Source organism: Bradyrhizobium sp. T-12 (genome assembly GCF_058314695.1).
In genome coordinates this window covers 286,847-344,517 of the sequence record NZ_JBZFQJ010000002.1, presented here as the reverse complement: position 1 = coordinate 344,517, position 57,671 = coordinate 286,847, and the positions used below count along the sequence as shown (strand labels likewise).

Below are 57,671 nucleotides of genomic sequence, written 5' to 3'. Positions count from 1 at the left end.
GCCGCGGCCGAGCTGCAGGCGAAGGAAGCGGAAGCCGCGGAGCTGCGAGCCAACCTGCTTACCAACAACGCAAAGCTTGCCGAGGCCCAAAAGCAGCAAGCCGAACTGATGCGACAGCAGCGCGCACTCGAGGGGGAAAAGCGCGAGCTCGACCTGACAATAGAGAAGCGCGTGCAGGCCTCAATCAGCGAAATCCAGATCAAGGCCAGGCAGGAAGCCGACGAGGCTGCGCGCTTACGCGTTGCAGAGAAGGACCAGACTATCGAGTCGATGTCTCGAACGATCGAGGAGCTCAAGCGCAAGGCCGAGCAGGGATCACAGCAATCCCAAGGGGAAGTACTCGAGCTCGAGCTCGAAGAGCTTCTGCGCGGACGTTTTCCGACCGATTCGATTGAGCCGGTTGGAAAAGGTGAGCTTGGGGCGGACGTTATTCAACAGATAAATGGCGCCATTGGCAAACCTGCCGGCATCATCCTTTGGGAAACCAAGCGAACCAAGGCATGGAGTGACGGATGGCTTGCCAAACTGCGTGACGACCAGCGTCGTTCCGCCGCCGACGTCGCTCTGATCATCTCTCATGCGCTGCCGAAGCACGTCGAGCAATTTGACCTAGTCGACGGCGTATGGGTGGCCCATCCGCGTTGCGCATTGCCGGTCGCCGTGGCGCTGCGCCAGGGGCTGATCGACGTAAGCGGATCGCGCCTCGTTCAGCAGGGTCAGCAGACCAAGATGGAGCAGGTTTATCACTACCTGACCGGCACGAAGTTTCGGCAGCGGGTAGAAGCTGTGGTTGAGAAATTCAACGATATGCGCGACGACCTGGACAAGGAACGCAAGTTCATGGGCCGGCAATGGGCCAAGCGCGAAACTCAGATCCTCGCCGTGGTGGAGTCGACCGTTGGCATGGTGGGCGATTTGCAGGCGATCGCCGGCAAAGCCATGCCAGAGATTCCGAGCCTGGATATGCCACTGCTTGAGAGCCACGCCGCTCCTGAACGAAAGGTGGGATGATGGCGGAAGCTGATGGCGAGCTCGAGTCGGAGAGCATACCTCGCTCCCGCCGCCTCCACCCGAGCCGGCGGACGGGATCGACTGAAGCTGGAGGCGTGAGGGAGCCAGGATAGCGGCACTCCTCGTCAGATCTCGTCTCCTCACCGGTTCAAGCGATTAGTCGAGGAAGCTAATCTCGATGCCCTTCATCCCCTCGCCGCTTCGCTGCTTACCTTTTTCACTTTGACTACCTGCCCGCCTTGCAACCTCTGATTATGTTGCTTTAAGACTTACTAGCGGGGACTCAGGTCGGTCCTGCAACTCGTCGCGAGGGTCCATGGAGTGGAAGGCGCACGGTTACCGGGTTGGTGCATCGAGCGAGACCTTCGATAGCATCCCAGAAAGCGCAGACGAACTTGATCGGTTCATCGCGCTACACCGCCGAAAGATCGAGCCGTGGCTCTCGGCGGTATTCCAAGCTGAGCATCTGAACCTCCTGCTTGGCAGCGGCTTTACCATTGCTGTGGGCTTCGCTGCCGGCGTCAAGGCGACGGGTATGGCGATTGCGACGGGGAAGTCGAAACATGCCAAGGCAATCCTCGTCACGCGACCGCAAGCGCCAAAAAGATGGGTCGCGGTCAAGCTAACATCGAAGATCAGTTGCGTAGCGCCATTGCTGTGCTCGATGGTCTTGACATCATCGATAAGGGGTCGGCGCAAGGTGTTCGCGACGACATTAACTCCGCAATCGCGACATTCCTAACCTCACTGCTTGCTACCGAGCGAGGTATTTTCGAAGCAAACAGTGCATCAGCACTGGCGACGGTGCAGTCATTTCTGCTCAGCTTCGTCAGCCGCGCCGCTTCACGCGAGCGTTTACATATCTTCACGACCAACTACGACCGGTTGATCGAACATGGCTGCGATCAAGCGGGGCTACGGATCATTGATCGCTTTGTGGGGAGCTTGCGTCCACTGTTCCGCAACACTCGGATCGAGCTCGATTATCATTACAACCCACCCGGGATCCGCGGTGAGCCGCGCTTTATGGAAGGCGTCGTCCGTCTGACCAAGCTCCACGGCAGCCTTGATTGGCGCTTCGACCCCATCGCGCATCGGATCTATCGGTCAGAGACACCATTTGGTGCCGACGACGATCATCCGAGCTTACCAGATTCTCCAGTTGATACCGTGATGATCTATCCTAATCCGGCTAAGGACGTGGAGACCACCCAATATCCTTATGCGGAGCTATTCCGTGATTTCGCCTCGGCAACTTGCAGACCCAACTCGGTGGTGGTGACCTACGGCTACGGGTTCGGTGATGACCACATCAACCGTGTTCTGCTCGATATGCTGTCGGTTCCGTCCGCACACCTCGTGATCATCGCCTTTGAACTAGACGATCGCATCAAGGGATTTCTCAATCAAACTCGTCCTGCACAAGTCAGCCTCCTCGCCGGCAACCATTTCGGAAGCCTCCAGCACCTCGTCGACGATTATCTGCCAAAGCCCGCGCTCGATTACATCACCGGGCGTATGTCTGACTTGCTGAAGAACCGCGCTTTCGCAGATGCCGCTGCGGGCCTGGCGCCAGCCGAACCGAGTCAGCCGCCAGCGGGCTCTGGAGGAGGAACGTGAGCTCCCCGATCGAACGGCTCGCTGAACTGGTCATCGGCACGGTCGAGTCGATCTCCTCGGATGAGATCCGTGTGCTGCTCGATCTCGATGCGCCACAGGCTACTGCGCTCAACACCGGCACACCGATGAGCTTCCCAAGGCTCAATAGTTACGTGCTGATACCGAATGAGGCTGGTGCTACCGTCGCCTACGTCACGTGGATCGGGATTGAACGATCGCCGTACCCCAAACGGTCGGGGCTTAAGGATTTCGGCCTGATCGATCTGCCATTCCCTCTGCGGAAGATGTCGCTCACTCCGATCGGCACCCTGTCTGTCGCTCGAAACCGACGCGAGGGAAGCAGTATGTTCGAATTGAGTCGAGGAATCGTTGCGTTCCCTTCGGTAGGCGATCAGATACCAATCCCAACGCCGGAACAAATCACAGCTATCGTCGGAGCAAAGGACAAGGACCGCCGCGTTCGCATCGGCTCGTCACCGCTGGCTGCAGATACCTCAATTATGGTCGATCCCGATAAGATCTTCGGGCGGCACGTCGCCGTACTCGGCAACACCGGTAGTGGAAAATCCTGCTCCGTCGCTGGGCTGATCCGCTGGTCACTCGATGCGGCGCAGGCCGCTCTTGAGAATGGCACAGAACAGCCGAATGCGCGGTTTATTATTCTTGATCCTAATGGGGAGTACGCCAAAGCATTTGCAGATAGGGGCGGAAATATCCGCCTGTTTCGTGTCCCGCCCATCGACCTCAACAGGGGTGAACGCGCGCTCCGTCTGCCGGCCTGGCTCTGGAACGGTCACGAGTGGACCGCGGTATCGTTCGCACGACCCGGAGCGCAGCGGCCCCTGCTGCTCCAAGCGCTTCGTGAACTAAAGAACGGGCAGCTGGCGGGGACGCCTCGCCAAACTATCGTCAGGCGGCATTTGTATTCCTATCGCATCATGATCGCCGCTATGTTGGCCGAAGGTGCCGCGACCTACGCTGGCAGCGCAAGCAATCGGCGGCGCTGCGGCGAACTGCTAGACAACATTGCATCAGACTGCAGCAATATGACGGAATCCGTTGATGGTGAGCACAAGACAGCTCTGGAAGAGATAAGCAGCATTATCGAAACTATCGCTAATTCCCGTCGGTCAGGAGACTGGTTCAACTCCTTCTCAGTACAGGACATGGAAGCGGTGCGGAGGTCACTGCAGAGCTTCGTAGATCTGGTAGAGGATGCTTTCGCCATCGCGCATCTTACGGAAGATGCACCGATACCATTCGACGTACACATGCTGCCAGAGCACCTTGAGAGGATAGCAGCGACGGAGGGAGGTGCGTTGGCCGGATTCATCAGCACGCTCGGCATGCGCATCCGCGGCATGATGTCGGACCCGAGACTCGGTCAAGTGATTGGAAGTGACCCGGCGATCACCTTCGATGCCTGGCTTGACGCGTTCGTGGGCAGCAACGCCTCGGCCAACGGACAGGTCGCAATCGTTGACCTTTCGTTGGTGCCTTCAGAAATAATCCACGTAGTCGTTGCGGTTCTGGGACGGCTGACGTTTGAGGCATTGCAGCGCTACCGACGGCTTCATCCTGATGGCAAACCTCTGCCCACGACCTTGGTTCTAGAGGAAGCACACAACTTTGTTCGGCGAGGCGCCAACGAAGATGGGCCGGCAGAAAACCCGACCCAGCTCTGTCGCGAGACGTTCGAAAAGATCGCGCGCGAAGGTCGCAAGTTTGGTCTTGGATTGATGCTATCGTCACAACGCCCATCGGAGCTCTCGCCCACGATCCTTGCACAGTGCAATACTTTCCTACTGCACCGGATCGTAAACGACCTCGATCAGGCGCTAGTTGGACGTCTCGTTCCCGACAATGTGGCGGGCTTGCTAAAGGAGCTACCTAGCCTACCATCCCGTCAGGCAATTTTGCTGGGATGGGCCACGCCGATTCCTTTGCTCGTGGAGATGGATGAACTTGCCGAGGCACATCGGCCGCAATCGTCAGACCCAGATTTCTGGGACGTTTGGATCGGCAAGAACCCACGTCCGATCGATTGGCCCACCCTCGTCGGCGATTGGACCGGCAGTGCGCAGAATTGAACAGACTGCGCTCCTCGATCAGACGTTTCCATGACTGCCGCACGCCTTATGAGTCCGACGGGAGAAAACAAGGTGAGCTGGTGATCTCATTGCTCAATGGCTTGCAGGACGAGACGGAGAGCGAGGTCGAGTTCGTCGAATCCGCTATTGTCATTCGGCGTCACAATTGATCCCTTCAGCATCCAATTTTGCATGCCGAATGACAGCTTGCCCGCTAAGTTGAGTGGCGTAAGTCGGCCGGCGTCAGCAGGCGATGAGATCGCTTCGACGGAAACACTGATCCGGCAGCAAGTGCCCGAGCATTGCTAACTGCGTTTCGTGTTGCGGGGACTTCGTGCTGAGCACAGACGAGGCTAGGGCCGAGATCGATCGGATCGACACCATTGCAATCAACTGGCGCCAAGTTTTTGAGGATGAGGGTGTCGACGAAATCGAAAGAATAGCACCTGCCTTCCCAATAGCAGACTGCTTTCCCCGCAAGCTCGTCTCCAGCCTTAGAGAGCTCAGCCGACTTTGCCGGCTGCGCTGGCCTTGCTTTTTACGGTCGTACTTCCACCGTTGTGACTGATAAGCACTTCTCTACGAGATGGAGAGCATGACCTTATCCCAGTTAGAGAATCCCTCCGCGAAAAAGGCCGGTCTTTTCGACCCCCGATCCTTATTCGATCGTTCAACTGCGCTCTCGACAAAGTCAGACGTATCGGCATTCAATGCCCGCACCACCTCTGATACAATATGGGGCCGACCACCGATGAGCGTGACCTCCGGCTCCGAGCGGCTCGATGATACAATCGGAAGTTCGATAAGCGCCGTATAGCGCGACCCAAAACATTCGAGCGAAAAAGGCGTCAACAAAGCATCGTCAGAAGTCAGTTGAATTTCGTCAGGCCAATGGTTGAAGATGATATTGACGCCTGGCGTTGATGCTACGGCAAGAAATTCGATGTGAGTATCAACCCAATCGACGAAGTCGGCAAATTTAAAGCGGCGCGCTGTCTGCCGACCTGCCCGAACCATCGCCGATACAATCCTACGAAGAACTGGCGCGGCCGGAATCCAATGCGCAAATGGCCCTTCGCCTGGTGCCATTTCCAACTTGAGCTCTTTTCCCTTGAAACGGAGCGTTATCGATTTCTGCGGCCTGGCCAGTATGACGCCAATCTCGATGATGGCGACCGCCTCCTCCAGGTCGACAATTCGTTCACCGTCATAGTTGAGCGTTAGGTTCGCCTCCGCCTTCGGAAAGTCGATCAAAAATTCAAGGAAGTTGTTTGCAAGTCGCACCGGCCCGAGCTTTCCATCGAATATCGGAGTGACGAACATCTCGAGCTCTACCGAGGTCCACTCGCCTGCTTCCGAAGAAAGTTCAACCGTGGTTGACATCGATGACGATACGTTTAGCTCCAGCACCGCTTCCCGAAACTCATCGCGATCATTGTCGAGCGGAATTCCGAACCGGCGTCGCTCAATCGTCAGGTCCGTCACCTTAAGCGTGCGAGGGCCACCCAAAAAGAGCTGACCGATCTTTTCGCCCGCATTTTCTCCTGGAACGAAAAATCGACCGACAATGGATCTGTTATCAAAACCGCAAGTCTTGCGGTAGTCGACCTTCCCTGCAATTATAATCGGCAGGTGCCCCTCCGAGCATTCCGTTTAAAGCCTTTGCCAGCCCTTCTCCTGCTGGAGACAATTCTACCGCACGATCGAGTGGCACAAGAATCGTGATTCTGTGAATGTTCCGCTTTCCTTTGGCTTCCTCGCTGCGAACCCGCTTGAGGGTGTCGTAGATCATTTTTTGATCGACCGGGACGAGGAGAGTGCGAATCGGCGTCCGCCCGTCTTTGACGAAAAACATGACGACGATCGCCGCCGGCAGGTCAGCATCAACGAGATGCTTGAGCGCCGACAGCTTGATCCTCGGCGGCTGAGATCCTTCTGTCGCTTTCACTTGGATCAAGAATTTCGGAAGATCGTTCTGGGAATCAAGCGGACGCTCTTTCATCCGCAAAGGCTCGCCTTCAAGGAGGTAGTCCCAGCCGAGACGGTCTGCCTGTGATTTCTGGGCACGAAACCCTTCCGGTTCACACCAACCGATGAACACATTCTCACCTCGCGCGCCAAGATCTGGAACGCTCACTGAATTCTTCATATTTTAGACCATAGCCTTAGCTACTGCTGAAACCAGATCGATAGTCGGGAAGAACCCGAGTTCGTGGAGTTGATGCAGTAATTCCTCAAATTGAAGGTGATTGGCGCTGCCCTTGGCGGCAAGCTTCGCCAGTTCATCGATTTTGCCGGCGAGTAATTCGATGTCCCGCTGGCGGCGTTTGGAGTCCGCAGGCGACAGCCGCTGCGGGCCATCGACAACAAACGCGGCCGAATGTTTTCGGACGTACTCCGCGACGTTGTCCAGCGCAATTTCGCTTTCGCCGGCCTTTGAAAAAGCCATGCTGATGCTGTACGCGGCATCTTCAAGGTACGGCCTGTCCCGCACGAGGTCCGGCGAGCTGTCTTTGCGGCGGTACCCGCTGAGAGAGAAGCTTCCGTTTTGCAGGTTGTAAAACCCGATCTCAAAAGGACCGAACGTCGCAACGCCTTTAGCGATATTGACCGACCATGGATTTTGCGGCCCGCCGCGAGCTTCGACCGCTTTGATCAGCCCGCTCACCTCTCGCGCATGAAGTCGCGCACGCTCGAGCTGAGCTTGGTCGTTCTCGAATATGGAAATGGCGTCCGGCTTCCAAGCCAAGTGCCGCGCGTGGAGTTGGTGCCAGGCACGCAGAGCGGCTTGGGCCGGACCGGGAATTTCCTCGCCTTCCATCCATCTTCGAAGCGTTCGCGTCGAAACTCCCAACAGTTGCGCAGCCTCGGCCAGGTCGAGGCCCAGAAATGTCAAAATTTCAGTCAGCTCAATACTTGTCATTATGTAAAATCCGTTTTGATAATTTGTCCTTCGTATTTTGACAATATGTCAGAAAAAAGAACCTGCTTTGTCCCCCTCCCCTTCCGCGGGAGTGTCGTCCCGACGCGCGAGTTGGCGAATGCCGTCACCAAAACAGATTGAAAAATGGACCGCCGCTACTCGGTCGTCGTCATCGCATTCCGTCGGTTCAGACGCAGATTTACCGCAAGAGTATTGGGATTCAATCCTGGCTGACGCGAGCGTCGGAACGAGTCCAGGCGTGCCAATTCAGCAGCGACGGCTATCGGAGATCCCTCGTCACGTTTTGCGGGTGACCTGCCAGCGCTGCAGTCGAATCGTTGAGATCCGAAAAGGCAGATGCGGTCGGGTCTTTCGATCAGCATGCAGTCTGGAAGGACGTCGGGCAGAAGTCGGCCGATCGGACATGTCAGAATCGTAGCGCGCGCTACGAGGAGGATGGCTGCTGGCTATCTTTCAAGAGCTCCTAAAGGATCCGCTCGCGATCGGTTTGTTACTCAATGGCGCTTAACCACCATCCAACACCCCTGTCCGGTGGCGATCGCAACGCTCTAAAGAAGGAGCTGGGCAAACGACTCCTTGAAATCGACGGGCAGGGCCAACCCGAAGGGGTAGGTCGTCGGAAAAGATCGGGGATGAAGGAGCCTTAACAAGCGGGACACGGATCGGGCTAACGACTTCACGCCGCCCGAAAAGCGGCCGGCTTCGAGTCCAGTTGAGAGGCCGCTGCCCGCTTTGGTGGCATCTGGCCCCTATCGAGCCCACGAGACGCGGCTTCCCGAAGTCTATCTTGTTGAGACGCTAGGCTGTCAGCCGGCGACCGCCGTCGTGCTGATCGTGTCGCCACGGTGGCGAGACTTGCCTGCCGATCGCCTGCAGATCATCCATCCAGGCAGCCGTTTGGTCCTCGACACCGGTAGCACACATCTCCTGCCCGGCGCCTACTATGTCGCTCTCCGTACTGGCACATCATCGCCACCGAGGAAACTCACTTTTCGCCGGCATCATCAGTCTGATCCCGACAGCCGCCTTCACAGGCATCCCGCAGTCGGGGCGCGCAGCACGCAAAGGCGTAGAGAGAGCGAAGCGTCTCCTTCTTGGCACTGTCGTGCAGCCCGCACCTCGTTCGTAATCAAAGCCTAAAGCTGCCGCGATCCGCATAACCTTTGGGCCGAATATCCAGCGCGGCGATCAGGTCCAGGCGCTGCTTCCGACAACCAAACTCGGGGTGATCTCCCACCTGGAGCCACGCTCCGTCACGGCGCTCAAGCCATCCGGATGCAAACACCTCGCCCGCCAGGAAACCGCCATTTGCCGTTCGGACCCAGCGTTCGCCGTCGATCGCAGGCCACAGAGCAACGTGGATTGATAGCTCGTCCCAATCCGCGTCGTGAACGCTGGCAATCGCCGCAATATCCTCGATCATGAATCGGTACGTTCGACCATCGTCCCCGTACCTCGGATCCAGCAGCGGCCAGCTGTTTTCTCCTGCACGCGGCGTAAACAATCCCTGGTCGATGCCAGCATTGATCCCGGCGACCATCACATTGCGCCAGGCCCGCCGCCTGCGGGACCCGTCGTATTTCACCTTGGTTACCCCCTTGGACGCGGTCGGAATCACGTCCGCACCCTCGTAGTTGAGGCGATCGAAGGAGAATCCGCGGAGGTCTTCGTCCGATGTCGGAACACCCGTCATCGCCGCGAGCCGGCTCAGGAACGGCAATTCCTCGAGCAATGCAAAGTCCGGATGCACCGGTGCACGCTCCAACATGCGGGCTCGCAGCGCTGCATGACTTGCAAAGCCGCATGCGGCTGCGATCGCCTCGGTCAGATGGGATGATTTGTAGTTCGGATAGCCCTGCCTAACCGCACGCTTCACGGACGTGAGCGCAGATTCAGTCAAAGGGATAGCGGTCAAAGGATCCACCTGTTCATATCGGCGGCCGATGTCCACAGATTACGCACCGACCTGGATATGACGGTCGATCCAAGGATTTGAAATAGTGCCCACTTTGACCCTGTGGCAGGTCCGGCGAGACGGCCGATTCGAAGAATGCACGATCTATCAGCCAGCTTTCAAGGACCTAGGCGCCTCAGGGCAGCCGCTCCATAGGGGTGTAACTTCCCGTTGACGGCTCCAATGCTGTTCGCGCGCTCGAGGAACATGACAAGCCGCCAGTGCACATCTACGTGCCAACCGATGAAACGGTTGGCGGAGCGCGCGGGCGCCTTACCTCGTCCGCTCATCGTCTCGCTTGTGACCGCGCAACTCGGCATCGATTCCCTGCTCTGCCTTGCGGCGACGGCTATTGGTGAGCTCCGAAAGCTCATTCTTTAGTGCATGCCGCCGGGTTTCAACGGCGGGCATGTCGTTCACGAATTGCCTAACCTGGCGCGCGAGCGCGTGATCTGCCGCCGCTCCAGAATGCTGCAGCTCGGCTGCGTAATCGAGATATCGCCGCCGGATCGCATCCTGACGTGACTTGATCTGCTCGTCCCAAGGACGTTTTGCAGTCGTGCCGCCCCTCACCTCCGAAAGCACCTCTTTCCGGGCGAGCCGGTCGACATCAGGTACGATTTTTCGCTTGCGCATAGCGAGCACCGCCCCGCGATCGGCCTTTTGAACTCGCCCGCGGGTTCGCCGCGGCGTTGCCTCGGCCGCTATCCCGCGAAGCCGGAGTTCGCCAGCAAATCGCTCCCGCCAAGCCTGCAGATCTGCCTTCCGAGGGTTGAGACGCTTGCCGTCGTGGCCCAGGGACCGGACGGTCAAGTGCACGTGGGGATGTTTGTCGTCGAGGTGCTGGACGAAGACATAGTCATGATTGTCCCCGAACGTTTCGATGGCAAATGCCCGGGCTGAATCCTTGACGGCGACGGCATCGGTGCCAGCCGGCATCGACAGAATGATGTTGATCGAAAGCGACCCATCACGGCGGCGCTTGTCGTCAAGGCCGGCATCATCCTCCCAGCGTTGCTGTAGGTCTTTCAATCCGGAACGACCGGCCAGACTCGCGCCCTGCTCTGTTTCCGCATCGAGCTCGCCGTTTCGCGTGATATACGCAAGGTGCGACTTGAGATGCGCCACGTCCTTGGTGCGGCCGGTGATCTTGACCATCACCTCTGGCGCTCGGCGCACGATCCGTTCGAGCTTCGCGCGCATAGCCGGCGTCAGGCGACTAGGAACCGCCGGATCGGGGATATCCCACTCGGCCCGCCGCGGGCGCCGATTGGGCGTTTCCCAAACATATGAGATCGGCGGAAGCTCGGAGGCCAGGTCTGCCGGCCGCGGCTTATGGCGCCGACTCATCGCCGCCCATCCCAATAATCCGCGTTGCCGTGCAGCGCATTGCGTAGTTGCGCGAGCTCTTTTTCGATGACCAACTGGGCCTCTTGAATTGCGGACAGATCGGGCTCGACCGCCCTGCCCTGCAGCACACTGGCGTTCGCTGCGCGCGCGATCTGATTGATGTTGCCGCCGATCTGGTTGAGCTCGCGAACAATCGCGCGGAGCGCCTCGTGCTCGCCTGGAGAATGCTGCACCGGTGATCCCAACCGCGAGCGCACCAATGCAACGATCCAGCCGGTTCGGGTCATGCCGCGCTGATGTGACACTTCCGCGAGCTGCCGCATCTCGCTCTCGCGAAATCGCACCGTCACCTTCTCCGGTCGCCCGACAGGCAGCACGGAGATGCGCGGCACTGGTTCAGCAAGTGCCTCAGCAATGAGACGCCGCAAGAGCGCGGATTTGCCGCCCTGGGTCGCTGCCAAAGCTGAGAACTCCGCAGCGACTTCGTCAGAGACGCGAAGCGAGATCAGAGCCATGCACTCCAATCCCAATCGCGATCTAATACATCGCTGGCGCGAAGCCTATCCTGCACTAGAAAAAGCGAATCCTTCCACTCCCTCCGTGTTGGTTCGAACCAACAGGCTCGGCATTCAAAGCTCGGGATTTGCTGCAGGTGAGATCCAACCCAGCCGACGATCGATGCGCAGAATTCCTCCGGGAATGGCGCCGCCGTCAGCCCCGGTGCTCTTATTCCACGAACGCCGCGCGTGGAGACCGGCAACATTGGCACCGGGTATGTGGACCGCGGCTTACCAGCAGCCTCCGGCCTCTCTACGGCGCTGTGGGGGGCGCGTTCGGCCTCCGGCTGCTGCGCTAACGCGCCATCCTTCGGATGGGAAATCCGCTCCGCCGGCATGCCAAGCGCAGCGGTCTTTCTGAGGAGACAGTCGAAGGCCAGCTTCATGCGAAAATGATCTCTTCGATGGTGATGGTCGATGCCGGCACCTCTTCCACTTCTTCTGCGCCATCGACCAACAGCACGGCATGGCGTGAGCCTTGAGACGCGAGCCGATCGACGAGAAGACAGCCCGCGCGATCTTGGTGGCGCACTCTGATCGTCACTGACGAACTCATTCGCTCATTTCGATGGACGGAAGACCTGGAGCTCTTCTCCGCGGCCGCCGTTACACGGTCTCTCTCTATGGGTCGCAATGCTACTTGCGGTGCGATCGGGCCTCGCGCCGATTGAGCTCCAGCGGCACCTTCGCTATCAGCATGGGAGCCCCCAACTCCGCTACGAATTTTGCGAGCCAGCTGGCGGGCGTGGGCGTCGGTGAAGCTCTCCTGTGCTGCACATATGGTCTCGACGGCGTTGGGCTGCTCACGCCAAGCCTGGTAGAGTTCATACACTGCACGGATTGACGAGCCCGCAAGCTTCGACCGGAGAAATTCCGGCATACCAGGCGGCGGGATCGCTCCTGATGGAAGCTGGGTTCATTGTCGCCCCGGCTTCTTCCTTCCCGTTCGCGTGCTATCACGATTGCATCGTCGGCTATTCCTGGAGCGCCTGCAGGCGGCGTTCGATGGCACCAAGCTCCAGTTGTTCGGCCATCTCGCGCACCTCGTCGAGCCAGCGGCATTCGCCCGCCATCTAAACGCCCTCCGCAAGGTCGAGTGGGTCGTCTACGCCAAGCGTCCCTTCGGCGGACCAGAACAGGTTCTGACTTATCTCGGGCGCTACACTCATCGCGTTGCGATCGCCAACGGCCGGCTTCTTACCTGTGAGCAGGGCCACGTCCGCTTCCGGTGGAAAGATTATCGCGCCGGGAACAAATCCAAAGTAATGACGCTCGACACTGAGGAGTTCCTTCGTCACTTTCTGCTTCACATATTGCCGAAGGGGTTCCGCCGCATCCGTCATTTTGGTTTCCTGGCGAACGCCTGCCGCGCCGCCAAACTCGCGCGCATCCGAGCGGCACTTGAAGCCCCGCAGCCACCTCCGCCTGCCGAAGCTGTCGACTATCGTGAGCGCTGCGCCATCCTCCTTGGTCACCGCCTCGACGTGTGCCCCATCTGCGGAGGCCGCATGGTCGAGATTGGGCCTGCGCCGCGTGCGCCGCCGCGACGCGCACCTCGCTGCGATACATCATGACCGACTACCTCGACTTATTCGCTCCCACTGCACGTCAAGCGACGCAGCAGCGCGCGCGGGAGGGACCTGTGGGCCGGTGGGGCGATCGGGCGCGCGGTGGTCACGCGTTTGTCCTATCGTCGGCCCGCCGGCGCAAGCTGTCGCCTCACCTCCGAGGACACGACCGCCGTGAGCTCCTCGTTCAACTGCGCCGCGATTGAATTTGCCACCCGCAGATTCTCTTCCTTCTTAGTGGCGGCCAGACGTTGCGCTTGCTGAAACACTGAGGCTGCGAAAGCAACCGCGGCGTGTTCCTCCGCTTGCCCACCACTATTATTGAGTTCGGCGGGGAGCTCGAACGATCCTCCCGTCTTGCCGTCCAGAAAATCCCAGCAGGTCCGAAATAAGTGGCGATAGCCTTGGGTTGCTTCCGGCCCCCTATCGACGACGCCGGCTTGCTTTGCGTACTGAAAATCCCGCTCATAACCGAGCTCTGTCAAGAGCTTCGCCCCAACCAGGTCGGTCACGACTTGCATCTCTTCGATGCTCAAGTCAGTTTGCCAAGCCTCCACTGAGCGGTCATCGACGGCCTTTCGCTCCAGGATCTTGCGATCTCCGAAAGTGCTGGAGCGGAGATAGTCCGTCTGCCCCCCCGGCGCCGATCCCGTCTCGGTCGGAGTGTAACCGAGGCCGGCAAGCACGCGCCGAATTTCGTCATCGGGGTGCGCCACAAGGGTCTCATAGTGGACCACCTGCGTCTGAGGTCGACTGCGGTATGCTGCTAGCGCAGGCAGGCCCAGGACAAGATCTGCGAGAGAAGATGCGATCGCGGGCGTGGGCTGGCCCAACGCGATATCGGCGAGACACGATGCGATGGCGGGCGGGGAACTTGCGGCCAGCAGAGGGACGCCCCATGTCGTCTTCAGTGATGCGGCGATGGCGTAGGGGTTACGCATGAGAACGAGACGCGGTGCTTCCGGATAAAGGGAATCCAAAAAGTCGAGCACCGTCCAATAGCGCGGCGTCTTGTCTATGAGAGTGCGTTTGCCTGCAGCAGCTAAATACTGGCAATAAGCTGCATCGGAAAAAGCGCGGGTAACGATCATCCGATCTATTCGCCCCAAGAACTGCGAGGTTGCGCTTTGAACCAATGATGCGCCGGCTGGGTGGCGGTGGTCGACTTTACCGAAGGCCTCAAGTGCCAACATGAGCCACGGTTCAGGCGGAGCCAAAATATCCGGGTGCCGCTGCAGCAAATGCGCTAGCAGCGTCGTCCCCGAGCGGGGAAGACCGAGCAAAAAGCACACCGCAGGCGCATGGCTTACATCGCGGTTCATCATTCAACAGCCTATCTTGGACAGACCGAGCGTCCGTCTTAAAACCTTCGTCCGGTAGAAAGAGACAACACCAGCAATGGCAATCCAGATAGGGTCAACCATCCCTATCCTCAGATGACGTGACATCCGCGAGGATGACATCATGCCGCGACAACATTCGATGGCCCTTGTGGCAGCTTTGGCTTGTTCGCTGCATGAGCGCCTACTGCGCGCTTCGGATGGACGCGCGCCATCTCCGATTGGCAATGCGTACGTAGATTGCCCGTTGTTCAGGTTTGTTGCAGATAGACCGTAACTCTCATCGATCCCATTCGTAGCGGAAATGGAAGACGACCCTATCCCTGTTTCGCATGATCTGGGTGCCATGAATTCAATCCATTTAGCCAGCCACAGCACCGCACCTGAGATCGGCTGCGCCCAGCTCCTTTCGGGGCCGGAGCCTCCAAGCATCGCCCCGCCGCGCGGAGCTAAGCCATATTGAGACCATCAGAAAAGCTATACCGTGGTTTATCGGAAATAAGCGGCAAAGCGACCGCGGAAGCCCGTCGCTTCGAGCCGCCACGATGCCATTCCCTCGCCAGCCAAAGAAGACGGTAGCTCATCTCGATGTCTAAGTGCGCCATCTGAACCCAATATCCGCCATTCGTAGGATCGGCAAAACTCAATAGTTTTGATGGAGCACATCCATACCGTGGATTGATGGCTTAACCGGCCAACGGCCTCTGCATCCAAAGAGACACGGCCGTGCTCTGCCTGTCATCTCGCAAGGAACAGAGCAGGGGTGCCGAAATCATTCCCGCATCTTCGGCATCCCCTTAAGCGCTCTTCTACTCCACACCATCATGCTCGTCGGCACGCGATCAGCCGCGCGAGCCCTCCAGAAGAGCAGGGAGCATCTCAAATGCCAGACCACCGCCGGCTGCCGCCGCGATACTTGCGGAGCCCCGAAGCGGCACGCTTTCTCGGCCTGTCCGCCGAACTTTGGAAAAGCATCGCACATACGGTACGGGGCCGACTTATCGCAAGCTCGGTGGGCTCGAAAACCTCGAAGCCTTGGTGGACCGCGGAGCCAAGAAATCGACCAGCGATCCCGGCACAGGAACGGTCTTGCTCGCAAAGCGGCAAATACCGCATTCCTTATGTGTCGCGCGCCATGGAAAACTGCCCCCCATATTGCCTCAGATGACAATGTTACCGAAGTCACCCTGGTGTCTTCTGGATCGACTGCCGCGAGTCGGAGCAAGCCGCTCGCGAAGCTCGCCCCCCAGAGCGCCGTAGCGAGCGAGCGGCTTGCGGTGCTTCAGCGAAAGAACCTGTCAGGATTAAATACGAAGGCGCGAAGCTTGGACCGATAGTGTGATCTCTGTGTTGCTGATGAGCTGTCGAGCGGCCTTTGATCGCCAATTCTTCACCAATCGCTGCACCGTGCGCCGCTGATGGCCGCTGAACCGACCGGGCGCATGCGCTTCCAGCAGGGAGAGAAGATCGACCGCAGACAAGTGCGGAGCTGCGGCGAGCCATTCCTCGATGATGGGAATGTATGGGTCGAGCATCGATGGCCGACGTGGCACAGGCTTGCGCCGCACATAGCGACGCCGATGAATGCCTCGCTGCTCACCCTGTTTCCAACCATCGCCGAGCTCTCGGGCAAAGGCCGCCAAATCACTGTGCCCCTGCGCGACAGTCATCGCTGACTTTCCAGCCCGTTGATCGACACGCTTACCCAACTCATTCTGAGCGTCCCGCATCTGTGCCAGCAATGCCACAGGATCAAGCGTCCGGTAAATCTCCCGCAGCCGACCTTTGAATGCCTCATTGAGCCTCGGGTGGACCAATGCTTTTTCGTACGGCGTAGCGGGAGGAAGATAGCACTTGATCATCTTGGCACCTTCGCGGTGCTTCTCCTTCAGCTTAAACGAGGGCTGGAAGAAATTGATGTATAGCCGGGCCGCCGCAAACAGGCGAACCAATGAACGGGCGGCATCAATGCCTTCAAACCGCCCGTAGCCCACCAGGCGGCGAACGATAGCTCCGTTCTTTTGTTCAACGAATGCCTGATCGTTCTTCTTGTAGGCCCTGGAACGAGTGACTTCGACATCGTGAGAACGGCACCACGACACGACCGTGTCGTTCATGAAGGCGCTGTCGTTGTCAAAATCGAGCCCCCGAACGGGCCAGGGAAATAGGTTCTGCGCGCTCGAGAGCTTCGACCACAAGAGCTGCTTCACGCACAACAAGCGGAAAGCATTCGGTCCACCCGCTGATCTGATCTCGCGCTTTGCGCGCATGCTGATCTTCCCTGCCATACCTGCCACCGAACTGATTCGGCAGCTCCGCCCCAGACACGGCAGAGAAGTTGTCCGGTAACATTTTTAGTGAGGCAATGCGGGGGGTCAGTTCCGGATGGCGGGAGCCGGTGACCATGTCGAATGACACATGCTCTGCTTGTGGGCAACAGCGCGGTCGACTCGATCTGTTTCACTCATTCCCGGCGATCTGGCGCCGCACGGATCCACGCCTCGCTTGAATAGCAACTGATGGAGCATTTCTATTATGGAGTTCGGTTGATCTCTCCTACTGAAACCATGACACTATTTAAATTCGCATAATTAATTATGGAATACTTTCGCAATTCTTGGAATATGGTCGAGTATGATCTCGGATTACTTTGATATACTTCCACTGACATTTTGTCCAGATCAGCCGACTTGTGGCGTGTCGCACGCCGGCTCCGAGCCCGGAAAGTGCCGCTGGACGTAACCGCGACGGGCGTTGCGCCTGAGCCAGGACTCAAGAGCCTCGACGGCTTGAACAGATCGAGTCGCCGTCGACCGCGCCCACCGAGACGGCCCCATTCGCGCACCAATGCCGTATCGCCAAAGAGCGTCGGCTCAATCGTGAGCACATAGAACCGCGCCATGTTACGGGCCGGATCGCGACGCTCGAGCACGAGATATTGCACGGTGAGTTCGGACATGCGCCAGAATCGCAGCCGCCGAATCGACCGTCCAATTAAATAAATGAATCGATCAGCGCCAACGATTCAAAAATTTCATGCTGACAACGAGACAGGTCGCGGCGAGGCTCGCGATGGGCGACTGAGCTGAGGCGCGCTCCGGCCTCGCTGGGTGGCAGCGTCTCCCCTGGAGAAGCCGTCTGAACAAGTTGCCATCGCATGGCCGCCAGGTAAATGGAGGGTTTCCTCCTCCGACCCCATGCGTTGCGCAAGACTTTCTCGACTTGCGCGACGAGCTTCGCCCTGTGCTCGGCAGGCAGTTTGTCCAGATTGATCTGCTTCCAGCGTATAGCCGGCAGGTCCGCCGCGCCAGGGACGCCCAGCAGGCTCCAATCCGGCTCGCCGCGCTTGAGGTCCGCCATCACGGCGAATGCGCAGGAGACATCGATATATTCTTCTCAACGGCTGCCTTCTCTGGATCCCAAACTAGAATCCAACACTGACCTTATCGGAATGCTTTGCGAGCTACCTTTTCAAGGTCTGCGGCCGCACTTGACGACCAGCCGTTCCGCTGAGCCCATCGGCGGACCTCAACTGGATCAAACGAATGCCCTTCCTGACGCAGCTGCGCGATTGTGCGCTCTGCGTGTTTCTTGTCTGAGGGATGATTGAGACCCGTACCCAAATTGACGGCTTGGGTCAGGCTCTGCAGCGCCTCCTCCACGGGCTCGGGCAAACTAACGGTCGGTGCCGGTGCAGTAGTGGCTCCTACGATCTGAGCTCCCCATGTCGCTCGCCAGTTTTTGCCGTCGGTATCGTTCCAAGGAAGGTAGACGATCGCTTGCGCGCCGATCGCATCGTCCAGCTTGTTCATGTCTTTGTCCGAGATGTGGCCGCCGATCAGCAGCCCATCTGACCAACTCCCCCGGGAGGTCTGCGCACTTTCCAACTTCATCTGAACGCCCTGCGCCACCAGAACGGGTTGCCCCTTGACGAGCGCCTTTACGACGTTCGGTCCGAGGAATTCGGCCACGATGGTCCGATCGAAGCCGCCCTTCTGCGGCACCACCAACGTCACGCTGGAGATATTCCTTTCCTTGCAAATTTCGAGGACGCTCTTGAAAGCGAGCCGGACCTGGTCCGGCGACCGCTCAACGACATATCGCGCGACTGATGCCACCTATTGTTCCCCTTTAATAGAAAAGCGACCGATCAAACGTAGTTGCTTTGCAAAAAGTTGCATCGCGAATGCGAGTGGTCCTTCGACAATGAGCGAGCGTCGCTTCATGTCTCCCGCCATGCTCTACCGATTTCCCAAGAGCTTGGTTCGAATGAGACTGAATAACTCGGCCTGATACTGCGCATCATGCAGGGCCTGATGATCGCCCTTCAACCGAGGCGACAGGCGCTCCGTCATTTTGCTCGATCGCGTATCGGCCCAATCGCACCCCGTCGCACCCATGAAAAGCGCCTTGATGTCCAAAGCCGTGAACCCGAATGGATTATCGCCCGTGAACCGATGGAAATAATAATTTACGAATGACCAATCGAACGGCGCGTTGAGCCCGACGAAGACGACCGAGCCGTCTTTTTCAACAAGCGCGTCGAGCCACTGCGCGAAGGCCCGCATCGCCTCCGCCGGTTCGAGCCCGTTCTTGGCAAGCTCATCCAGCGACAGGCCGGAAACCTGCAGGGCTTTCGGATCGGCATTGCGATTGATCGGCTTCAATTCGCAGGAGAAGGTCTTTGCCGGATCGTTGACAACGCAGGCGCCGATCGACAGAAGGCTGTACTCACCGGGGATCGGCCCGGCGGTTTCAACGTCGACTGAGACGAACACTTCGGTTTTACGCCTCATGAGATCAATGGCTCCGCCGGCACGAGCGAGGGTCGCGTGCGGATCGCCTGCCAATGTTCGCGGAAGGCGCGCCGGCGATCCTCGGCCGCGCCGCTGTTCTTCCAATGCAGGCCAGAGAGCGTGGTGATGTCAAACGGCAGGTCCGAGCCCTCACGCGCCGTCACCATAGTAGGCAGCCCGCGACCCAGAGCATATCCCAGCTCGAGGAAACAATTCGATCGTCCGCCGGTAATGTCGGCGATCACGACGGCGCTGCGGTGCAACTTGGCGAAGATTTCCTGATCGATACGGGCATGGTCGTGGGCTTGCCGGCCGTCGATGACGACGAGCCGGTAGCCAAGCTCGTTCTCGATCACCGGCTGCACGACGGTGTCGAAAAAGTCCTGCACGTCGGCATAGTCCGGCAGCGCCGGATTCAGCAGCCGCACCGCGAAGGCCTTTGGTCTTTCCAGGGACTCGAGCAGGTCGACGAGGACCGCGACGCGATCGGGGATGGACTGGCGCGGCGGAAACCGGATCTTGTTGAGCCAGTCATGGGCGTCGCCGTCATCCGCAACCTGGAACAGGCGGCGGGTTTGGCTGCTAGTCAATCCGAAGCTGTAGAGCCGGCGAGCGCCCGCCGTTTCCGGCGACACGGGAAGATTGAGGGGAATGATCGGCTTTCCGGCATCGTGGTAGAGATTTGCGAGGTAGAGGACCCCTTCCGTCCCCCCGAGCGCGACAAGAATATCGCCGAAGCGGGCCTGGGCTTCCATGCGCTTGCTGGCCATGTTCCAGTGCGCGGCGTTCTCGATCTTGACCATTGGCGAGCTGCGCAGCTCGTCCCATAGGTCGGCATACTCAGCCGGGACCTGATCTTCGCTCTTGTGGTGCTGCACGGCGACCGCGAGCGGGCCCGGAACATTCGCCGGGCGTGACGCGAGGCTCTCCCTGAGCGTCTTCCAGATCAGCCAGTCGAAGCAGATCGGAAGCCCGTCGGATTTGCGCAGAGGTTCAGCGTCGACAGGCACGACGAAATTCGCACCGCGACGGGCCAATTCCTTGACCAGCGCAGCAACGAGCTCGCGGGCCTGATTGACGTCGGCGGTCGAGGCGATGGCAAGGTCTTCGACGATGCTGCCGGCAATGTGGATGCGCCGGCCGAACAGAGGGGAGCGCGCCATCAGCGATCCTCCATCACCGGCGACGCGGTGATCGCCGCGGCGGCGAGCTTGAGTTGATCGAAGCGCAGTGGCCCGCTCGGGAAGGCCTTTGCCAGCGCGGCCGGATAGAGCCTCGTCCTGATATCCGAATAGGTCCAGGACGGCTTGCCTGCCCGCGCTCCGGTGGCTTCGACGAGCTGCGATAGCTGAATGGGCGTCAGAGACAACCCGGCCAGATCCATCGTGAGCAATTGGCGGCGCTCGTCGTCCGTTGGACGGCGGAACTCCTCGATGATGGCGGCGCGGCGGCACAAGGCAGGATCCAGGACCGACAGCCGGTTGGTGCACAGGATCACCACGATCCGGCCGCCGTACTGGCGCAGGTCATCGACGCCCTGAATGAGCGTGTTCACCGCTACCTTGTCTTCGTGGTGGCTGTGCTCCTGGGCGCGCGAGGCGGCGAGGCTGTCGCCTTCGTCGATGATCAGGACCGCGCGGCGGTGCTTGCCGGCCGATTGAATGACCTTCTTGAAGGCTTCCGCGATCAATGTTCCCATCTCGCCGACCATGCCGCTGCCGCGGACGCGGTTACTCAGCTTGAACAGGATCGAATCTTCGCTTCTGGCCTCGATTACCAACTTGTTGGCGATGCACTCCGCTGTTGCGGTCTTGCCGGTGCCGACATCGCCGTGAAAGATCACCAGCGGATACTGCTCGGCGACGAGATCGCAGATCGGAAGGCTCTTGCCGTGATTCTTGTGGCTCCAGCCCGCCAGCTCGCGGACATTCAGCAGCAGACGAAGCTGATCGTGGACCCGCGCATATCGGGTATCGAACCCCAGAAGGGTCTTCTCGCGTTTGGCCAGCGTATCGCTGGGCAGCGGCGTCTCGCTGTCGAAGATGCTGGGTTGACTCACGAGGCCCAATCCTTGCGCTGCATGCCATAGGCATTGCTGACATAGTTGCGGCCGCCAGCCGACGAGAGAGCGGCATGGCTGGTATCGTCGTAGCAGGTCACCCAACCGATCTTAAGCTTACCTTTCGTGGCTTCGCGTGCGGCACTGGTGTAGTCGTCGGTGTAGCTCAGCACGACACGAAGCTTGGCCCCTGCGACCTTCGGCCAAAGAACGCCGCCGGGCCGGCTCGTAGACAGCGAGCCGGCGTCGGTATCGACTTCGAACCTGACGGCCTTGATCTCGACCCCACTGCTGATCAGCGTGACGTCGACCCATTTGAGGTAGCCGTCCTTGGCCAGGACCTCGATGTCATGGGCGTAGTTGCGAGCCTCCTCCGGAGTCCAGCAGCCGGTGCTGTCCGCGATCATCACGAGATCGGCGTTGACGCGCCGAACGACGTTCTCGATGTCGACGTAGGTGTAGGTCGCGCTCGCGCTTCTGACCTGGGTCATGCTCATCTTCAGTCCTCCGTCTTGAATCGAGGGCCGAAGATCTCCTTCCAGACCTCATTGTCGTTCTCGGCCGATGCAAAATTGGACGTCTCCCAGGCCTCCTGGGCGGCGGCGACGATCTGTTTCCGCTCGTCCTCGGAAATCCGGCTGGTCACGTTGTTGAGGCTGTAGACCGGATCGAGAATGACCACCGGATCGCAGAACGTCGTGAATGGCGCGACATTCTCGGGAAACTTGATCTCTTCCTTCAACTGCGACTGCGCGACGTAGAGGAGGAAATTGCGAAAGCGCTGTTCGATGCTTGCACCGTTGCCCTGCTTGGCGAGGACATGCGCCATGATCAGCTCGATGGCGAAGGACTTCAGCGGCTTCAGTTCCGCCTGGTTGCGCCACTTCTTGGCCATGCGCACCAAGGTGCGGAAATCCGCGTCCTGGTCCTTGCGATCGCGGACGAACTTGATCTGGCAAGGCGCGCAGGTCTGCGTCTTCGTGCCGTCGTGAATGTCGAACTGCCAACCGTAGCCGGCGCGGTTCTCGTCTTCGATGACCGGCACGATATCAACGCTGAGGCCCGTGCCCACGAAGGTGACGGTCGCCGCCTTGCGCTGGATCTCAAAATCCTCGACCGACTTGTTCGGATACTGCTTGATCAGCAGCGCGTAGATCGTGTCGTTCAGGCTATCCAGCGTCTCCTTGCTGACGTCTCGGCCAGAAATGTAAAAAACGACATCGACATCGACCGGATCGACAGCGGTCTTCCGCAGAATCGTGTATTTGGCGAAGGCCGGCCTTCACGACCTTAGTGATCTTGATCTCGGTCTTGTCGCGAACGGTCTTGCGGAGTTCATCGATCAAGCGATCGACCTGCTCGTGGTATTCCTTGCGCTTGTCGGCAGGCAGGCGCAGCACGTTGCTGTCGTAGTACCGCAGTTGAGTATTGTTCAACATCGCTGCTCGATTCCTGCTGGTCGGTTTCGCCGGCGGCTGGCGCAAAAGTACGCCACAGTGGAACTTGTCCGACCCAGACCGGTTTACAAATCCGGGACAATGGAGCGGTATGCGGGCCATATAGGCTCAATTTTCCGCGCATCAAGGGTTTTTGGTTTACAAATTTGTGCCCATATCGTACTTCTGTAAACTGAGACGCAAAGGAGGCCCAGATGATCGGACACAAGCTTAAGGTCGCACGGTCGGCCTCGGGCCTGTCGTTGCGTGGCCTCGCTGACGCCATGGATGGCATCGTATCGGCCCAAGCCATTGGCAAATATGAGAGAAACGAGGATATGCCGAGCTCGCGGGTGCTGATCGCCTTGGCGGCGACGCTCCACGTGACGGAGGATTACCTGCTCAGCGAGGACGAACTTGCCCTTGAGGGCGTCGAGTTCCGCAAGAAGGCGGGCACGTCGTTCCGGGAAGAAGCCGCCCTCGAAGCCCGCGCGATTCACATGCTGGAGCGCTATCTCGCGATCGAGGACCTGCTCCAGATGCGCAGCATCGATTGGGAGCAGCCACGCAGCGCACCACATCCGGTGGCCGATGTCCGGGACGCCGAAGATGCGGCTCGCTCTGTCCGCGAAGACTGGGGTTTGGGAAACGATCCCATCCCGCAGCTCGCCGAGCTTCTGGAGGAGCGCGGGATCAAGATCCTGTCGCTCGATCTCGACGATATCGACGGGCTTGCCGCCAAGGTGCGACGCAAGGACCGCAACGCTGCGCGAGTAATCGTCATCAAGCAAAGCACGTGGTCGGAGCGGAAGCGCTTCAATCTCGCCCATGAGCTCGGTCATATGGTGCTGGCCCCATCCCCCGGCGTCGATGAGGAAAAGGCGGCGCATCGGTTTGCCGGCGCCTTCCTGATGCCGGCCGACGTCCTTCGGGCCGAAGTTGGGGTCAGCCGATCGTCGATCAGTCTTGGCGAGCTGGTCGCGCTCAAGAAGCGTTTTGGCGTCAGCATCCAGGCCATCGCCTATCGCTGCAAGGATCTCGGCATCATCAGCCAGTCCGCTTTTGGCCGGCTGTTCAAGATCTTCGCGGAACGGGGATGGCGGACGGCGCCCTATGAAGAGCCAGGCCGGATGAAGCCTGAACTCGAGGAGCCGAAGCGCTTCGAGAGGCTTTGCTATCGTGCGCTGGCCGAACGAGTCATCGGCGAAGCCCGGGCCGCTGAACTGCTGGGAATAACGGTTCGCGAACTGGACGCTCGTCTGGATCAAGTTGCGGCGTAAGCACCTTGGCGGTCCTCGTTTCCGATACCTCGGTTTTGATCGATCTGGAGCGAGGCGCCTTGCTCGAGGACCTGTTTCGTCTCCCTTTTGAGTTTGCGGTCCCCGACCTGCTCTTTGTTCGAGAGCTGGCCGGGGACCTGGGCGATCGCCTTACTGCGCTCGGCCTACGGGTCGAAGAGCTGTCCCCGGCAGAATTGACCCGCGCGACGACAGTCCGCGGCAACGCGCTCATCTCTCCACGCCGGACACGTTCGCGTTTGCCATCGCGGAGGCCCGCCAATGGACGCTTCTGACCGGCGACGGAGGGCTGCGCGAGTTGGCGACCTCGGTCGGGCTGCAAATGCACGGCGTGCTATGGATTTTCGACCAGCTCGCCGACGGCAACCACTGCGAACTGAGCCGACTGCACGCGGGTTTAACTGCCATTTCCAGGCATCCTCGCTGCCGGCTTCCAACGACGGAAGTTCGGCGACGACTGACCCGGTTCGGCGCGTGAACGATCCACCACGCCCCCCCCCCGAAGACGACCGCGAAAGCGCCGAGCTCACGCCAGAGGTCGTATCCATACCCCCTGCCCGCCGGGACGGTCTCTGGACCATCGAAACCGGCGGCGCAAAGTCAATAGGCGCAAAATCCCTCGACGCTCGGCCTAGGTCCCGAGGAGGTTGGACCATTCTCCTTCATCAAGAGGAAGAAGTTTCATTTTGCCATCAAGCCCGACATGCAACTCAGACCAAGGGCTGCTGTCGCCCTGGCGCGCCAGCTGTCGACGAGGGAGTTTTAGGTCGATGGCGCGATAGACTCTCGCACTTCAATGCTAACGAAGGGCAACATCGTTCCTGGCGAACGCGAACCTCATAGGCGGCTCGCCGCTTTCTATCGGTCGTAGTGTTTGCCGCCGGTGCTGATTTGATAAAGGGTCGCCGAATAAGGAAGACGCAGGAGAATGGGACCTTCCTTCGTGACCTTGCCGAGGACGGCAGCCTGGCACAGGAGGCTGACACCACCCATTGTTCGGTCGCAAAAGGCGTCCGCGCTGTCGATAAAGTTCAGCTTTGTAAGGCGAGCTATGACGACGGTCCGCCCCTCGGGTAACGCGCCAATAGGCTGGACAACAAAGATGGTGATGAACTGCGCGCCAATGATGAGCGCTAGAAGGAGCGCACCAATACCGAGTCAGGCTTTCACCCTCCCCTCCGTCTACCTTGAATAATCTATTTCGGCATACTCGGCGCCGACCCGGGTCGCCATGATCAGGCTTCTCACCCGAGGTGGCGAATCCGGCTTGCAACATCGACGCGCGTTCAGCGGATAGGCGCATCGCGCGCCTTTTCTCGAGCAAGCTACGATCGGCAAAGACGATGTGGGCAAATCTCGCCAAGCCTGCCTCGCGCATCTTCTTGCCGCCAGAGGCGGTGATAAAGACGAGAACGATATTGCGGTTCATGCCCTCAATGCGCAAATCCGACAAACACAACAGCGAGCATTTCTGAGCGTCTGCTGTTGGAATAGGTGGTAGCCATTTTGGCGGCCGCGTGTCGTATGGTGGAGACCATCATACCTCTAGCCACGGCGGGACTTACATCGGCGGCTCGGGCTCTTCTCATAAAGGCGGCTCCTACCGAAATCCAAGCACCGGAAACGTGTACGGCACGCATAGGTAGGCGCGTCCACTGTTCGATAGGCGGCTGAGCTGAAGCCCGCAAGCTCTGGGCTCGCTGGGTGGCGGGCGTACCCCAAAAATTCTCTCAACAAGTTGCTACGAGCGTGCTCGACTGAGATCCCCTCCTCCGACCTCAGGCATTGCGCAAGACCTTCTCGAGCTGCGCGACGAGCGTCGCCCTGTGCTCGGCAGGAAGCTTGTCCAGATTGATCTGCTTCCAGCGCACCGCCGGCAGGTCCGCTGCGTCAGGGACGCCTAGCAGGTTCCAATCCGGCTCGCCGCGCTTGAATCCCATGAGGAAGTCCTTGCGAGCTTGCCGCATTTTTCCCGCGATTTCGGCGATCAGCGTTTCCCGGGTTTTGAGCAACTCGTCCAGGGTCACTTCATCGGCGGTCATGCCCTCAAAGCCGTGCGTGAATTCGTGCTGGATGTCCTTGCGACGAGGAACCACGACCTCGGAGATCGGCCGGTCATGGCTGATGAGGTAGACAATGAACGCTTTGCGGAGATCGTCCGTGATGCCTTCGTTGGCGAGCAGATCGCGGACATCGAAGAGGTCGCGCGGATGCTGCCGGTCGAGCGCCGCGACAAGCTTGCCGGCGTATAGATCGGCGAACGAAACGACTTTCATCTGCGCGAAGCCGAACGTCTCTTCGACGCTCGGCGACACGTCGCGCAGCTCCGGCTCGAAGACGCAGCCCCTGATCACCGGCGTGATCTCGATCTTGATCTGCGCGTCGCCTTTCTGGACGGTCAGCTTGGTGACGATCTTTTCACGGGGATTGACGACTTCCGTCAGCCGCGCGCCCGGCAATCCTTTCCTTATGGCCTCTGTCATGCGCTTCATCGCCGCATCTATCGCCGCAAGAGATTCGGGACGCGGAGCCACCGGCAGATATGTCAGGTCGATATCGACCGATAGGCGCGGCATATCTCGGTGGAAGAGATTGATGGCGGTGCCACCCTTGAGCGCAAAATCGGGCTCCGCCGCGACGAACGGGATCGTCTCGATCAACAAGGCCACTTGATGCCGATATTTTTCAGACAGGGGCATTGAGGTCGTCTGGGATGGTTATGAGGTATTTGGTGTCGAGTTTGCCGCCCTTGACGAGCATGCGCTTTCCCGTGCCGAGATTGACTTTCGACTTGTCGATCTGTTTGAGCCAAGCGTGCTGATGTCGCTCCGCGAACCAGAAAAACAATCGTTTGACCTTGACGCTTTTGCAGTCGTTCAGAAGCATTTGCAGCCGCCGGGGGCTCAGGCTCCTCAAGCCTTCCGCCAGTGCATCGACGTGATGGAAGCTTTCGTGGCGGGGCAATTCGTCGAGCAGTTCGAGAAACGCGCGTTCGGGCGTCGATACCGTGAGAGGCCAGTCGAATGGTCCCGGTATTTCCCGCGTTGTCCCCGACTCTGATGTGGGCAGGCTCCCGTGCGTTTTGAACAGGCTTTGCGTGCGGTGAACGCGGAATTTCTGTTTGAGCGGAAGTTTGCCGAGCCAGCCGGGAGCAGACCGCGTTCCGTATAGATGTATGGTCGAAGGACCCGTCTGGCTCAGGTAGTGGCCGAAGCCTTGCACTTCGATGGCGGTGCGTCCGCCAACGACGAAGTCGGAGCCGAGCAATCGCTGGAGTGACACGACGGCGCCCTGCCAGGAGAGTTCACCGAGCGGGCGCTTGAAGGTTCCCCGCGCCGGCTGAACGAGCCAGCCGGCCGATACGTATTGGCTGCGCAAGCTGGTGGAATATCCATGTCGTTCCATCCAGGCGGCATCGACCAGAAGTCCCTGCGGAAGGGTCCTTTCGAGCCTGTTTAGCTTTCTGTCCTTTTGCTCAGCCATACTAAGTAAACTAGCGCATATTCAAACTATATCCAAGGTTTAAGTTCTATCCATTTCCCATGGCCAGACTAAGTAAAATCGTCGTCATACAAACTCACCTCGGGATCCAAAGTTGACGCGCGTTCCTATTTTGTTCTATTCTGGACTACATTCGTGCGAGGCTGCTCGTGCACGCGTTCGGGTAGATCGACGTGTCGGTGGAAAACCCGCCGGCCAAGGTCGAAATCGACGACGCGTATGTGGACATGAAGTCGAGCGACATCGCAATCACGCACAGATCATGTTGAATCCGGTTGCAACGATGATGGGGAATTCATGAGTTTCAAAGCAACCGGCGCTTCGCACGAGGCGACCCTACATTGCCCCAACTGCAATCACGAGATCCGTCTGACGGAGTCATTGGCCGCTCCCCTCCTCGCTGAAACCCGTCAGCGCTTTCAACAGCAGCTGGCCAGCAAAGATGCAGAGATGGAGCGTAAGACAGAGGCACTGCGGCTGGAACGCGAGCAGGTCGCTAAGGACCGCGAGCAAATCGAGGATCACGTTGCGAAGCGATTGACCGCCGAACGTGCCCAGTTGGTCGCGGCCGAAAGCAAGAAGGCGCGAGAGGCGGCCGCCGCCGAGCTGCAGGCGAAGGAAGCGGAAGCTGCGGAGCTGCGAGCCAACCTGCTTACCAACAACGCAAAGCTTGCCGAGGCCCAAAAACAGCAAGCCGAACTGATGCGACAGCAGCGCGCACTCGAAGAGGAAAAGCGCGAACTCGACCTGACAATAGAGAAGCGCGTGCAGGCCTCAATCAGCGAAATCCAGATCAAGGCCAGGCACGAAGCCGACGAGGCTGCGCGCTTGCGCGTTGCCGAGAAAGACCAGACCATCGAGTCGATGACGCGCACGATCGAGGAACTTAAGCGAAAGGCCGAGCAGGGATCACAGCAATCCCAAGGGGAAGTGCTCGAACTCGAGCTCGAAGATCTTCTGCGCGGACGCTTTCCGACAGATTCGATTGAGCCGGTGGGAAAAGGTGAGCTCGGGGCGGACGTAATTCAGCAAGTAAATGGTGCTATCGGCCAATCTGCCGGCATCATCCTTTGGGAAACTAAACGCACCAAGGCATGGAGTGACGTGTGGCTCGCCAAATTACGTGACGACCAGCGCCGTTCCGGCGCCGACGTCGCTCTGATCATCTCCCACGCGCTGCCGAAACAAATCGAGCAATTTGACCTCGTCGACGGCGTATGGGTGGCTCATCCGCGTTGCGCATTGCCGGTCGCCGTGGCGCTCCGCCAGGGTCTGATCGACGTGAGCAGCTCACGCCTCGTTCAGCAGGGCCAGCAGACCAAGATGGAGCAGGTCTATCACTACCTGACAGGCACGAAGTTTCGACAGCGGGTCGAAGCTGTCGTTGAGAAATTCAACGATATGCGCGAGGATCTCGACAAGGAGCGCAAGTTTATGGGCCGGCCAATGGGCCAAGCGGGAAACCCAAATCCTGGCCGTCATCGATTCGACCGTGGGCATGGTCGGCGACCTGCAGGCAATTGCCGGCAAGGCCATGCCGGAGATTCCCAGCCTAGATGCTCCGCTGTTGTAGAACGCTGTCGAGGCCGAACGGAAAACTGGGTGATCCGTCCCCTACCCTCTTTGCGCTGCATCCAGCGATTGGGCTCGATCGCCATTGATGGCGAATACTAAAGCGGAAAACGATCAGCTGTTGCGACGATAGATAAAGGTGACCGGCTTCAAACGGTCGTTCTCTGGCTTCCACGGACGCTGCAAGTCGATCTTTCCCCCTGATTTCTTGCGTCGGCCCAAGGTGATACCGTGAAGGACAAACAGCACGCAGTCGTGCAGTGGATTCTGCGCGTGCCCTTACTTCGTTCGCCGTCAGCACGATCTGCTCACCAGCCGTCGTGGTCTAGTCGGCCAGGCAACAAGGTCCTTGCCTCCGAACTGGACCACTTTAGCATAGCTGTGTTCTTTGCGCCGGGTTGGAACTGCGACAAGGGTTCATCGGCATAGTCGTTGCAGCCCAGCCAGATGGGTAGGGTCTACGGCCTCCATCATCGCGATCAAGGCCGCCGTGGCAGCCTTACTCTCCTCCAGCGTCATAGAGGAAAACCCGATTAGGTCATCGATGTTATCGGAGTGCGATTCCAGTTGCACGAGACGTTCCAGCGCGGCCAGGCGCTCGCCGTCGAGCGTAGCATGATCTTTTCGCAACTGGCCCATCTTCGAAGCGAAACCTGCACTTCCCGGGCACCGGAACGCTAAGAAAACGTCGAGCACTCGCCGAAGTACATTCGGCATCATGTAGGCGTATTCGTAGTCTGGATCTGCGCTGGCGTTGAACTTCAGGACGTGATCCACCAAGTAGTGGTATTCAGACTCATCCTCACGGAGCAGCTTTGACATCTCAACAATAGCTGTTGAGCGTCCGTCCAGCCCTTTTGGAATTTTGACATCTAAAAACAGGAGGCTTGCCGTAGGCGGGGTCGCTTCGTTGCGAGGTTTGTGGAAACCCTTCCAGGCTTTCTTGAACTCGTTCATGCAGTTTTGGTTGTGTGTCAAAACGAACACCTGAGCTGCATTCCCAAGCCGACTTAAAAGAAGGGAACACGCTTAGTTCAACGCTCTGCTGTCCAGGCTAGAAATCGGATCATCCACGACGAGGATACGGTCCTTGATCGAACGCCCTTCAGCCTCAAGCCTTGAAAGGAAATAGCAGAGTGCGATCGCCGTCTTCTCCCCTTCGCTAGGACTGCTGTCTATCGGCCTACCGCGACGGTGGATTTCATAGCCTTTTTCTACGCTTGCAATAGAAAGTTCCTTGTGGCCAAGGTAGGCCTCGATCAAGCGATTGATTTTCTCCGCAGCCTGACCGTGCTCTTTGATCCGAGATCGCAAGTCCGTGGCTTGCTCTTGAAGTTGATTGTAACTGAGCGTCCTAGCATCAACGTCCGTTTTGGCTTCGCTCACCGCGTCGCACGCGTTCTGAAACTCCTGGGATTTGTCAGCCAAATGGTGGCGCCTCAGAGCAAGACGGGCTTCATCCTGCCGTTGGGTGAATTGCGCGAAGGTCTCGTTGTGCTGCTTGATGGCAGCGTTGAGCGTGCCCACCCAGGCGTTTACCAAGCCCAACGTCACGGCGATCGTCTCGTCGTCGTTCCACGCCAGTTCCCGTAGCGCAATTGTCGGTCGGGCTAACTTTGCGTCGATGGCGGCAACCGCCGGACTGAGAACTGTCTCGACCGCTTCTAGCAGGCTGCTGAAAAAGTCGTTTCGTGAGGCGGCTGGAGTGTGATTCTGTGCATGCGGTTGATTCCTTTCGATTGAGGAACGGGATGCGCGGCGAAGATGAGCATGCGGAACGCCTTTTTAGCTACGTGCGGCTGGAGACCCGGATCCCGGCGGACCATCCGCTGCGAGCGATCCGGGAACTCGTTGATGCGGCGCTGAAGGATTTGTCGCGGTCGTTTGATCGGCTGTATGCCCGCGAAGGACGGCCATCGATCCCTCCGGAGCGGCTGTTGCGAGCGCTGTTGCTGCAGGCGTTCTACACGGTGCGGTCGGAACGGCATGATGGAGCAGCTTGACTACAACCTGCTGTTTCGCTGGTTCGTCGGCTTGTCTGCGGACGATTCGGTGTGGGACGCGACCGTGTTCTGCAAGAACCGCGATCGGCTTCCCTGCCGCAGCTCTGTTGAGACTGTACGAGCATGCGCACGCTTGAAGTTTGCTAGCTGTTGCTCCTTTGCGCGAAAGAGCGCTTCTGCCGCGATCTTGCGTTCGTTGGCAACCGGTAGCGCTGCCTCCTTCTTTGCAAGCTCGGCGGCTAACTCGGCCTGTTCTCGGCCGATGTAGAAGACGGGTTTGGCCCGACCAGCCGACCATTGCAGATTCAGGTCGATGAAATCTTCATTGAAGACTGCAAGGCGATTGCTCAAGCTATTGCCCGCACCCGCCTTTACCGTCGTTCCTTCGCTTGTCACAAACTCGAACTCGCAACCAGCGGGTACCCGCAGCTATACCCGCTACATGCGTGTCGCTAAGCTGAAGTCGGTCTGATCAGTCGGAGACCGACACTGCTTCAACTGTTCGACAGATGGTTCAATGCTGGCTTACTTGTTGCGATCTCTGACCGCGCGGAATTTCGCAATCGCCGCTTCTCCATGGTGAAGTGTGGCGTCGAGAAGATCGCGATAACCCACGGCGCTCATGATATCCGTGGGAAGCCCCTTATACTTCTCGGTGGGATCGGGAATATTCTTGAGCGGCAGCGGTGGATAACTGCTATGGCGGAGAATCCTCGAATAAGTAGCCATCGACATCGCGAACCAGCCGAGGGGATCGAGCTCATCCTTCAATTGAAGATATTCGTTTTGATCGGCCTCAGGCCAATGGGGAAACGAGGGCGGCAGGAACGGCTCGGAAAAGCCCATCAGCGGATCGAGCTTCGCTGTGATCACCGGAGTGAAACAATTTTCGAGCCAACTCGGCTCGAACGCGTTCTGAAACTGATCCCAGGTGACCAACTCGACATTTGTCATCTGCGCGGCATCGCGGGCTCCCGACTGAAAGCCCGAACTCGAGATGATGTAGCCCTTGTGGGCGCCGACATCCGTCATCACGCTGCGAAAGGAATGAACCACGGTTTGGGGAACGGCGGCCCTCCAATGCTTGCACCCACAAAGGATGATGTATTTTCGTCCTTTCAGAGTTTCCTCGGCATAGACGTCGATTTCCGCTTGGCCACGAACAAGCTTCACCTTTTTTTCGATTTCGACGGCAAACCCGCATTCCGCCAAGATGCGTGCGGACTGTTCCTGAAGATCTTGCCAGCTTGAGGGGGTTCTCGATGTGATCATGCGAAAGGCGATTGAATGAACATAGCCGACGATGGACAGGGCGGCGGCGCATCAATGTCGCTCGTTGGCACGCTTCTGCAAATCTGCGCAGCGCATCATCAGACCGGCAAAAGGCATGGCGTCGCCGAGAAGCAAACCGGCATCGACCATCTTCTGATAGTCGGCCTCAAGTTCTTTGCGCATTTCACCGTCAGGGACGAGCTGGAGTTTGCCGGAAACGGCGGCATGATAGTCAATCACGTTGCCGTCCCGATCTTTTGTGCGAAAGAATTTGCTTTTCCAGTCGGCGACTTCGTTTGCGAGATCCTGATCGTCGAATGCAGCCTTGGCATAGCCAGCATCATCAAGCTTCACAAGGTCATGCCAATGGCGGGAGATGCGATCGCCTTTGATGCCTTGGGCGCAAAGGACGTGGACGGCGGTGGCTTTCTCCCAGAAGGTGCGCTGAGGCAGCATGATCTTGGGCGCCGCTGCCGAAAACGATAATTCCGGCAGATAAGATGCTGCGTCGCATGTGACCTGGCGTATCTCGGCCGGCTCGCCGGTTGATCGAGCACCGAATTCGAGTTTGACGGACGGCGCTACATATTCGGAACCTTCGGAGACTTGGTGATAGTCGATATAGATCACATCCGCATCGACGCGGAATTTTACATTCACACCCGTCGCCGCGGCATGTTGCTGTAGAACCGGCAGGGCTTCATCTTTGACCCACACGACTAACTTTTCGCGCGCAGCCTTCGTCCATTTGTCGGCTTGGGCGCGTGTCTCGGGTATCGGGTGATCGCCTTTGGCGAGTTCGGGAATGATCTGACGAACGTCGTAGGTGAGATCGATATCTTCGGAGAAGCGCTGGATGATGCCATAACCTTTTGAGAGCGAGGTGCCGCCCTTGAAAACGAGATGTTCGCCGAGCTTCGTTTCAAACAGGCCCTGCAAGGCCCATACGACCCAACTATCTTTTTCAAGCAAATGAATGGGTCGGCTGAGGCGGTGGCAGCAACGCCAAGTGCCTCAAGCCGATCTTCGGCAGAAAACGTCAGAAAGGATTCAGCCATAGCTTAGCAGCGATTGGCTGATCGATTTTGACATCCACGCAGGCAGAGCGGGGCGCACGGCGATGAGGTCTTGCAACGTTTCCGCCGACAATTTCTGCTTAAGGACCCGCAGCGCATCGTTCGCTTGCCGTTTGCCGAGCCATTCCAAGGCGCGAATGGCTTGCCCGGCAGCCGGCTTTGCCGGAAACAGCATCCATTCTGGCGCATGCTTCACCTCAACGGTTTGTGCGCCGAGCTTAAGCTCCCGGTCAGGACCAGACGTCAGATAGACGAGTTTCGTTGGCACCTGGGTCGTAAGACCAAGTGCGTTTGCAGCTGCTGCCCCGTGCGGGACGATTGTTTCGGCACGCGTGGCAGCGAGCGCTTGGACGACTTTCTCCGCTTGCGGTGCGCGTACACCGAACCGGGTTTTGACCGGCAGGACGTAGAACCCATGAGCAAGGCGCATCAGCTCGTTGCGCTCAGAAAGCCTTTTCAGAGCTTGATCGACCGCTGCACGGCTCCCCAAATGCAAAGCATCCTTAGCACCAATCAAGGCGCCTTCGGGCAATGTTCGGGCATATTCCAGAATGCGCTCAGCTACGGTCTGCATGCCCCTCCTCCTATCTGTCAGAAATAGATAGTGATTTCTGACAGCCTGCAATACTTAGCATGCTTGCCAAGCAAAATCAGCAGGTTAGCTGCTAAATTCATCAAGCAGGTAGGTCGAAACACGCTGGATTTTGTTCCCGAGCGGGCTGATGGATCGCACGCCCGCACCCTAAGATAGTGTCATGAGGAATCCGTCACGCAAGCTAATTCACCGAGGTTCCGATGACCCGAATTGATCGTTACTCGCTGGCTGTCGTGCCGCTCGAACAGCTCTTCAATGAAGAGAGCCTGGACATTGCCATGGGTTTTATTTGGAGCCGAAACGGACGTTTCTATTTGGTCACGAATTGGCACGTCATCACATGCCGGCGATTTCCGACTGGCGAAAACTTGCATAGCCAAGGCGCGCGGCCGAACAGGTTGCGCGTCTTGTTCAATCTGGGATTTCAGCAATTTGGAAAGCAGGAGCACCTGATAACGATACGTGACGACGACTCTCGCCCTTGCTGGCTGATCCACCCGAACCGGAATGTCGATGTCGCTGTGAGGGGGCAGTTTTCCATGGCGCGCGACATGTTTCCTGCGCTCCCGCGGCATTACGGGTGTCTGGGCGCGCTCAGGGGCGTAACGAGTCTCCTACCACTCACTCCCGCAATCACGTTTCCGGGAACAATCGCGGAAACAGCACATCCAAGGCCTCAACCGGAAAGCGGAGCGATACCGCGCCCTTGGGCGTGTCTGATCCGAGCACGCCGTCGGCAAGCACGTCAGCAAGCACGCGACGCGCGGTGCGCTCAGGCAAACCCGTTATCCGGGCGACGTCACCACGCTCGAACTGCCCGCGAACCAGCGCCTCTTCGAGGAGGCGCTTTGCTTCTGGCTTGAGCGTGTCGCTGCGTTCGACATAGGTGTTTAAGCGCGAGCCTAGGTTATCAAGCTCAAACAGCCCGTCCATGAACTTCACCTGATCAAGACAGACCTGGAGAAACCATAGAACAAACTCGTTGAGCGCCTTCAGCGAAAGATTGCCCCGTCCGTCGAGGTCTCCCTGTCGTGACGAGTCCGCCATATCCATCATGCGCTTGTACTCGCTCGGCGATTTGAGGCCTCGGGCGAGGCCGCGCGAAATCGACCATAACCCGTGTGAACCGATGCCGGCCAGCTGGGCCATAGCGTGGCTCATCAAGCGGCTAACGCGGCCGTTTCCGTCAGGAAACGGATGGATGTAGTTGAAGCGGTGATGCGCCGCAGGGATCGCCATGATTCGGCCGGCTGTTTTCAGCGGCCTGAAGGCGTAGCGTTGCTCGAAATAGCGCATAAAGTCGTCAACACGCTCGCTAGATGGCGGAACGTGACGGCCTATCGCAACATCATGCTCAGGCTTCGACCGCCATTCGCCGGGCACCATCATAAAGGTCGTGTCGTTGCCGCGGATTTGGAGCATATCGCCCGGCGCCCCTCGATAGAATTCACGATGCAACCACTTGATAAACTCCACTGAGGCCGGCTCACCGAGCTCGCTGTCGGCGGTAAGGCGATCGATCTCCGTCTGCACGCGTACATGTGCCGCGGCCTCCAGCTGAAGGTTGCGACGGCCCTCGTCTTGGTCAAGCTCCCCCTCGAGCGCGCGAGCAATGTCCTTTGGCCGCGTGTTATGGCCCTCGATGAGGTTGCTGTAGTAGGTGTTCATCAGCCGCACCAAGTTGGCAAGGTTCGCAGCTGTGCGCTGATGAAGCCCGACACCGAGCCTGGCCGAGGCTGCCGACAGGTCGGCAACCACATCCGCGATGGCCTCGGACGTTTCCTCAAGCCGCGCCGGCTCAATGCGCTGGGGTGTTTCTATCGCCATTGGCCGATCTTATCGCAAATTAACTAGCTGATTTTACGCATGAATTTCCAAATTACAACCGAATTTGGCCCATTTATTGGCCGATCTCCGATTGCGCTTTCGTGACCGCTGGAACTTTCATTCAAGGCATTGACTTTAAAGCATATTTTAGACCTTTAACGTTTCGATTGGCCGGTATTTTGGCCGGTCCTGCGATCTCTACATGAAAGGTTCTTCATAGGCAGTCCTCTCACCCAACGGCCCTCCTCGCTGGCCGGTACATACATATGCCTCGCCGCCCACTACGAAAAATACCAGTCCCGACGTACTGGGATGTTTATAATCTTCGCGCGACATATTCGGCAAACTCGCGCGCCGTGACGTGCGGATAGCGGCCATGACGGCGAGTGCTGCGCTGCGGCGTTCCTACCCGAGTTCGTGCATCGGCCACGGTCTTGGGCAAACGCCTGCGTGGCGCTGACCGATGACGGTAAGGAGGCCAAGTAAAGCGCTGCCGCAGACATCACGTTCGCCGATTTGAAGCGAGCCGGCGTCCGCTGGGGCCGCACTTGGGTCGATGCCCGCGTTACTGTCGTTCGAACCACTGTTGCTCCCCCGAGCGGTTACTCGCGCCCAGAAGAACACGTCGTCGAGGTAGTTCAACGGCAATATCTCGGAGAGTGTCACCCGGTCTCCGGGCTTCAATTGGACGCGCGCGGGCGAGTAGTAGGCGGATCCAGACTCGACGACCGGACAATCGGATCGGAGGTTGACTGCGATATCCGGGGAAAGCCTCGTGCCCATCAAGAATCCACGCTTATCTGCGTCGAGGAGTATCTGCAGAGTACTCAATCCGAAAGGCATGTCGGGCGTATTTTTGGCGAGCCGAGCCGAACGTTTTCCGAGAAAGACGCACCCTGAAACCGCGATTTCGATAGCATCTACGGCCGTGCTCGTCGGCCTGGTTCCGCCGAGCTCGGCCATGCTCGGAATGGCTTTTCGCGCGATCGGTGACGCGGTCGGACCGCTGAGGATCGATGCGAAGCGCGTCACCGGAATTGCGATGCCTTGCGTCGCGCTGCCCGGCTGGTTGGTCGCTTCGATCATAAGTCCGATCACCCGGCCATCCGAATCCAGCACCGGCGAACCGCTGTCCGATCGGACGTAGTCGCCGGACAAAGTTATCTTGTCGGCGGTCTCATCGAGAACGCGCGCGGCCTGGGCCGTCGCTTTCGCACTCTCCTCGCGCAACTAATCTGCTAGCCTAGTGCTTTGCAGTGAGTCTCGGACGACGATGGGGAATTACTATGGTCTACGCAAGGTGCAACTGTGGTGCAGTCATGCTCTCGCTCCCGGAAGAACCGTCCAAGATAGTCGTTGCTTGTCACTGCATCGACTGTCAACGTCGAACAGGTGCGCCGTTCGGCGTGGGAGCATATTACCCCGCGGAGGTTGTTACCGTCTCAGGAACTTCAAAAGAGTTCGCACATGCCGCTGCAAGCGGCGGGGAAATGCATAACTATTTTTGTCCGCAGTGCGGATCAACGGTCTATTGGAAAGTCACCAGCTTGCCTTCGATGATCGGTGTTGCAGTCGGCGCGATGGCAAATCCAAAGTACCCAGCTCCCGGCATATCGGTTTTTGAGAAATCGAAACACGACTGGGTTCAAATTGAGGGTGCCGTAAAGCACTTTCGGGAAAACTACCACCCGGAAAATTCAGGCTGAAATCTCGCCCCGCGCCGACGAGGTGATTGACGCGTCGAACTTGCGGTCCGAGGTCGGCCACCGCCTGCTTAAACCAATCTTCGAGCAGACGAGGGTCGGATTCGATCCACTTGCCTTCCCGAAGAGCGAGCCGGAGTTCGTCCTGATTGAGGCGCTCGTATATCTCGTCATCGAGCGTCTCTGCATCAAGAAACAGCGCGCTGTCAGCCCGCTTGGTCAATGCGGCGTCCTCGGCCAGCCGAACGAACTCCTGATCCGGGATCGCGTACAGCGGAAGGTCGATGTAAGCTTTGCTGTCGAGGACGACGCGGACGCATTTTTTGGCTCGTCTATCCAACGTCCATTTTCGTTTTTCGCAGAGCGGCGCAAGGACCGTCTCGACCAACCGGTAGTAACCTGCGGCCGCGATCACGGGGTTTCCCGTCTTGGCGAGAAACGAGACCGGAAGGTAAACGCCATCGTCGTAATCAATCTGCTGCGGCGGATGTGCCGGATCATTGAGCGTGCGATACGCGGGCGAGGCACTACCCTGCATACGGAACTTCAGACGCAATCGAGGTTCGGTCGCGCCCTTCCGAACGGCAGTCGTTTCCATAACCAAACTACGATCCGCGAAGCGTTGCCAATCCGAAAATCCAGCCTTAAGCGTCTCTCGGATCTCGTCACGTGCCTTGCGGAGCTTTCCCTCGCGCGGCTCCGGTACCGTGAGCCGGGCGAGATAGTCGTTCTCGGTCGCCGCGTCAGTGAATGCGCGATGCAAGTTGAGTAGAGCCATTATCACCCCCAAATCGAGCGGAATATCAACAAAATGTGGTGGGCTGCTGCCCAGACACGAGAGGTGACGTGAACAAATAGGGTCCCGCCGGAACGCGCCTTCTTTCCCAGTTAAAAATGCGAGAGGATTCGGTCTTCCGGTGGGCAAGCCGTGGTTTGTAACAAAACTTCAAAAAAATATAAGTGATTTCAATACGATCTGGCAGAGAGAGTGGGACTCACCCCCTTTCGGGGTCGCGGACCCCTTGTTTACAAGCCTAACCTTCATTTTCAGGGGTTCTTGTACGGCCGGTCCCACACCGAGGTGCTCCACCATGTCGAATTTCAAGATGCCCAAGCCGATCAAGCGACCGACCTCCGAGAACTACTGGATCCGCAAGAAGGTGCCCCTGGTCGGCAAGACCGAGCTCTGGGCCACTCTGGGGACCAAGGACGAACGCCAGGGCCAACATCAAGATCGGCGCCGTCAACGTGGCCATCGAGGCTCAATGGGCCCGCCTGCGTGACGGGGCTGCCCGGGCGGCGAACTCGACCGAGGTAAGTGGCGACCCGCGCCAAGCTCAAGAAGCCTCTGTTCTACGATCCGGAACGTCGTCGCGGCGGAACGGTCAGGGCATCCTCAATTCCACAAGCTCGCGGAGCGGATCGGCGAATGGGTTCACGGTCCCGGAATCAACATACCCTACGACGTGAAGCCCAACCACGGCTGGCGCCATCTGTTCAAGAGCGTGGCGAGGCACGTCAAGATGGACCGCGAGGTCGAAGGCTTCATCACCGGCCACCGTCCCAAGGACTCGAACGCGGGCAACGACTACGGAGACTGCTGGATCGAGACGATAGCGGCCGAGATCGAGAAGTACCCGCGCTACGACATCGCCGCTCTTGATCATCCCCCGGTGCCGCACAAGCGCCGCGGGCGGACCAACTTCGACGTCGCGATCGCGAAGGTGGCGAAGGAAGGGCGCAAGGCAGCACGCGCGAGCCGGAACTCTGGTGCTGGCTAGGCGACAGAGGAGAGCGGGTGGATGGGGCAAGCGGAATTCGCTTCCCAATTTCCGGATTTCTCCGGGCAGGAGTAGCGGATAGTGAAGGAACTGGGGTAAAAACGACCTGTGATGTCGCAAAGCTGTCCACCTTCGCCGGAGTACCCGCCGATCAAGACCGCCGATCTCTACCTCATCGGATGCGGAATCCTGCCTGCGCGAGACGTCACTTTGGAAGCGCTCTCGATCCTGCGTCAGGTGGTCTCATATACGACGCTGCCAAGCCCCAATCTCCGGTCGTTTCTCGAAAGCAACGGGCTTGATTTCGTCAACATCGAGCACCTCTACGAAAAAGGGAAAGAGCGAGCGAAGATTTACGCAGATGTCGCCGCCCATATTTTCGAAAAGGCGACCAGGGAGCGTCCGGTCGCGTATTTGACCTACGGGCATCCGATGTATCTCGACGAGCCCGTTCGTTTGATGATAGCCGGCGCACCGGCAAGAGGTCTGCGGACGCACGTCGTACCAGGTGTCTCATTCGTCGATTCCATCATCGCACGATTGCCGCTTGTGGTCGGCCCGGCCGGCTTCCAGGTCATCTCGGCCGATCCCTTGGTCGAAGGCACAGCCTCGATCAATCCGTGGCGATCGACCCTCGTCGCGCAAATCGGCAGCTTTCGGATCCCCACCGCAGACGGCGAGCAGGCATTGGCTCCCGCATTGCTGGCACCATTGATGGAGCGGCTGCTCGAGCAGTATCCCGCCGACCACCGCATAACTTTTTGCGACCTCGATGAGAGCGGCGCGGAGCCGCTGTTTCTGACCGTTCCGCTTTGCGCTTGGAGCCTGGCGGCGGATGGGGTAAATTACGCGACGACAATCTACATTCCGCCGATCGACCCCGCCAATGGCGGTCGCGAGAACGGCTTTTGAAACGGGACGTTTGCCATGACTACCGGCCCACTTGAGCGCGTGCTCGCCAGAGCGAAGGAGTTGCTGCTGACGGCGCCCGACGATTGCGCCCGTGAAATCAGAGCAATGCCGGAATTCACACAGCTGTCATCAGCCGAGCGGTCGGCTGTCGCGCAGTTGCCCGTGCGCGAGATCGCCGGTTTCCTGGCGACCGCCGATATCAGGCGTGTGGCGTCACGGAAGGCTGCGCAGGCTTGACGCAGACAGGTGAGCCCGAACAGGACTCACCCCCGCCGTACCGCGAAGTCTACGCGGCGGCGATTATGCCGTTCTTGTACCAACCCAATATTCATGAGTTTGGGGGATGCGGGAGCACGAAGCACTTCACGCGAGTAAAGTCTGAAAAAAAGACGGCCAAGGCAGCGACGTCCCCCCAGCAGACGCCCGAAGCGGCGACACCAAGCTGGGTCAAGGCATTCGGCAAAGCTAGAGACAACATCTACAAGGCGCAACCGGCTTGGCGCGAGGTCACTCAGTTCAGCATCGAGGTGCCGATCGAAAAATTCGACCTCTATAAACAAGAGCTTGAAGAGAAGCCTGATAGAGAGGAGGCTAAAAAGCCGCGGAAATTTCCGATTGAGAATCCTCGCTTCAGGGCGATCGTTTCACTCTTCCCTGGGACGGGCGTCGGCACGATCGCCTTCTGGCTGAAAATCGGGTCAATCCATGCGTGCGATGCTTTGCAAGCGGTTGACCTCTTCAAGCTGACCGACCCCGCTGCGGCTTTCGGCTGTCTGAAGGTGGCTCACAGGTCGACCCCCTTTGAGCAGGTCTCGGACCTTGCAAAATTTTACCTGCAGATGTTCCGGGAAGAATCTCCGGCCTTATTCACCGAGCCCCCCGAGCGTCCTGCGGTTCATCCCGAGCTGCGACGATGGAACGAGACCTATAGGCAAGTCTTGGAACGTGCCCGAGCCTACTGGGCCAGATTTCAAGAGAAGTATCCGGATCTTTCGCGCGACTTCAAGGAACCAAGTCAAGAGGGTGATGAACAAGACCCGTCTTTCTCCTATCCTTTCTTGTACGTTTCCTCCGTCGCGGACACGAGAAATGCGGCCGACCTCAAAGAGGGGAAAACAGGGCAGGAGATCGTTTCGATCAACAACCGCTACCGCCTCTTGGACCAAACCATTGCGGCCTCCGAGGTCGAACAGGCGTTCGAGGCCAATCTACTACAATACGACTATGGGGTGATCCTGGTCTCGCGTGCGAGCACGGTCGAAATCCATGCGGAGATGCCGTTCTCAAGGCCGAAGGCCGGGCAGACGGTGCAAGACTCGATTCTCGACGACCTCTTCCAGTTGATGCTCCTCGCCGAGGTCCCGGTCATGCAGTTGTTTTCGCTGCAGCACGTGAATTTACGACTAGGGAGCGATCTCGAGAACGTTCGGACCGAGTTGCATCCTAGGACTTGGCGTAACCCGCTCGCTGTAGCCTTAATTTCGCTGGTGGCTCTCTTTGTTGCAGTAGTCATCATTTACGCATCTGTGCGGGCATCGTGGCCGCTAACACTTTTGAGATGGCCAGCGAGGCTTTTGGAAGTTTGCGCTTCCATCCTCTTCTGGCTGTCGATCTCGGTGGTCGCTTTCAGCTTAGCAGAACCGCTTTGGCAGAATTTGCTGCAAAAGCGGAAGTTCATGAACTTGATCAGCCGCTTCGGCACTGTGTGGGTAGCCGGTGAAGTGATCTACGGTCGATTCAACGATGCCTACCAAAGCGCGTTTCCGATCGCCCAACTGACGAAGAGTTACGAACAGAAGCAGGCGACACTCGATTCGCTGCTTGAGTCCGGGTTCCGTCTATTCGTTACGGTCGTAGGCCTGCTGGTCGGGCTGTTCACTGCGCTTGTTCGATGAGCACAAAGGCGCCGGTCTCGTCTCAGCGAATCCTCCTCGCCGACGATGGCACAGAAAGCATCTTCTCGGCGCCGGAACGACCAAGCTCGCTTACAAAGCCGCACGCCTGATCGCCTGGGCAGACGACACTGGAGGCTCTTGCGGAGCAAGGGGTCGACCGCGCGCTCGACCTCGGTCCGGGACACGCGCTGGCCCAGATGATGCAGAGCACATTCCCCTCGATCCGATGTTATGCTTCCGACGGATTCCACAGCATCAATGGTCTGCGCGACTGGATCGCCTTCAGGAAAGCGATCTCGTCCTCGGACGCTGTCTCGCAGACGTCGATGTACCCAGGATTTGGACCGACCGTCGCTGCCGTCGCTCCCGCGATAGCCGCGCCTCTTGAGTAAATCCTTGAGATCGAACGGGGATTGCTCCGCCCACACCCGCAGCGTCGGCTTGCGGGCGGTCCCGAGCAGGAGCGCGAGAGCAGGCTCTCCTGTTGTCGGCAGGTCGATCGAGAGGATTTCCAATAAAGCGTGGCAATCGTCGACCGCGCGATGCGCATGGTGGAAGAGGCCGGCACCGTTCAACAGGTAGCCGAGACGCGACCCCTCGAAGCCATGCTTCCGCCAGTCGACCTCGGTAGCCGAGCATCCCCAAGCCTTCGTCTCGAAGACCGGCCAACAGCGCGCCGCCATCTCTGCTGCGAATTGCGCCAGCCACGGCAGATCATACCGCGGTTTCATGAAGAGCGGCGATTTGCCTGTCAATCGGCCTGCAAATTTGACCCCTCATCGGCGTCCAATTTTGACCCCTTCGTGCGGCGGGCTTTGCTGGTAGCGCTCGTCTCGTCGGAGCTGGCCGGGATAGCGGAGGCGAGACGAGCGCGGTGGCGTGATCGTCGTCTCGGCTCTTGAACCGCCAGCTATCGTTGCCGGTTTCGACAATGTCGCAGTGATGGGTCAATCGGTCGAGCAGCGCGGTGGTCATTTTGGCGTCGCCGAACACGCTCGGCCATTCGCCGAAGGCGAGATTGGTGGTCACGATGACGGAGGCGCGCTCATGGAGCCGGCTGACGAGGTGGAAGAGAAGCTGGCCACCGGACTGGGCGAAGGGCAAATAGCCGAGTTCATCCAGCACGATGAAGTCCATCCGGGTCAGATGCTCGGCGAGCCGTCCTTGCCGTCCGTTGCGGGTCTCGGTCTCGAGGCGATTGACGAGGTCGACGACGTTGAAGAAGCGGCCACGGGCACCGGATCGGATGCAGCTTCTGGCGATGGCAATGGCCAGGTGGGTCTTGCCTGTGCCGGTGCCGCCAACCAGCAAGACGTTGCGTTGTTGGGCGATGAAGCCGCCGCCAGCGAGATCATTGACGAGAGTCTGATTGATCGGCGTGCCGTCGAACTGGAAGTCGGCGATGTCCTTGGCCAACGGCAGCTTGGCAATGGTGAGCTGGTATTTGATCGACCTGGCTTGCTTCTCGTTGATCTCGGCGTTGAGCAGGTCGCCGACAATGCGCTGAGGTTCGTGCTGGCGCTTGACGGCAGTTGCCATGATCTCGTCGAAGGCAGCCTTCATGCCGTAGAGCTTGAGTTCGCCCATGAGGTCGAAGATTTGGGTTCGTTCCATCAGATGGTCCTCCGGAGGTTGTCGTAGCGGGCACAATCGGCGATCGGCGCATGACGGAGCGTCAGTGCGGCCGGCGTCATGATGTTGGCCGGTGGGGCGGGTTCACGTTGACGGGCCAAGATATTGAGCACGACATCGGCGGAATGGACGCTGTGACTGAGCGCTTCGGCACAGGCCGCTTCCACCGCGGGCAGACCGTCAGTCAGCACCGCGTTGAGGATGTCGATCATTTGCCGATTGCCATCGTCCGTGCTGGCAAGTTTGCGCCGGATCCGCTCGATCGCGGCCGGCAGCACCCAGTCTTTGAAGGGAGCACCGTTGCGCAAGGCGCCGGGTTTGCGGGCGAGCACCGGCACGTAATGCCAGGGGTCGTAGACGGTATCGCCGCGGCCAAAGGATCGCGGGTGCTCGGCAACGATGCGTCCATCCTGACGGATCACGATGCGATCGGCATAGGCTTGAACCTCGACCGGCCGTCCGACTGCGCTGGCTGCGACCGAGTACTTGTTGTTGTCGAAGCGCACCAGGCAGGTCTTCGAGACCGATGCCGTCACCGCATGGAAGCCGTCGAAGCGGCCAGCATAGGGAACGAGTTTGGGGCGTTCGGCTTCGAACACTTCCCAGATCGTCTGATCGACCAGCTCCGGATGGCGATGAGCCTTGGCGTAGGCGATGCATTTGTCGAGCAGCCAGGCGTTTAACTCGTCGAGGTTTTTGAACCGCAGCCGCGGCGTGAAGAAGCGTTCCCTGACCAGCCCGACCTGGTTCTCGACCTGCCCCTTCTCCCAGCCCGACGCTGGCGTGCAGGCGACCGGATCGACCAGATAGTGGCTGCACATCTGCAGGAAGCGGCGATTATAGAGACGCCCTTTACCGACGAAGATCGTCTCTACGGCGGTCTTCATGTTGTCATAGATGCCGCGGGTGCAGGTGCCTTTGAACAGCGCGAACGAACGGTCGTGGGCGTCGAACACCATCTCCTGCGTCTCCCGCGGATAGGCCCGCACGAACAGCATGCGGCTGTGACAGAGCCGAACATGGGCGGCCTTCACCATCACCGTGGTGCCGCTCAGCAAGACCACCTCGTGGCTCCAGTCGAACTGGTAAGCTTCGCCTGGGGCAAAACTCAGCGGGACATAAGCGGCTGCGGTCGATTGCCCGCGTTCCTTGCTCCAGCGCCTGGCGTAACGCCGCACCGCATCGTAACCGCCGTCGTAGCCGCGGCGGCGCAGCTCTTCGAAGATCCGGATCAACGTCAGCTGTTCACGAGCCGGTTTGGCCGCGTTCGCCGCCAGCAATCCGTCAAGCTCTACTGCCCATCGGCCCAGCTTTGGCCGCGGCTGCACCTGCCGCTCGTACTCGAAGGAGGTCTCTCCCGACCTCAGCACCTTCCGGACCGTGTTCCGCGACACCTTCAGGTCACGGGCGATCTCCTTGATCGTCTTGCCCTTGATGAAGTGCTCGCGCCGGATCCGGGCAATCGTCTCCACGATCAGCATCCCCCACCACCTGCTTCGTTCCAAAGCAGGCAGCGCAACAGACCAATCTGTAGGGGGTCAATTTTGGACGCCGATCCCCCGGCTTAGGGGGTCAATATTGCAGGCCGAATGACAGTTTGAGGCCAAGCTTGATCACCTTGCACCGAAGAGCGACACGGCGAAGGCTTTGCGTTACGCGCTGCGTCATTGGAACGGCCTGGCGCTCTACCTTGATGACGGGCGCATCGAATTGGACACGAATGCTGTCGAGCGTGCGATGCGGCCGATCAAGCTCAACGCCAAGAACTCCCTTTTTGCCGGTTGCGACGAAGGTGCCGAGAATTGGGCATTGCTGGCTTCGCTCATTGAGACCTGTAAGCTCAATGGCGTCAGTGCCGAGCACTGGCTCGCTGACGTTCTCGCCAAGCTCGTCAATGGTTGGCCTGCGGCGCGGTTGGACGAACTGCTTCCCTGGGCGTCGACCTATACGATGCATACACTTGATCCGAGGCTGGCGGCATGAACCTGAACACGACCGCGGTCCGGATCAAGGTGACCCTCAAGGATGTGAAGCCGGCGGTGATGCGTCGCCTCGTCGTACCCGTCACCTTGCGCCTTGATCGGTTGCATCTGACGCTTCAGGAGGCATTCGGCTGGACGAACGGTCACCTCTTCGAGTTCTTCGCTGGCGATGTTCATTGGGGAATTCCTGATCCCCACAACGATTACGGCCACCAGCCCATGGATGCGAGCAAAGCGCGCCTCTGCGACATCGTTCGCGAGACCGGCGCCAAGACGATCCACTATCTCTATGACTTCGGCGACAGCTGGGACCATGTGATCAAGCTCGAAAAATGGTTCGAGAACACCACGACGGAGGGACTTCCCTTCTTGCTCGAGGCCGCCGGTCGTTGTCCTCCGGAAGACGTAGGCGGTGCGCCGGGTTATGCCGAATACCTCGAAGCCATCAGAGACCCCGCCCATCCGGACCACGAACATATGCGCCTCTGGGGCCCGGGGCGGTTCGATCCCAACGTCGTCGACCGGAAGGCGCTCGAAGCCGCCGTCAACGCGTTGTCCGACATATGGAAACCGCGGCGGCGCGCTACGCGAACAAAATAGGCGTCAAGCGCCATTCAAAAGGGCCGCAGAGCTACACTTACCATGAATCCGAAGGTAATGCTGTTCGACGAGGTCCTGCCGCGCTCGATCCGGAAACAAAGAAGGAGGATCTGGTCACCATTCGCGATCTCGCCGCAGAAGGCATGACCTGCATTCTCGACACCTACGAGATGGGCTTCGCTCGCGAAGTGGCGGATCATGGCTACTGCACCGATGGCGGCGTCATCGTCAAGCACGGTGCACCAAGTTCGATCTTGGGTACGCCACGCGAAGAACGGACCCGGGTATTTCTCGATAAAGTACTGGGTTGATCTAACCGCCGCAGTATGAAGATTCAGGAAACGCCGGTGGCGTGAAGGAAAGTACGCTTTCCGCGCCAGCAATAGGAGCGCTCACCGACTCCTACGGCGCTGCACCATGAGCGCCTTCTTGGTGTTAGAGATATGTGCTTCGAGAAGATCGACGGCCTTTTCAACGTTCCCGGCGCGGCAAGCTTTTAAGATATCCACATGCTCTTCTTGCGGCGTTTTCTTGCCTGACGCCATAGAGACTTGTGCCCGGACGAACAAGCTCACCTGCCCGTAGTTGCCTTCGATAAGAGACAGCAATCTAGGTAGATTACAGGGGATATAGAGGGTTTCGTGAAACTTCCAGTTCATCTCCGCCCATTGAGCGGGGTCGCTTTTCTTGTCGTATTCCACGAGAATACGTTTGGCCTCATCAAAATCACTCTGAATCATATTAGGAATGGCTAGACGCAACGCGCGGCACTCCAGCGCAATGCGAATTTCCATCAATTCGATCACCTCGGCCGAAGTGAATGAGACTACCTTGGCGCCCCGATTGTTTAGGAGCGTGACCAGACCCTCCGCCTCGAGGTGTCGCAAGGCCTCCCTTACCGGAATGCGGCTCGTTCCGAATTTGTCCGCCAATTCCTCTTGGCGAAGCTGCTCGCCGGGGGCGAATGTCCCAGCAAGAATGTCAGCCCGGAGAAGCTTTCTCACCGTCTCAGTCGCCGAAGGCCTTTGTTGATTGTCCAGTTCTGTCACAAACTTCGCCTCAAATGTATCCTCTTTGCCGAAATTATATACAAAAGGAGGACGAAAGCAATTCGCTCACCCGAACATCAAGCGTTTCTGGGCCTTCCGACCTCCGTTGTTCTCCCTAAATACCCACCACCAGCAGATGTTGATTCTGACAGATTGTATTGACTACTCATCCAGAAGGCTATCGACTTCCGACCACTGCACAGTTTCGAGTTTCATCAGCATATTCCAAAGATCCCTGGCTTTCGGCTTTCCAACAGAAAGCGCTGCACACGTTTCGAATTTTCGTCGGAGCCTTTCAGGCGGAGCCGGATATTGATGGTTGCCGACCGCCACGCTTTGCCGCTTGAGATGGATCTTCCCCGACTTGTGAACCGCTTCGATTTCGGTAAAGGCGGCTCCTTTGGTATAGACCTTTTCGAACTGCTCCTTGGTTGACAGGTCGGGATGAACATAGGCATTGACTTTGCCCATGCGGCCGCGGATCTCATTTCCGGCAACGGACTGGTCGGAAAAACTCCCAAGCGTTACGTCGCCATGCGCCAATGCCGCCGCTATGCAATACGGGATGCTGAACCTCGCCTGCAGTGCATCTTTCGGATCGTTGTATCGCATTAAATTCAAAGCATGGTAGCTGACGCCCACATTGATGACCTCGAGGTCGTCCGCCACGATTTCGCCACTCGCAATACCCTCCGTTACAAGATCCAGGGCCGGATGTACAAGCGAGCATGTCGGATAAAGCTTGGGGTTATTGCGGATGAGTTCGAGGGATAGGCCAAGATCGCGGATTGCTTCGTCCGCGTTCAGCTTTTCTGGATCTGTAAAGAGATCGAAAAACCCCTCGTGCCCCTCGATCGCATTAGGGCTTGATCGCATTCCGGCCTTAGCAAGTTTGGCGGCAAGGACGCCGTTCTGCGCTGCGAATCCTGCATGTAGCGGTTTGGTCATGTATCCGAAGTTTTGACGTAATCCAGATGCAAGCGAGGCTGCAATTCCGAAGGCTTCTAGCATGAGCTTGCCATCAAGCCCCAACAGGTTTCCGGCGGCAGCGGCAGCTCCGAATGTCCCGAGCGAGGAAGTTGTGTGCCAGCCACGACCATTGTGTTCATAGGTTACGGCGATGCCGAGACGGCCTTCCATCTCGACACCGGCCGCATAGGCCGCAATGATATCTGCACCCGAAGCTGCCAGTTCGTCTGCGAGCGCAAGGATAGCGGGCAATACTGGGGCGGATGGATGCCCCACCATCGCATAATTACCGTCGTCGAAGTCATGCGCATGAGCCATAGCGCCATTGGCCAGAGCAGCATTTCGAGCTGTCGTTCGCAGCGCAGTATTCCAGACACGTGCCTTTCCTGGTTCTTCGGCGAAGAACCCGCCCATGACTCCCGCAACTTCCTCAGCTTTCGCCGCTAGGGCAACAGACAACGTGTCGGCAATGCCCCTCTTTGCGGCCTCGACGGCGGCAGCGGACATTGATTCGAACTTCAGCTCCGCGCAGAAGTCAGCAAGGATGCGGCCGACTTCCGGTCGCTGCTTTTGAGAGTCTGACGCTCTTTTCGCGTTCATTTTGCTTCCTTTTGCTTATCTATCGATTATGCCGACCAGACGTTTTTGTCCGGCCAATTCGGTTCGAGCTCGATTGGCATAGGTCCGCCATTTTTCAAATCGCGCCTTCGGTGCGCGGCAGCGCGATCCGGCCGCTTACGCATCCAGTTCGGCGAGAATTCGCCGTACACTTTCGAACCTCCCAATCGTCTTGCGATCCCAAATCTAACTTTTTCTTAGTTCGACACTCCGTCGATACGCAGCGCTGGTTGCAGCGCGTACTATCTTGGGAAGGGCCCCCTCACGCTCCATTTCGATCACGCCAGCCTCAGTGGTCCCTCCCGGACTTATGACGGCTCGCTTGAGCTCGGAAGGCGAGCGCGGATCAGCTGCTAACATCGCCGCCGAACCCAACATCGTCTGCGCAACGAGCAACTGAGCGAATTCTGTATCAAAATCCAGCCTCGCCAGCCGCTTGCGCCGCTGCTCAGCAAAAGCGAAAATATAGCGAGGCGCGCAGGCGTAGAACGGCATAGCCTTGTCAATCAATGCCGCGTCCACCACCCATTCAAATTTGCCGACTGGCGCGAAGACTTGCTCTACGGCCGTTTTTGCCGAGATTGGAAACGTCTGCCCGGTTACGCCGAGGCTCGTCCCTTGACCAACAAACGCAGGAAGGTTGGGCATAACGCGCGCCACTCTCGCACTGCCGCATACCTCCATTAATCGCCCAAGCGGCATGCCGGCCATAACCGAAAGAACCGGACTCTCGGCCAGCAAGCGTCGATGTCCATCAGAGAAAGTTGCAACATTCTGCGGCTTCACCGCCAATACGAGCAGATCGTAGCCTGATGATGAACTCGGAGCGTCCGGCAAGATTGATACGCCTTGAAGACCACGCACAGCGTCTTCCACTCGGCCGACATCCGGATCAACCAAGATCAATTTTAAATTAGGTAGTGCTTGGCGTACTCCTCGGATAAGAGCCGAACCCATATTTCCCCCGCCGAAGAACAGCAGTCGAGTGGACTCCTTCATCACCACCATTTCCCTATCCTGCTGGTCCAACTTTGAGATCAGGTTGCATCTGCACCGGCACGGAATTCCTCGTACATTGCCGTGCCACGCACGCCGACGAATCTGAATGGCTCGGGCGGCAGCCATCCGGGACGGCCGAGCGGTCCAGTCACCGTTTCTTGTGCGACTTTGCCGGCGACTAGTTCGGCAAGACGGCGCCCCAATGCGGTACCTTTCGCGACACCAGAGCCGTTATAGCCGGCACTTATAAAAAGCCCCTGCTCCAGCTCTCCCCAAAATGGAGCGCCTCCACGCGTGACGTCGGTAACTCCGCCCCATACGTATTCGAAGTCGATATCCGCAAGATGCGGATAACGACGGCGAAACCGATCGAGCAATCTTCGTCGGATTACGCTCTCCTTGAGCTCGGCCTCATAGGAATAGAGGCTGCGGATCATACAGCGTCCGTCGGAAAGTCTACGAAGGGTGCTACCACCGGCCCGTTGGGCCGACGTCATGCCCCATTCCGGAAGACTACCGAGCAGACGTGCCCTGTTGCCCAGCCTTTCCGTCACGCCCACATAAGTAAATAAGGAAACCAACCGATCTTTGCCGTATCCCAGCAGCTTAACAAAGGCATTGTTGGCCAGGATGACGTTCCGCGCGGATATCCGCGCCTGCGGACAAGTCAAGTGCCAACGCTCACCTACTTTTTCGATGTTGCTGACAGTGGTTCCTTCATGAAAGACAATGTCAGAAGGTAGATGATCTGCCAGACCGCGCACGAGCGCAGCCGGCTGAAATAGATGTGTAGACTCGGATCGAATGGCCAACCGATAAAAGCATGTGCCGGTTAGCTCTTCCAAAGCATCTTGTTTGTAAACCGGAAGCGTGCGGCCCTGTGTCGATGCGCTCTCGCTCATTCTCAACAGAGCCGCAGCGGCTCGCTCGCTTACAGCGGCCTTGAACGAACCGACCTGTCGAAGCCCGCAATCGATCCCGTACCGGGCCACGAGGTCTTTCAGCCAAGCCAAACCCTCGGCATCAAATACGGCTATGACGTTCTGTTTGCTTAGAGCATCGGCTGAGGCGTCAGCTCTGCTGGCCGATGCCATACTCACCGTTGGCAGATCGCTGCCAGAAAAGCCGGAATTCCGACCTGAAGCATTCTCGCCAACTGTTCCGCCGTCAATGATGAGAATATCAGTTTCGGGTTCCAGCTCTTTGAGCCTTCTTGCAACAGCGAGCCCAGTGAAACCTGCGCCTACAACGGCATGATCGACGCTCAGCTTTCCGTTGAGGGCGGGCCGGCAAATGCGAGGCGGTAGCATCGCGTTCCAACCGCTTCGCATCTGATACGTGCTTGCGCGATACATATCCGTTCTACTGTGCGAAAGCCGGCTGGCGTTTGACGCTCGACAGCCGGTTGAAAGTAAAAGGAGAAGGATCGACGATAGGTTTTTCGGAAGTAACCAGATCAGCCGTCAGATGCCCGGCCGCAGGACCAATCCCAAAGCCGTGACCGGAGTACCCGCTACTGATAAAAAATCCCGGAATGGTGTCCACTGCCCCAATGACCGGCTTTGTATCGGGCATGACATCGATCAGGCCGGCCCAGGTTGCGGCAACTCTCATATTGGCGAATACGGGAAACTCGCGACTGATATTACGCTGCGCCTGACGAAGATCGTATAGTGATGGCACGGGATCCAGGACACGTGTCTGTTCAAAAGGCGTTTGTTCATCCATGCGCCAGCGCGATTTCTGAAACAGCTCCGCAAGCGTGCGCCGCCCCAGACGCAGCCGTACATTGTTTCCACCAGTCAAAATCATCGGCAAATAGTCGACGAGATAGCGGAAACTGTCGGGCACGATTTCCGTTCGATTCCACGCGCCGTAACCTATGGTGAACCCTCCATCGTGCCGAGTGCGGATCGAAAAATCGGGGCCCTTGATCGACGTTTTTGGAGCCCCTTCCAACGGGTACGCTCGGACAAGGCTCGACATTGTCTTGAGTTGCGGCAACCGCAAACCCATATTGTTACAAAAGAGCGAAGACCAAACTCCGCCCGCCAAAACAACTGCTTCGCAAGATACTGGCCCGAGCTCCGTCACAACGCCACAAATGCGTCCCGCCCGGGTTTCAATTCCTCTCACAGCGCATGACACGACAATCTGCGCGCCGAGCGCCCTCGCCGCGCTTGCGTACGCAGCAGCTGCCAATGATGGCTCCGCCCTGCCGTCATTGGGAGAATACAGGCCGCAAGCCCACGGTCTTGACGCGCCAGGCAGCAAGGCTCGCAATTCAGCCCCTGAAACGATGCGAGCAACGATATCGTCGGGACAGGTGTTGGCGAGCCAGCTTTCACAAGCTTCTGCTTCCTCGTCGCGCTTGAATACCGTCAAAATACCCGTCTGTTTAAAGCCGACACTTTGGCCTAGCTGCCGCTCCAGATCGTTCCAGATTCGCAAACTTTCCCGGATCAACGGCATTTCTTGAGCGTCGCGCTTTTGAGCGCGAACCCAACCCTGGTTGCGTCCGGATTGCTCTGCTCCGATAAGTCCCTTCTCGCAAAGCAAGGTTGGAACCCCTCGCTTGGCCAGGTAGTAAGCAGTTGAACTGCCGATAATTCCGCCCCCTATCACGATCACTTTGGTTGAAGCGGGCAGTTGGGACATGACGAACCAGCAAAAAGTCAGGGCGAGAGACTTGGTGCATACTTAACTTAGCTATTGGATACAATCAACCAACTTCTGCGTCGAAAGGTGAGAGGGCGCTTGGATCGTACTCAAGATCAAAGCATTGCTTCGGGTTTTGGCGGAAAATCGCTTCGCGTGGGAACAATCCGGCTATCAATCAGGCGATGCACACGACGCAGATCCTTAGGCCCCCGATGTAGACTGCGAAGCGACGCCAAGTTGTCAGCGTCTGCCCGTACACGGCGGCCATGATGACGCAGATATTCGATCCACGTTGGCGAGTAGTAGCTTTCAACCCAGACGAGTGGCCGTTCAATGTCTCGTAACAAGGCCCAACGACGGGCCCAGTCACGCAAACGGATACGACGCCGTTCTCGCATCAGCTCAAGAAAGCGAAGAGTATCCTCGTGGGCAATTTCATACTCTATTAAGACCAAGACCGGCCCCGAATCCGGCTTGATCTCGACCATAGGCTCGGGCGCTTGGAATGGTCCGATGGGATCGAGATCATCGCCGGACAACGCGTGAAGCGGATATTGAAAGCCCAAGACCGCTCCGATCATCATTACGGTCCCTGCCGCCACGAAGGCGATCGAAAGACCGTGTGAACCTGCAACTTCGCCCCAAAGCCAGGATACAAGGGCCATCCCGCCGAAAGTCGCGGTCTGATAGAAGGAGAGCGCTCTTCCAACCACCCACCGTGGCGTGACAGTTGCACGGTGACGTTGAATAAGGACAATGAAATGACCCAACAGGCACCGGCGACAAGTAGTGCGATGCAGCTAAGGGGCATCGAAGTTGAAGCGCCCAACAAGATGAGCGCGAGCGCAAAATTCGCGAAAGTTGCGCGAATGACAACCTCGTTATTGAACTTGCGGACAATGGCAGCGTTTGCCAAGCCGCCGCCGATCGCACCGAAGCCAAAAGTGCCCAACATCATGCCGTAGGTTAGTGCCGTTCCCTTCAACGTGTCTCGTGCAACCAACGGAAGCAGAGCCAAAACGACGACACCGGCCAAGTTGAAGATCGCCGTTCGTAGGAGAACTCTCAAAAGATGGGGAGACACCCTGATGTAACGAAGGCCGGCACCAATCGCTGCTCCCACATGCTCGGGGGGAGCTCCGGCTTTGGATAGTGCGGCTTCCAATGCAAGAGCGCGCCTATCAGCGGCAGTGTGAGAAGAACATTCGCAGCGAACGCCGCGGCGGACCCTGCCACTACGACGACCAATCCGCCCGAGGCAGGGCCAACGCTGCGCATCATGTTGAAGCTGAGCCCATTCAAACCGACCGCGCCGGCAACATCTTCCTTTGAGATGACATCGCCTATCGAGGCTTGCCACGCGGGATTGTACAGCGCGTTGCCACAACCGATTAGAAATGTAAGGGCGAGAAGAAGCCAAGGATCCAGAACATTGAAGCAGATAGAAGTCGCGAGAACCGCGGATACTAACACCATGCCACCTTGTGCCATGATCAATATGCGACGACGACTATAATTATCCGCCAGCGCACCCGCTATCATCGAGAAGATCATCACGGGAAGGGAATTCATTGTCTGAACCAGCGCCACCATGGCCTGCGAACCCATCATAGTGGCCATGACCCAGCTGGCGCCCACCGACTGCACAAGCGTCCCGAGATTCGACATCATCGTCGCGATCCAGAGCGATCGAAACGCCTTTTGCTTTAATGGAGACAGAAACAGGGGAACCGGCACAATTGTCTCGGTGATGCTTTTGGCAACACTTGTCGCCTTCGCGATATCAAGATCGCTAGTCCTCCGCCAAACTGAGAACGCGCGCCCAATTGCGCGCATCGACCGACAGCATTCCGCTTTCATGCACCGCTTGGCGACGCCGATAGCGGTTATCGGCCGGCATGCGAGTTGATCCTGCGTGTTTCAATTCCGCTATTAGCCTCTCCAACTGTCCCTGGAACGAAGCATTCCCGCCAGCACCGGGATCAAGGGCCAAAATGAATTGCCCGGCATTCGAGGTCTTCGCCCCAGGAAAGTTGGAAGAACAATCTTCAAATCCGAAGGTGCCGCCGGAGAGTGCCGCCACCAGAACCTCGGCCATAAAGGCAAGCGACGCTCCTTTTGCTCCGCCGAACGGCAGGAGCGCCCCCCCGTCCAGTATCGCCGCCGGATCAGTAGTTACGTCTCCGTCCCTGTTAATTCCGACCCCTGAAGGAACGGGTCTACCAGCGGCAGCGTGCAGCAGGATGTCGCCGTGCGACATGATGCTCGAAGCTTGGTCCCACACCAAAGGCGGCGCGTTTGTCCTTGGACAGGCAAATGCGATCGGATTGGTGCCGAGCGTCTTTCGCTTACCCTGCCAAACAGCCATATGGCTGCGACTGTTCACCATCGCAATTGAGATCAGACCGGCGCGCGCCAGGGGTTCCACGTCCTGCCACAAAGCACCAAAATGATGCGAATTGCGGACAAACATCGTCGCGACACCTTGGCTCCGAGCCATACCAGCAAGACGGTTCGAGAAGGCGCGCGTTGCTTGTTGAGCAAACCCGTTGTCAGCCTCAACCGCCAAACAGCCGGGCCGCGTCTGCTCGCAAGCCGGTTTAGCTGCAGTATTAATCCAGCCGCTGGATATGCTTGAGACATAGCCGGGCAAGCGATGGATCCCGTGGCTTCTACTGCCGTCGATTTCGGCGCCGGCAACCGTTTCGGCAATGATTCGTGCGATGGGTTCCGACAGTCCCGCTCTGCGCAAGGCCGAAGCTAATTTGGGTTCGAGGATCTCTAGCGGGATCTGAATTTCGTCGTCCGCTACGGTCAAGTGACGCTCCGCGATGAACGCTGTTCTATTCGACAAGCTCTGTCAGTGGCGTCACTTGTCCACCGCCTCTCTCAATCGTGTCGCGCAAAGTCTTGGCAATCTCGACCGAGCCAGGCGTATCTGAATGAACCAGAATGCTTTTCGCATCCAACTTGATTCGTTTTCCCGTGATAGCTGTCACCGTGCCGTCATTCAAGAACTGGCTTGCTCTCGCGGCGATTTGATCGAGATCGTTGATGACTGCTCCCTGCTTCTTTCGCGAAACGAGCGAGCCGTCTTCCTCGTAGGCCCGGTCGGCATAAATTCGTCCAACAGTCCGCAACCCGATCTTCCGCGCGTAAGCTTGCCAAGGGCTGCCGGGTTCTCCCGGCACGATGATGTCGGGATCATAGGCTTTGAAAGCATCGAAGATGAGCTGAAGATATTCCGGTGTTTCGCGCGACATCATGCCAAAGACGCCATGCGTACCGGCATGTGTCACCTTATAACCTTCAGCCTTGGCGATCGCCGAGAGAGCGCCCAACTGGTAAAGTGCGTGTTTCCGCATATCGTGGGGATCAATCTTCATCGGAACACGACCGAAGCCTAGTAGATCGGGCAGGCCGACATGCGCTCCTAGCGCCACTCCCCGCGCTCTCGCCTGCGCCGCCATGTCGGTCATGATGACCGCATCACCCGCGTGAAAACCGCAGGCCACATTCGCGGACGAAATCAGCGCCATCAGAGCGGCGTCATCGCAAAGCCGCCAACGCCCGAACCCTTCTCCGATGTCAGAATTGATATCGATTTTCATCGTTCGCCATCCCTGCCTCGGTTTCTCGCGAAATGCGCGCTGGTACGCCGCCGTTGTCGGCCGTCGCTATCAGGCAACCCAGCCTGTCCAAATATTTCACGATCTCAGATAGAGCCTTACGCGCTTCGGTTACCGAACATTCCACGAAACGGAACACGCTGCCTGGCCGCGCTTGGGCGACGCGCCAGAGATCGGCTTCTATGACGTAACCAATTTTCGGATAGCCACCCGCAGAGTTGCCGTCGACCAATTGCACGATAGGGCGCCCGCCTGGGGGCACCTGGATCACCCCGGGCGTGATCGGACATGATCGCATTTCTCCGGGGTCGGTACGCATCAGTTCGGCGCCATCCAATCGATAGCCCATTCTATTGCTCTGAGCGGAGACCCTCCAGGGATCACGCCAGAACGTTTGCTGCGACCTAGATGTGAAATCATCATATTCTCCGGCACGAACGACGCGGAGAACAATATCGTCCTGCTCCGCTAATGCGTGAAGTCCGCGTTCGAGAACGTTGTCGGGCGGCAAGACGGAGAGTTCGGGTTGCGGCTGCGCACTCTTTTTCAGAGCGCCTAGCTTGTCGCCTACGCGAAGCATGCGCCCTTCCAGGCCACCAACGCGTTGCCTGAAATAGGTGCTGCGGGATCCCAGCACCTCGGGAACGTCGATGCCTCCGGGCACACAAAGATAGGCTCTAAGCCCCATACGTGCCGGTCCAATCGCCAGCTCGTCGCCCGGCGCAACCGCGAAACGCGACCATGGTGCGACTTGACGTTGGTTGAGAACGGCCTGACAATCGGCCCCACACAGTGCAACCATGATTTGCTGATTGAACAGCAACCGCATGGGACCCATCTGGACCTCAATTCCGGCGGCCTCAGTGGAATTTCCAAGCAAGATGTTGCCCACCGATAGAGCGACCCGGTCGGCCGCTCCCGTTCGGGCAATTCCATGGTGACGTTGCCCTATCCGCCCCAAATCCTGCACAGAATTCAAGGGAAGCGTTTGAAGCACTTCGATCATGTCTCAACCCGTTCGATTCGGAAACGAATGCAGTCTCCCAGGTCAAGAACGTTGGGCGGCGTTTTGCTGAAGTCGAACGGTATGGGCGATGCCGGTGCATGTCCGAGTGCGTACCAGCCGCTTGGAACGAGCGAAGGCTCCTCCCCCGGCTTCAACGGCGGTCCAAGAGACGTCTGCGCTCCCGCCATGCTCAAATTTGGACCATTGGGTACCATTTGAGGTTCAGGCCGGCGTGGCAGGTGCAGCCGTCTATCCAGTCCGAAGAGAAAGCCGAAGCCTGGACCCGTTCCAGGCGCAAAGACAGTGTAATTGCCTGCCGAATGCAATTCAGCCACCCTGCTCGGCGATACTCCGAGACGATCGGCA

Annotated in this window: 46 protein-coding genes and 13 pseudogenes (2 of these 59 running past the window's edge); 18 read left to right on the top strand and 41 right to left on the bottom strand. The window is 58.4% G+C overall.

The window, feature by feature from the left end:
• The 3 genes from AC0WRY_RS35905 to AC0WRY_RS35895 form a co-directional block, all read left to right on the top strand.
• On the top strand, positions 1–1,011 hold the 3' portion of the coding sequence (locus AC0WRY_RS35905) for a DUF2130 domain-containing protein (protein WP_128955173.1). Its footprint begins 303 nt before the window's first position; only the last 1,011 of its 1,314 coding nucleotides appear in the window; its start codon lies off the left edge, out of view; the stop codon is at positions 1,009–1,011.
• A gap of 606 nt (positions 1,012–1,617) precedes the next feature.
• A complete protein-coding gene (locus AC0WRY_RS35900) occupies positions 1,618–2,631 on the top strand; it encodes an SIR2 family protein (RefSeq protein WP_232995577.1) in 1,014 nt (337 codons plus the stop codon).
• A complete protein-coding gene (locus AC0WRY_RS35895; RefSeq protein ID WP_128929580.1) occupies positions 2,628–4,721 on the top strand; it encodes an ATP-binding protein in 2,094 nt (697 codons plus the stop codon). The genes AC0WRY_RS35900 and AC0WRY_RS35895 overlap by 4 nt, the downstream gene beginning before the upstream one ends.
• 579 nt (positions 4,722–5,300) lie before the next feature.
• Here the strand turns inward: AC0WRY_RS35895 and AC0WRY_RS35890 are convergent.
• The 7 genes from AC0WRY_RS35890 to AC0WRY_RS35860 form a co-directional block, all read right to left on the bottom strand.
• A complete protein-coding gene (locus AC0WRY_RS35890) occupies positions 5,301–6,206 on the bottom strand; it encodes a hypothetical protein (protein WP_237866540.1) in 906 nt (301 codons plus the stop codon).
• A gap of 94 nt (positions 6,207–6,300) precedes the next feature.
• Positions 6,301–6,858, bottom strand: a complete 558-nt coding sequence (locus tag AC0WRY_RS35885; RefSeq protein ID WP_237866542.1) for a hypothetical protein — start codon at positions 6,856–6,858, stop codon at positions 6,301–6,303.
• Between the two features lie 15 nt (positions 6,859–6,873).
• Positions 6,874–7,644, bottom strand: coding sequence for a helix-turn-helix domain-containing protein (locus tag AC0WRY_RS35880; RefSeq protein WP_128929582.1), 771 nt, complete (start codon positions 7,642–7,644; stop codon positions 6,874–6,876).
• A 1,150-nt stretch (positions 7,645–8,794) separates the two neighbouring features.
• Positions 8,795–9,616: a hypothetical protein gene (locus tag AC0WRY_RS35875; RefSeq protein ID WP_232995578.1), complete on the bottom strand. Its 822-nt coding sequence runs from the start codon at positions 9,614–9,616 to the stop codon at positions 8,795–8,797.
• Positions 9,617–9,892: 276 nt separating this feature from the next.
• Positions 9,893–10,822: a relaxase/mobilization nuclease domain-containing protein gene (locus tag AC0WRY_RS35870; protein WP_232995579.1), complete on the bottom strand. Its 930-nt coding sequence runs from the start codon at positions 10,820–10,822 to the stop codon at positions 9,893–9,895.
• A 143-nt stretch (positions 10,823–10,965) separates the two neighbouring features.
• Entirely contained in the window at positions 10,966–11,484 is a 519-nt protein-coding gene (locus AC0WRY_RS35865) for a plasmid mobilization protein (protein WP_128929583.1), read from the bottom strand.
• A gap of 424 nt (positions 11,485–11,908) precedes the next feature.
• Positions 11,909–12,070 (bottom strand): hypothetical protein, encoded by a 162-nt coding sequence (locus tag AC0WRY_RS35860; RefSeq protein WP_232995580.1) that lies wholly within the window; start codon positions 12,068–12,070, stop codon positions 11,909–11,911.
• Between the two features lie 334 nt (positions 12,071–12,404).
• Between AC0WRY_RS35860 and AC0WRY_RS35855 the strand changes: the two are divergent.
• A pseudogene (locus AC0WRY_RS35855) lies at positions 12,405–13,100 on the top strand (IS91 family transposase); the annotation flags it as partial.
• Between the two features lie 113 nt (positions 13,101–13,213).
• Here AC0WRY_RS35855 and noeE read toward each other — a convergent pair.
• The gene (gene noeE / locus AC0WRY_RS35850) at positions 13,214–14,419 is read right to left on the bottom strand and encodes a nodulation protein NoeE (protein ID WP_276575773.1); all 1,206 of its coding nucleotides are present in this window, start codon (positions 14,417–14,419) and stop codon (positions 13,214–13,216) included.
• Between the two features lie 898 nt (positions 14,420–15,317).
• On the opposite strand from noeE, the pseudogene AC0WRY_RS35845 reads away from it, so the two are divergent.
• Positions 15,318–15,538: pseudogene (locus tag AC0WRY_RS35845) on the top strand (helix-turn-helix transcriptional regulator); the annotation flags it as partial.
• A gap of 200 nt (positions 15,539–15,738) precedes the next feature.
• Here AC0WRY_RS35845 and AC0WRY_RS35840 read toward each other — a convergent pair.
• The 9 genes and pseudogenes from AC0WRY_RS35840 to AC0WRY_RS35800 form a co-directional block, all read right to left on the bottom strand.
• Entirely contained in the window at positions 15,739–16,722 is a 984-nt protein-coding gene (locus AC0WRY_RS35840) for a hypothetical protein (protein WP_128929584.1), read from the bottom strand.
• Positions 16,723–16,967: 245 nt separating this feature from the next.
• Positions 16,968–17,393, bottom strand: a complete 426-nt coding sequence (locus AC0WRY_RS35835) for a WGR domain-containing protein (protein ID WP_371746380.1) — start codon at positions 17,391–17,393, stop codon at positions 16,968–16,970.
• Positions 17,394–17,428: 35 nt separating this feature from the next.
• Positions 17,429–17,794: a hypothetical protein gene (locus tag AC0WRY_RS35830; protein ID WP_128929585.1), complete on the bottom strand. Its 366-nt coding sequence runs from the start codon at positions 17,792–17,794 to the stop codon at positions 17,429–17,431.
• A gap of 83 nt (positions 17,795–17,877) precedes the next feature.
• The gene (locus tag AC0WRY_RS35825; RefSeq protein ID WP_128929586.1) at positions 17,878–18,552 is read right to left on the bottom strand and encodes a DUF1889 family protein; all 675 of its coding nucleotides are present in this window, start codon (positions 18,550–18,552) and stop codon (positions 17,878–17,880) included.
• Positions 18,553–18,675: 123 nt separating this feature from the next.
• The gene (locus AC0WRY_RS35820; RefSeq protein ID WP_128929587.1) at positions 18,676–19,230 is read right to left on the bottom strand and encodes a 3'-5' exonuclease; all 555 of its coding nucleotides are present in this window, start codon (positions 19,228–19,230) and stop codon (positions 18,676–18,678) included.
• Positions 19,227–20,393: a hypothetical protein gene (locus AC0WRY_RS35815; protein WP_128929588.1), complete on the bottom strand. Its 1,167-nt coding sequence runs from the start codon at positions 20,391–20,393 to the stop codon at positions 19,227–19,229. Before AC0WRY_RS35815 ends, AC0WRY_RS35820 begins: the two co-directional genes overlap by 4 nt.
• Positions 20,393–21,289: an AAA family ATPase gene (locus AC0WRY_RS35810; protein ID WP_128929589.1), complete on the bottom strand. Its 897-nt coding sequence runs from the start codon at positions 21,287–21,289 to the stop codon at positions 20,393–20,395. The genes AC0WRY_RS35815 and AC0WRY_RS35810 overlap by 1 nt, the downstream gene beginning before the upstream one ends.
• Complete coding sequence (locus AC0WRY_RS35805) at positions 21,286–21,786, bottom strand: HORMA-1 domain-containing protein (RefSeq protein ID WP_128929590.1); 501 nt, start codon at positions 21,784–21,786, stop codon at positions 21,286–21,288. The genes AC0WRY_RS35810 and AC0WRY_RS35805 overlap by 4 nt, the downstream gene beginning before the upstream one ends.
• Before the next feature lie 2 nt (positions 21,787–21,788).
• Positions 21,789–22,728 (bottom strand): annotated as a pseudogene (locus AC0WRY_RS35800) (CBASS oligonucleotide cyclase).
• A 212-nt stretch (positions 22,729–22,940) separates the two neighbouring features.
• Here AC0WRY_RS35800 and AC0WRY_RS35795 point away from each other — a divergent pair.
• Positions 22,941–24,005, top strand: coding sequence for an XRE family transcriptional regulator (locus tag AC0WRY_RS35795; RefSeq protein ID WP_128929591.1), 1,065 nt, complete (start codon positions 22,941–22,943; stop codon positions 24,003–24,005).
• Positions 24,006–24,198: 193 nt separating this feature from the next.
• Positions 24,199–24,501: a PIN domain-containing protein gene (locus AC0WRY_RS35790; protein ID WP_465251691.1), complete on the top strand. Its 303-nt coding sequence runs from the start codon at positions 24,199–24,201 to the stop codon at positions 24,499–24,501.
• A 1,300-nt stretch (positions 24,502–25,801) separates the two neighbouring features.
• On the opposite strand, the gene AC0WRY_RS35785 is transcribed toward AC0WRY_RS35790, so the two are convergent.
• Both AC0WRY_RS35785 and AC0WRY_RS35780 read right to left on the bottom strand, forming a co-directional pair.
• Positions 25,802–26,722, bottom strand: coding sequence for a nucleotidyl transferase AbiEii/AbiGii toxin family protein (locus AC0WRY_RS35785; protein ID WP_128929592.1), 921 nt, complete (start codon positions 26,720–26,722; stop codon positions 25,802–25,804).
• Positions 26,709–27,506 carry a type IV toxin-antitoxin system AbiEi family antitoxin gene (locus tag AC0WRY_RS35780; protein WP_128929593.1) on the bottom strand — a complete coding sequence of 266 codons (798 nt, stop codon included), beginning with the start codon at positions 27,504–27,506 and terminating at the stop codon, positions 26,709–26,711. The genes AC0WRY_RS35785 and AC0WRY_RS35780 overlap by 14 nt, the downstream gene beginning before the upstream one ends.
• 315 nt (positions 27,507–27,821) lie before the next feature.
• Between AC0WRY_RS35780 and AC0WRY_RS35775 the strand changes: the two are divergent.
• A pseudogene (locus AC0WRY_RS35775) lies at positions 27,822–29,097 on the top strand (DUF2130 domain-containing protein).
• A gap of 416 nt (positions 29,098–29,513) precedes the next feature.
• Here the strand turns inward: AC0WRY_RS35775 and AC0WRY_RS35770 are convergent.
• Positions 29,514–30,836 (bottom strand): annotated as a pseudogene (locus AC0WRY_RS35770) (AAA family ATPase).
• An 11-nt stretch (positions 30,837–30,847) separates the two neighbouring features.
• Here AC0WRY_RS35770 and AC0WRY_RS35765 point away from each other — a divergent pair.
• Positions 30,848–31,190 (top strand): annotated as a pseudogene (locus AC0WRY_RS35765) (transposase); the annotation flags it as partial.
• Here AC0WRY_RS35765 and AC0WRY_RS35760 read toward each other — a convergent pair.
• The 7 genes and pseudogenes from AC0WRY_RS35760 to AC0WRY_RS35730 form a co-directional block, all read right to left on the bottom strand.
• A complete protein-coding gene (locus AC0WRY_RS35760) occupies positions 31,100–31,495 on the bottom strand; it encodes an AAA family ATPase (RefSeq protein WP_164935606.1) in 396 nt (131 codons plus the stop codon). The pseudogene AC0WRY_RS35765 and the gene AC0WRY_RS35760 overlap by 91 nt on opposite strands.
• A gap of 129 nt (positions 31,496–31,624) precedes the next feature.
• Positions 31,625–32,371, bottom strand: a complete 747-nt coding sequence (locus AC0WRY_RS35755; protein ID WP_128929596.1) for a restriction endonuclease — start codon at positions 32,369–32,371, stop codon at positions 31,625–31,627.
• Between the two features lie 51 nt (positions 32,372–32,422).
• Positions 32,423–33,429, bottom strand: a pseudogene (locus AC0WRY_RS35750) (nucleotidyl transferase AbiEii/AbiGii toxin family protein).
• Positions 33,422–34,021, bottom strand: coding sequence for a DUF6088 family protein (locus AC0WRY_RS35745; RefSeq protein ID WP_128955174.1), 600 nt, complete (start codon positions 34,019–34,021; stop codon positions 33,422–33,424). The pseudogene AC0WRY_RS35750 and the gene AC0WRY_RS35745 overlap by 8 nt, the downstream one beginning before the upstream one ends.
• A 179-nt stretch (positions 34,022–34,200) precedes the next feature.
• On the bottom strand, positions 34,201–34,617 hold the full coding sequence (locus AC0WRY_RS35740; RefSeq protein WP_128929598.1) for a hypothetical protein: 417 nt from the start codon (positions 34,615–34,617) through the stop codon (positions 34,201–34,203).
• 58 nt (positions 34,618–34,675) lie between these two features.
• A complete protein-coding gene (locus tag AC0WRY_RS35735; RefSeq protein ID WP_128929599.1) occupies positions 34,676–35,869 on the bottom strand; it encodes a Fic family protein in 1,194 nt (397 codons plus the stop codon).
• Between the two features lie 405 nt (positions 35,870–36,274).
• Complete coding sequence (locus AC0WRY_RS35730; protein WP_128929600.1) at positions 36,275–37,099, bottom strand: hypothetical protein; 825 nt, start codon at positions 37,097–37,099, stop codon at positions 36,275–36,277.
• A 56-nt stretch (positions 37,100–37,155) separates the two neighbouring features.
• Here AC0WRY_RS35730 and AC0WRY_RS35725 point away from each other — a divergent pair, with 56 nt between their 5' ends.
• Entirely contained in the window at positions 37,156–37,575 is a 420-nt protein-coding gene (locus AC0WRY_RS35725; RefSeq protein WP_128929601.1) for a GFA family protein, read from the top strand.
• Positions 37,576–37,627: 52 nt separating this feature from the next.
• Here AC0WRY_RS35725 and AC0WRY_RS35720 read toward each other — a convergent pair.
• Positions 37,628–38,350 (bottom strand): annotated as a pseudogene (locus tag AC0WRY_RS35720) (CBASS cGAMP synthase); the annotation flags it as partial.
• A gap of 313 nt (positions 38,351–38,663) precedes the next feature.
• Here AC0WRY_RS35720 and AC0WRY_RS35715 point away from each other — a divergent pair.
• The 5 genes from AC0WRY_RS35715 (at position 38,664) to AC0WRY_RS35695 (ending at position 42,160) form a co-directional block, all read left to right on the top strand.
• The gene (locus AC0WRY_RS35715; protein WP_128929603.1) at positions 38,664–38,855 is read left to right on the top strand and encodes a hypothetical protein; all 192 of its coding nucleotides are present in this window, start codon (positions 38,664–38,666) and stop codon (positions 38,853–38,855) included.
• Positions 38,856–39,095: 240 nt separating this feature from the next.
• Positions 39,096–39,353, top strand: coding sequence for a hypothetical protein (locus AC0WRY_RS35710; RefSeq protein ID WP_128929604.1), 258 nt, complete (start codon positions 39,096–39,098; stop codon positions 39,351–39,353).
• A gap of 111 nt (positions 39,354–39,464) precedes the next feature.
• On the top strand, positions 39,465–40,265 hold the full coding sequence (locus tag AC0WRY_RS35705) for an SAM-dependent methyltransferase (protein ID WP_194408521.1): 801 nt from the start codon (positions 39,465–39,467) through the stop codon (positions 40,263–40,265).
• Between the two features lie 15 nt (positions 40,266–40,280).
• Positions 40,281–40,502, top strand: a complete 222-nt coding sequence (locus AC0WRY_RS35700; RefSeq protein ID WP_128929606.1) for a hypothetical protein — start codon at positions 40,281–40,283, stop codon at positions 40,500–40,502.
• On the top strand, positions 40,499–42,160 hold the full coding sequence (locus tag AC0WRY_RS35695; RefSeq protein WP_128929607.1) for a hypothetical protein: 1,662 nt from the start codon (positions 40,499–40,501) through the stop codon (positions 42,158–42,160). Before AC0WRY_RS35700 ends, AC0WRY_RS35695 begins: the two co-directional genes overlap by 4 nt.
• Before the next feature lie 280 nt (positions 42,161–42,440).
• On the opposite strand, the pseudogene AC0WRY_RS35690 reads toward AC0WRY_RS35695, so the two are convergent.
• The 3 pseudogenes from AC0WRY_RS35690 to istA form a co-directional block, all read right to left on the bottom strand.
• Positions 42,441–42,840, bottom strand: a pseudogene (locus tag AC0WRY_RS35690) (3'-5' exonuclease); the annotation flags it as partial.
• A 211-nt stretch (positions 42,841–43,051) separates the two neighbouring features.
• Positions 43,052–43,774, bottom strand: a pseudogene (gene istB / locus AC0WRY_RS35685) (IS21-like element helper ATPase IstB); the annotation flags it as partial.
• Positions 43,775–43,782: 8 nt separating this feature from the next.
• Positions 43,783–45,273, bottom strand: a pseudogene (gene istA, locus AC0WRY_RS35680) (IS21 family transposase); the annotation flags it as partial.
• A 115-nt stretch (positions 45,274–45,388) separates the two neighbouring features.
• Between istA and AC0WRY_RS35675 the strand changes: the two are divergent.
• The 3 genes and pseudogenes from AC0WRY_RS35675 to AC0WRY_RS35665 form a co-directional block, all read left to right on the top strand.
• Positions 45,389–45,775: pseudogene (locus AC0WRY_RS35675) on the top strand (IS66 family transposase); the annotation flags it as partial.
• Positions 45,772–46,374 carry a plasmid pRiA4b ORF-3 family protein gene (locus tag AC0WRY_RS35670; RefSeq protein WP_128929609.1) on the top strand — a complete coding sequence of 201 codons (603 nt, stop codon included), beginning with the start codon at positions 45,772–45,774 and terminating at the stop codon, positions 46,372–46,374. The pseudogene AC0WRY_RS35675 and the gene AC0WRY_RS35670, both read left to right, overlap by 4 nt.
• A complete protein-coding gene (locus AC0WRY_RS35665) occupies positions 46,338–46,685 on the top strand; it encodes an ATP-binding cassette domain-containing protein (RefSeq protein WP_371746379.1) in 348 nt (115 codons plus the stop codon). The genes AC0WRY_RS35670 and AC0WRY_RS35665 overlap by 37 nt, the downstream gene beginning before the upstream one ends.
• 81 nt (positions 46,686–46,766) lie before the next feature.
• Here the strand turns inward: AC0WRY_RS35665 and AC0WRY_RS35660 are convergent, their stop codons facing one another.
• From AC0WRY_RS35660 to AC0WRY_RS35615, 10 genes and pseudogenes are all read right to left on the bottom strand, one after another.
• Complete coding sequence (locus AC0WRY_RS35660; protein WP_128929610.1) at positions 46,767–47,423, bottom strand: GntR family transcriptional regulator; 657 nt, start codon at positions 47,421–47,423, stop codon at positions 46,767–46,769.
• Positions 47,424–47,585: 162 nt separating this feature from the next.
• Positions 47,586–48,992, bottom strand: coding sequence for an MmgE/PrpD family protein (locus tag AC0WRY_RS35655; RefSeq protein WP_128929611.1), 1,407 nt, complete (start codon positions 48,990–48,992; stop codon positions 47,586–47,588).
• Between the two features lie 204 nt (positions 48,993–49,196).
• On the bottom strand, positions 49,197–50,018 hold the full coding sequence (locus tag AC0WRY_RS35650; protein ID WP_164933845.1) for a pyrroline-5-carboxylate reductase family protein: 822 nt from the start codon (positions 50,016–50,018) through the stop codon (positions 49,197–49,199).
• Between the two features lie 29 nt (positions 50,019–50,047).
• The gene (locus AC0WRY_RS35645) at positions 50,048–51,364 is read right to left on the bottom strand and encodes an NAD(P)/FAD-dependent oxidoreductase (protein ID WP_128929613.1); all 1,317 of its coding nucleotides are present in this window, start codon (positions 51,362–51,364) and stop codon (positions 50,048–50,050) included.
• Between the two features lie 7 nt (positions 51,365–51,371).
• On the bottom strand, positions 51,372–52,667 hold the full coding sequence (locus AC0WRY_RS35640; protein ID WP_128929614.1) for an NAD(P)/FAD-dependent oxidoreductase: 1,296 nt from the start codon (positions 52,665–52,667) through the stop codon (positions 51,372–51,374).
• Positions 52,668–52,783: 116 nt separating this feature from the next.
• Positions 52,784–54,338, bottom strand: a pseudogene (locus AC0WRY_RS35635) (MFS transporter).
• Between the two features lie 124 nt (positions 54,339–54,462).
• Positions 54,463–55,488: an Ldh family oxidoreductase gene (locus tag AC0WRY_RS35630; protein ID WP_164933844.1), complete on the bottom strand. Its 1,026-nt coding sequence runs from the start codon at positions 55,486–55,488 to the stop codon at positions 54,463–54,465.
• A gap of 25 nt (positions 55,489–55,513) precedes the next feature.
• Positions 55,514–56,281 (bottom strand): LamB/YcsF family protein, encoded by a 768-nt coding sequence (locus AC0WRY_RS35625; protein WP_128929616.1) that lies wholly within the window; start codon positions 56,279–56,281, stop codon positions 55,514–55,516.
• The gene (locus AC0WRY_RS35620) at positions 56,259–57,305 is read right to left on the bottom strand and encodes a 5-oxoprolinase subunit C family protein (protein WP_128929617.1); all 1,047 of its coding nucleotides are present in this window, start codon (positions 57,303–57,305) and stop codon (positions 56,259–56,261) included. The genes AC0WRY_RS35625 and AC0WRY_RS35620 overlap by 23 nt, the downstream gene beginning before the upstream one ends.
• On the bottom strand, positions 57,302–57,671 hold the 3' portion of the coding sequence (locus AC0WRY_RS35615) for a carboxyltransferase domain-containing protein (protein ID WP_128929618.1). It continues 335 nt past the right edge of the window; the window shows 370 of its 705 coding nt (coding positions 336–705); its start codon lies off the right edge, out of view; the stop codon is at positions 57,302–57,304. The genes AC0WRY_RS35620 and AC0WRY_RS35615 overlap by 4 nt, the downstream gene beginning before the upstream one ends.

Excerpts from the sequence above, each read along its gene's own strand:
- AC0WRY_RS35900 (WP_232995577.1), top strand. The coding sequence starts at position 1,618 with ATGGGTCGCGGTCAAGCTAACATCGAAGATCAGTTGCGTAGCGCCATT.
- AC0WRY_RS35880 (WP_128929582.1), bottom strand. The coding sequence starts at position 7,644 with ATGACAAGTATTGAGCTGACTGAAATTTTGACATTTCTGGGCCTCGAC.
- AC0WRY_RS35870 (WP_232995579.1), bottom strand. The coding sequence starts at position 10,822 with ATGCGCGCGAAGCTCGAACGGATCGTGCGCCGAGCGCCAGAGGTGATG.
- AC0WRY_RS35865 (WP_128929583.1), bottom strand. The coding sequence starts at position 11,484 with ATGGCTCTGATCTCGCTTCGCGTCTCTGACGAAGTCGCTGCGGAGTTC.
- noeE (WP_276575773.1), bottom strand. The coding sequence starts at position 14,419 with ATGATGAACCGCGATGTAAGCCATGCGCCTGCGGTGTGCTTTTTGCTC.
- AC0WRY_RS35840 (WP_128929584.1), bottom strand. The coding sequence starts at position 16,722 with ATGGCAGGGAAGATCAGCATGCGCGCAAAGCGCGAGATCAGATCAGCG.
- AC0WRY_RS35835 (WP_371746380.1), bottom strand. The coding sequence starts at position 17,393 with ATGTCCGAACTCACCGTGCAATATCTCGTGCTCGAGCGTCGCGATCCG.
- AC0WRY_RS35830 (WP_128929585.1), bottom strand. The coding sequence starts at position 17,794 with ATGGCGGACCTCAAGCGCGGCGAGCCGGATTGGAGCCTGCTGGGCGTC.
- AC0WRY_RS35820 (WP_128929587.1), bottom strand. The coding sequence starts at position 19,230 with ATGAGGCGTAAAACCGAAGTGTTCGTCTCAGTCGACGTTGAAACCGCC.
- AC0WRY_RS35815 (WP_128929588.1), bottom strand. The coding sequence starts at position 20,393 with ATGGCGCGCTCCCCTCTGTTCGGCCGGCGCATCCACATTGCCGGCAGC.
- AC0WRY_RS35805 (WP_128929590.1), bottom strand. The coding sequence starts at position 21,786 with ATGAGCATGACCCAGGTCAGAAGCGCGAGCGCGACCTACACCTACGTC.
- AC0WRY_RS35795 (WP_128929591.1), top strand. The coding sequence starts at position 22,941 with ATGATCGGACACAAGCTTAAGGTCGCACGGTCGGCCTCGGGCCTGTCG.
- AC0WRY_RS35785 (WP_128929592.1), bottom strand. The coding sequence starts at position 26,722 with ATGCCCCTGTCTGAAAAATATCGGCATCAAGTGGCCTTGTTGATCGAG.
- AC0WRY_RS35780 (WP_128929593.1), bottom strand. The coding sequence starts at position 27,506 with ATGGCTGAGCAAAAGGACAGAAAGCTAAACAGGCTCGAAAGGACCCTT.
- AC0WRY_RS35755 (WP_128929596.1), bottom strand. The coding sequence starts at position 32,371 with ATGATCACATCGAGAACCCCCTCAAGCTGGCAAGATCTTCAGGAACAG.
- AC0WRY_RS35745 (WP_128955174.1), bottom strand. The coding sequence starts at position 34,021 with ATGCAGACCGTAGCTGAGCGCATTCTGGAATATGCCCGAACATTGCCC.
- AC0WRY_RS35740 (WP_128929598.1), bottom strand. The coding sequence starts at position 34,617 with ATGCCGCGGGAGCGCAGGAAACATGTCGCGCGCCATGGAAAACTGCCC.
- AC0WRY_RS35735 (WP_128929599.1), bottom strand. The coding sequence starts at position 35,869 with ATGGCGATAGAAACACCCCAGCGCATTGAGCCGGCGCGGCTTGAGGAA.
- AC0WRY_RS35725 (WP_128929601.1), top strand. The coding sequence starts at position 37,156 with ATGGTCTACGCAAGGTGCAACTGTGGTGCAGTCATGCTCTCGCTCCCG.
- AC0WRY_RS35715 (WP_128929603.1), top strand. The coding sequence starts at position 38,664 with ATGTCGAATTTCAAGATGCCCAAGCCGATCAAGCGACCGACCTCCGAG.
- AC0WRY_RS35710 (WP_128929604.1), top strand. The coding sequence starts at position 39,096 with ATGGACCGCGAGGTCGAAGGCTTCATCACCGGCCACCGTCCCAAGGAC.
- AC0WRY_RS35705 (WP_194408521.1), top strand. The coding sequence starts at position 39,465 with ATGTCGCAAAGCTGTCCACCTTCGCCGGAGTACCCGCCGATCAAGACC.
- AC0WRY_RS35700 (WP_128929606.1), top strand. The coding sequence starts at position 40,281 with ATGACTACCGGCCCACTTGAGCGCGTGCTCGCCAGAGCGAAGGAGTTG.
- AC0WRY_RS35670 (WP_128929609.1), top strand. The coding sequence starts at position 45,772 with ATGAACCTGAACACGACCGCGGTCCGGATCAAGGTGACCCTCAAGGAT.
- AC0WRY_RS35665 (WP_371746379.1), top strand. The coding sequence starts at position 46,338 with ATGGAAACCGCGGCGGCGCGCTACGCGAACAAAATAGGCGTCAAGCGC.
- AC0WRY_RS35655 (WP_128929611.1), bottom strand. The coding sequence starts at position 48,992 with ATGAACGCGAAAAGAGCGTCAGACTCTCAAAAGCAGCGACCGGAAGTC.
- AC0WRY_RS35650 (WP_164933845.1), bottom strand. The coding sequence starts at position 50,018 with ATGGTGGTGATGAAGGAGTCCACTCGACTGCTGTTCTTCGGCGGGGGA.
- AC0WRY_RS35645 (WP_128929613.1), bottom strand. The coding sequence starts at position 51,364 with ATGTATCGCGCAAGCACGTATCAGATGCGAAGCGGTTGGAACGCGATG.
- AC0WRY_RS35640 (WP_128929614.1), bottom strand. The coding sequence starts at position 52,667 with ATGTCCCAACTGCCCGCTTCAACCAAAGTGATCGTGATAGGGGGCGGA.
- AC0WRY_RS35625 (WP_128929616.1), bottom strand. The coding sequence starts at position 56,281 with ATGAAAATCGATATCAATTCTGACATCGGAGAAGGGTTCGGGCGTTGG.
- AC0WRY_RS35620 (WP_128929617.1), bottom strand. The coding sequence starts at position 57,305 with ATGATCGAAGTGCTTCAAACGCTTCCCTTGAATTCTGTGCAGGATTTG.